General features: G+C 39.7%; 56 protein-coding genes and 1 CRISPR repeat array (2 of these 57 only partly in view). Of the genes, 54 read left to right on the top strand and 2 right to left on the bottom strand.

Going from position 1 to position 57671, the window contains the following annotated elements:
* The 3 genes in view from carB to EO127_RS03090 are tightly spaced (at most 6 nt apart) and all read left to right on the top strand, a layout consistent with a single transcriptional unit that may run on beyond the window.
* On the top strand, nt 1-1183 hold the end of the coding sequence (carB, locus tag EO127_RS03100) for a carbamoyl-phosphate synthase large subunit (protein ID WP_371412851.1). The gene continues 2015 nt to the left of window position 1, outside the view; the window shows 1183 of its 3198 coding nt (coding positions 2016-3198); its start codon lies beyond the left edge, outside the window; it ends in the stop codon at nt 1181-1183.
* Nucleotides 1184-1189: 6 nt separating this feature from the next.
* A complete protein-coding gene (locus EO127_RS03095; protein ID WP_127447957.1) occupies nt 1190-1957 on the top strand; it encodes a dihydroorotate dehydrogenase electron transfer subunit in 768 nt (255 codons plus the stop codon).
* The gene (locus tag EO127_RS03090) at nt 1957-2883 is read left to right on the top strand and encodes a dihydroorotate dehydrogenase (protein WP_127447956.1); all 927 of its coding nucleotides are present in this window, start codon (nt 1957-1959) and stop codon (nt 2881-2883) included. The genes EO127_RS03095 and EO127_RS03090 overlap by 1 nt, the downstream gene beginning before the upstream one ends.
* 78 nt (nt 2884-2961) lie before the next feature.
* Here EO127_RS03090 and EO127_RS03085 read toward each other — a convergent pair whose 3' ends face one another.
* A complete protein-coding gene (locus EO127_RS03085) occupies nt 2962-3531 on the bottom strand; it encodes an SHOCT domain-containing protein (protein WP_127447955.1) in 570 nt (189 codons plus the stop codon).
* Between the two features lie 5 nt (nt 3532-3536).
* On the bottom strand, nt 3537-4049 hold the full coding sequence (locus EO127_RS03080) for a DUF805 domain-containing protein (RefSeq protein ID WP_127068645.1): 513 nt from the start codon (nt 4047-4049) through the stop codon (nt 3537-3539).
* Between the two features lie 247 nt (nt 4050-4296).
* On the opposite strand from EO127_RS03080, the gene EO127_RS03075 reads away from it, so the two are divergent.
* The 51 genes from EO127_RS03075 to EO127_RS02830 all read left to right on the top strand — a co-directional run.
* A complete protein-coding gene (locus EO127_RS03075; protein WP_127447954.1) occupies nt 4297-4797 on the top strand; it encodes a hypothetical protein in 501 nt (166 codons plus the stop codon).
* A gap of 29 nt (nt 4798-4826) precedes the next feature.
* Nucleotides 4827-6959 carry an outer membrane protein assembly factor gene (locus EO127_RS03070; RefSeq protein ID WP_127447953.1) on the top strand — a complete coding sequence of 711 codons (2133 nt, stop codon included), beginning with the start codon at nt 4827-4829 and terminating at the stop codon, nt 6957-6959.
* Between the two features lie 39 nt (nt 6960-6998).
* Nucleotides 6999-8231, top strand: a complete 1233-nt coding sequence (locus EO127_RS03065) for a hypothetical protein (protein ID WP_127447952.1) — start codon at nt 6999-7001, stop codon at nt 8229-8231.
* 20 nt (nt 8232-8251) lie between these two features.
* Nucleotides 8252-8731 carry an OmpH family outer membrane protein gene (locus tag EO127_RS03060; RefSeq protein WP_127447951.1) on the top strand — a complete coding sequence of 160 codons (480 nt, stop codon included), beginning with the start codon at nt 8252-8254 and terminating at the stop codon, nt 8729-8731.
* Nucleotides 8732-8743: 12 nt separating this feature from the next.
* Nucleotides 8744-9724, top strand: a complete 981-nt coding sequence (locus tag EO127_RS03055) for a hypothetical protein (RefSeq protein WP_127447950.1) — start codon at nt 8744-8746, stop codon at nt 9722-9724.
* A gap of 12 nt (nt 9725-9736) precedes the next feature.
* Complete coding sequence (locus EO127_RS03050) at nt 9737-10186, top strand: OmpH family outer membrane protein (RefSeq protein WP_127447949.1); 450 nt, start codon at nt 9737-9739, stop codon at nt 10184-10186.
* 30 nt (nt 10187-10216) lie between these two features.
* Complete coding sequence (gene lpxD / locus EO127_RS03045) at nt 10217-11248, top strand: UDP-3-O-(3-hydroxymyristoyl)glucosamine N-acyltransferase (RefSeq protein ID WP_127447948.1); 1032 nt, start codon at nt 10217-10219, stop codon at nt 11246-11248.
* A gap of 8 nt (nt 11249-11256) precedes the next feature.
* Entirely contained in the window at nt 11257-12168 is a 912-nt protein-coding gene (locus EO127_RS03040; RefSeq protein WP_240645980.1) for a lysophospholipid acyltransferase family protein, read from the top strand.
* A gap of 16 nt (nt 12169-12184) precedes the next feature.
* Complete coding sequence (gene lpxC / locus EO127_RS03035) at nt 12185-13015, top strand: UDP-3-O-acyl-N-acetylglucosamine deacetylase (protein ID WP_127447946.1); 831 nt, start codon at nt 12185-12187, stop codon at nt 13013-13015.
* 1 nt (nt 13016) lies between these two features.
* Complete coding sequence (fabZ, locus tag EO127_RS03030; protein ID WP_009353694.1) at nt 13017-13451, top strand: 3-hydroxyacyl-ACP dehydratase FabZ; 435 nt, start codon at nt 13017-13019, stop codon at nt 13449-13451.
* Between the two features lie 26 nt (nt 13452-13477).
* Nucleotides 13478-14290, top strand: a complete 813-nt coding sequence (gene lpxA, locus EO127_RS03025; protein WP_127068655.1) for an acyl-ACP--UDP-N-acetylglucosamine O-acyltransferase — start codon at nt 13478-13480, stop codon at nt 14288-14290.
* A gap of 143 nt (nt 14291-14433) precedes the next feature.
* Complete coding sequence (locus EO127_RS03020; protein WP_127166610.1) at nt 14434-15258, top strand: LpxI family protein; 825 nt, start codon at nt 14434-14436, stop codon at nt 15256-15258.
* 2 nt (nt 15259-15260) lie between these two features.
* On the top strand, nt 15261-16397 hold the full coding sequence (gene lpxB / locus EO127_RS08765) for a lipid-A-disaccharide synthase (protein ID WP_177429058.1): 1137 nt from the start codon (nt 15261-15263) through the stop codon (nt 16395-16397).
* A complete protein-coding gene (locus EO127_RS08760; protein WP_177429059.1) occupies nt 16398-18125 on the top strand; it encodes an ABC transporter ATP-binding protein in 1728 nt (575 codons plus the stop codon).
* 3 nt (nt 18126-18128) lie between these two features.
* Entirely contained in the window at nt 18129-19433 is a 1305-nt protein-coding gene (locus tag EO127_RS03010) for a 3-deoxy-D-manno-octulosonic acid transferase (RefSeq protein WP_127447945.1), read from the top strand.
* Between the two features lie 61 nt (nt 19434-19494).
* Nucleotides 19495-20622: a tetraacyldisaccharide 4'-kinase gene (lpxK, locus tag EO127_RS03005; protein ID WP_127447944.1), complete on the top strand. Its 1128-nt coding sequence runs from the start codon at nt 19495-19497 to the stop codon at nt 20620-20622.
* 1 nt (nt 20623) lies between these two features.
* Nucleotides 20624-21355, top strand: a complete 732-nt coding sequence (gene kdsB / locus EO127_RS03000; protein ID WP_127447943.1) for a 3-deoxy-manno-octulosonate cytidylyltransferase — start codon at nt 20624-20626, stop codon at nt 21353-21355.
* Between the two features lie 26 nt (nt 21356-21381).
* The gene (gene kdsA / locus EO127_RS02995) at nt 21382-22200 is read left to right on the top strand and encodes a 3-deoxy-8-phosphooctulonate synthase (protein WP_127068662.1); all 819 of its coding nucleotides are present in this window, start codon (nt 21382-21384) and stop codon (nt 22198-22200) included.
* A 27-nt stretch (nt 22201-22227) separates the two neighbouring features.
* Nucleotides 22228-23199, top strand: coding sequence for an SIS domain-containing protein (locus EO127_RS02990; protein WP_127068663.1), 972 nt, complete (start codon nt 22228-22230; stop codon nt 23197-23199).
* Nucleotides 23199-23720, top strand: coding sequence for an HAD family hydrolase (locus EO127_RS02985; RefSeq protein ID WP_127447942.1), 522 nt, complete (start codon nt 23199-23201; stop codon nt 23718-23720). Before EO127_RS02990 ends, EO127_RS02985 begins: the two co-directional genes overlap by 1 nt.
* A 13-nt stretch (nt 23721-23733) precedes the next feature.
* On the top strand, nt 23734-24663 hold the full coding sequence (locus EO127_RS02980) for a lysophospholipid acyltransferase family protein (protein ID WP_127447941.1): 930 nt from the start codon (nt 23734-23736) through the stop codon (nt 24661-24663).
* Entirely contained in the window at nt 24650-25180 is a 531-nt protein-coding gene (gene lptC, locus EO127_RS02975) for an LPS export ABC transporter periplasmic protein LptC (RefSeq protein WP_164742265.1), read from the top strand. Before EO127_RS02980 ends, lptC begins: the two co-directional genes overlap by 14 nt.
* Before the next feature lie 11 nt (nt 25181-25191).
* Complete coding sequence (locus EO127_RS02970; protein WP_127447939.1) at nt 25192-25926, top strand: LptA/OstA family protein; 735 nt, start codon at nt 25192-25194, stop codon at nt 25924-25926.
* Nucleotides 25927-25935: 9 nt separating this feature from the next.
* Nucleotides 25936-26655 carry an LPS export ABC transporter ATP-binding protein gene (gene lptB, locus EO127_RS02965; RefSeq protein ID WP_127447938.1) on the top strand — a complete coding sequence of 240 codons (720 nt, stop codon included), beginning with the start codon at nt 25936-25938 and terminating at the stop codon, nt 26653-26655.
* Between the two features lie 8 nt (nt 26656-26663).
* Nucleotides 26664-27755, top strand: a complete 1092-nt coding sequence (locus tag EO127_RS02960) for an LptF/LptG family permease (RefSeq protein WP_127068669.1) — start codon at nt 26664-26666, stop codon at nt 27753-27755.
* Nucleotides 27756-27925: 170 nt separating this feature from the next.
* Nucleotides 27926-29107 (top strand): DUF3084 domain-containing protein, encoded by a 1182-nt coding sequence (locus EO127_RS02955; protein ID WP_127447937.1) that lies wholly within the window; start codon nt 27926-27928, stop codon nt 29105-29107.
* 10 nt (nt 29108-29117) lie between these two features.
* Complete coding sequence (locus tag EO127_RS02950; RefSeq protein ID WP_127447936.1) at nt 29118-29540, top strand: hypothetical protein; 423 nt, start codon at nt 29118-29120, stop codon at nt 29538-29540.
* 11 nt (nt 29541-29551) lie between these two features.
* Nucleotides 29552-30421, top strand: a complete 870-nt coding sequence (locus EO127_RS02945) for a YitT family protein (RefSeq protein ID WP_240626885.1) — start codon at nt 29552-29554, stop codon at nt 30419-30421.
* A gap of 51 nt (nt 30422-30472) precedes the next feature.
* Nucleotides 30473-31075, top strand: coding sequence for a signal peptidase I (gene lepB, locus EO127_RS02940; RefSeq protein ID WP_127068672.1), 603 nt, complete (start codon nt 30473-30475; stop codon nt 31073-31075).
* A gap of 78 nt (nt 31076-31153) precedes the next feature.
* The gene (gene cobO, locus EO127_RS02935; protein WP_127447935.1) at nt 31154-31687 is read left to right on the top strand and encodes a cob(I)yrinic acid a,c-diamide adenosyltransferase; all 534 of its coding nucleotides are present in this window, start codon (nt 31154-31156) and stop codon (nt 31685-31687) included.
* A 199-nt stretch (nt 31688-31886) separates the two neighbouring features.
* The gene (locus EO127_RS02930) at nt 31887-32282 is read left to right on the top strand and encodes a class II SORL domain-containing protein (protein ID WP_127447934.1); all 396 of its coding nucleotides are present in this window, start codon (nt 31887-31889) and stop codon (nt 32280-32282) included.
* 279 nt (nt 32283-32561) lie between these two features.
* Nucleotides 32562-33791 carry an aspartate kinase gene (locus tag EO127_RS02925; RefSeq protein WP_127068674.1) on the top strand — a complete coding sequence of 410 codons (1230 nt, stop codon included), beginning with the start codon at nt 32562-32564 and terminating at the stop codon, nt 33789-33791.
* A gap of 27 nt (nt 33792-33818) precedes the next feature.
* Nucleotides 33819-34514: a TVP38/TMEM64 family protein gene (locus EO127_RS02920; protein WP_127447933.1), complete on the top strand. Its 696-nt coding sequence runs from the start codon at nt 33819-33821 to the stop codon at nt 34512-34514.
* A gap of 523 nt (nt 34515-35037) precedes the next feature.
* Entirely contained in the window at nt 35038-39168 is a 4131-nt protein-coding gene (gene cas9, locus EO127_RS02915; RefSeq protein WP_127447932.1) for a type II CRISPR RNA-guided endonuclease Cas9, read from the top strand.
* Nucleotides 39169-39176: 8 nt separating this feature from the next.
* A complete protein-coding gene (locus EO127_RS02910; protein ID WP_206169247.1) occupies nt 39177-39392 on the top strand; it encodes a hypothetical protein in 216 nt (71 codons plus the stop codon).
* Nucleotides 39393-39406: 14 nt separating this feature from the next.
* Nucleotides 39407-39556, top strand: a complete 150-nt coding sequence (locus EO127_RS08925; RefSeq protein WP_371412848.1) for a hypothetical protein — start codon at nt 39407-39409, stop codon at nt 39554-39556.
* Nucleotides 39557-39749: 193 nt separating this feature from the next.
* Nucleotides 39750-40962: direct repeats of the CRISPR family, unit length 27 nt; unit sequence GTTTGAGAGTAGTGTAATTCTGTAAAT.
* Nucleotides 40963-41145: 183 nt separating this feature from the next.
* Nucleotides 41146-43584, top strand: a complete 2439-nt coding sequence (gene secA, locus EO127_RS02900) for a preprotein translocase subunit SecA (RefSeq protein ID WP_127447931.1) — start codon at nt 41146-41148, stop codon at nt 43582-43584.
* Nucleotides 43585-43664: 80 nt separating this feature from the next.
* Nucleotides 43665-44772, top strand: a protein-coding gene (gene prfB, locus EO127_RS02895) for a peptide chain release factor 2 (RefSeq protein ID WP_240645978.1) whose coding sequence is annotated in 2 segments (ribosomal slippage) — nt 43665-43721 and nt 43723-44772 — 1107 coding nt in all. Because the reading frame shifts where the segments join, the coding sequence is not laid out codon by codon here.
* Nucleotides 44773-44776: 4 nt separating this feature from the next.
* Nucleotides 44777-45502, top strand: coding sequence for an LmeA family phospholipid-binding protein (locus EO127_RS02890; RefSeq protein WP_127447930.1), 726 nt, complete (start codon nt 44777-44779; stop codon nt 45500-45502).
* Between the two features lie 8 nt (nt 45503-45510).
* On the top strand, nt 45511-47535 hold the full coding sequence (locus EO127_RS02885; protein ID WP_127447929.1) for a DUF5693 family protein: 2025 nt from the start codon (nt 45511-45513) through the stop codon (nt 47533-47535).
* Nucleotides 47528-48619, top strand: a complete 1092-nt coding sequence (csaB, locus tag EO127_RS02880) for a polysaccharide pyruvyl transferase CsaB (RefSeq protein WP_127448070.1) — start codon at nt 47528-47530, stop codon at nt 48617-48619. The genes EO127_RS02885 and csaB overlap by 8 nt, the downstream gene beginning before the upstream one ends.
* A 38-nt stretch (nt 48620-48657) precedes the next feature.
* Nucleotides 48658-49485 (top strand): transketolase, encoded by an 828-nt coding sequence (locus tag EO127_RS02875; RefSeq protein WP_127447928.1) that lies wholly within the window; start codon nt 48658-48660, stop codon nt 49483-49485.
* A gap of 2 nt (nt 49486-49487) precedes the next feature.
* Nucleotides 49488-50420: a transketolase family protein gene (locus EO127_RS02870; protein ID WP_127447927.1), complete on the top strand. Its 933-nt coding sequence runs from the start codon at nt 49488-49490 to the stop codon at nt 50418-50420.
* A 15-nt stretch (nt 50421-50435) separates the two neighbouring features.
* Nucleotides 50436-51122 (top strand): cell division ATP-binding protein FtsE, encoded by a 687-nt coding sequence (gene ftsE / locus EO127_RS02865; RefSeq protein WP_127068687.1) that lies wholly within the window; start codon nt 50436-50438, stop codon nt 51120-51122.
* On the top strand, nt 51112-51999 hold the full coding sequence (gene ftsX, locus EO127_RS02860; RefSeq protein ID WP_127447926.1) for a permease-like cell division protein FtsX: 888 nt from the start codon (nt 51112-51114) through the stop codon (nt 51997-51999). Before ftsE ends, ftsX begins: the two co-directional genes overlap by 11 nt.
* A 5-nt stretch (nt 52000-52004) precedes the next feature.
* A complete protein-coding gene (locus EO127_RS02855; protein WP_127448069.1) occupies nt 52005-53183 on the top strand; it encodes a murein hydrolase activator EnvC in 1179 nt (392 codons plus the stop codon).
* 8 nt (nt 53184-53191) lie between these two features.
* Nucleotides 53192-54427, top strand: coding sequence for a S41 family peptidase (locus EO127_RS02850; protein ID WP_240645976.1), 1236 nt, complete (start codon nt 53192-53194; stop codon nt 54425-54427).
* Between the two features lie 46 nt (nt 54428-54473).
* Nucleotides 54474-55745, top strand: a complete 1272-nt coding sequence (gene obgE, locus EO127_RS02845) for a GTPase ObgE (protein ID WP_127447925.1) — start codon at nt 54474-54476, stop codon at nt 55743-55745.
* Between the two features lie 8 nt (nt 55746-55753).
* Nucleotides 55754-56041, top strand: coding sequence for a ribosome assembly RNA-binding protein YhbY (gene yhbY, locus EO127_RS02840; protein ID WP_126939868.1), 288 nt, complete (start codon nt 55754-55756; stop codon nt 56039-56041).
* Between the two features lie 22 nt (nt 56042-56063).
* On the top strand, nt 56064-57191 hold the full coding sequence (proB, locus tag EO127_RS02835) for a glutamate 5-kinase (RefSeq protein ID WP_127447924.1): 1128 nt from the start codon (nt 56064-56066) through the stop codon (nt 57189-57191).
* A gap of 3 nt (nt 57192-57194) precedes the next feature.
* Nucleotides 57195-57671: the 5' end (the start) of a glutamate-5-semialdehyde dehydrogenase gene (locus EO127_RS02830; protein WP_127447923.1), read on the top strand. 780 nt of this gene lie beyond the right edge of the window; 477 of the gene's 1257 nt are visible here — the first part of the coding sequence; the start codon lies at nt 57195-57197; the stop codon falls past the right edge of the window.

Raw genomic sequence — 57671 nt, 5'->3', positions numbered from 1 at the left:
ATTGGAAATTCCTCGCCCAGTTGGTGCGTTGGTAACCAGTGATGAAGAAGCTTTAGAAGCGGCAAAACGTCTTCAATATCCATTGATTGTTCGACCATCTTATGTACTAGGTGGCCGTGCAATGGAAATTGTATATAATGACCAAGAGTTGGATCGGTATATGAAAGAAGCCGTAGTGGCATCGAAAGATCATCCAGTCTTAATTGACCGCTATATGGTTGGTATGGAAGTCGAAGTAGATGCTATCTCTGATGGCATTGATGTATGTATTCCGGGGATTATGGAGCAAATAGAACGAGCAGGGGTACACTCTGGTGACTCTATCGCCGTATATCCAGCACAACATCTAACAGAAGAGTTGACAGAACAAATCGTAGACTATACACGCCGTATTGCCATAGGACTTAATGTAAAAGGTGTATTAAATATTCAATATATTGTGGTAAATGGAGAACTTCATGTCATCGAAGTGAACCCTCGTTCTAGCCGTACAGTGCCTTTCATTAGTAAAGTGACTGGTATCAATATGGTAGAATATGCGACACGCATTGCCTTAGGAGAAACGCTAGAAAGCTTGGGATTGCCAACTGGGTTGGTGCCAGCTCGTCCACATGTGGCGGTGAAAGCACCGGTATTCTCCTTCTCTAAAATGGGCTTAGTAGAAATTGCCTTAGGACCAGAAATGAAGTCCACTGGGGAAGTAATGGGTATTGGCCGCACCTATGCAGACGCTTTATTCAAAGCTATTCATGGTGCAAACATGCGCATTCCAGATAAAGGTAATATCCTGATGACTGTAGCAGACCGTGATAAAGAAGAAGCGGCTCGTTTAGCAAAAGGTTTTATCGATTTGGGATACCATATTATGGCTACTGGTGGTACAGGTCGTTACTTCACAGAACATGGTGTGGATTGCACAGTAGTAAATAAAATTTCTGAAGGCAATCCAAACTGCGCTGATTTCATTCGTGAAGGTAAAGTGGATTTGATGTTGAATACATTAACCTATGGTAAAAAACCAGAACGTGAAGGATTCCAATTGCGTCGTTTAGCTGTAGAAATGGGTGTACCATGTTTGACATCCTTAGATACAGCTCGTGAAGTGTTACATGTAGTGGCGAGTCGTGCTACTGCAGGTGATGTAATTACAGTAGATGCTGTTCAAGATTATGAAATGGAGTAATCATACATGAGTGGATATGTAGAAATGGGTCGAGTGATTCATAACACCCAAATAGGCAGTGATGTATGGAGAATGTCCGTATATGCACCGAAACAAGCAAAAGAGGCACAACTAGGACAGTTTTGTAATGTTCGTGTTACAGGGGGCACAGCTCCCTTGTTGCGCCGACCTATCAGCTATGCAGGATTTGATGCAAAAGCAGGTACTATCGACCTATTGTATCGTGTGGTAGGTAAAGGCACTGAACTAATGACCAAACTACAAGAAGGGGATACCTTAGATTGCTTGGGACCATTAGGTCAAGCGTTTACCACTGCAGACCGCATGTTACTCGTTGGTGGTGGTGTTGGAATTGCGCCCATGCTATGTATCGCTGATCGGTTACAGCCAGGCCAAGAGGCGCATGTGATATTAGGTTTCCGCAATGCAAGTGAATCTTTCTGGGCAGACTTGTTCAAAGATAGCCCCGTGACCGTTCATATCACCACGGATGATGGATCCTTAGGGACTAAAGGATATCCTACGACTGTGATGGAAACACTTATGAAAGAAGAACAGTTTGATGCAGTTTTGACATGTGGCCCTACACCAATGATGAAAGGTGTGGCTGCTGTAGCTCAACAAATGGAAGTGCCTTGCCAAGTGTCTTTAGAGGAACGCATGGGTTGTGGTACTGGCGGTTGCGTAGGCTGTGCTTGCCAAGGTAAAAGTGGTACACGGTATAAAGTATGTAAAGATGGTCCTGTGTTCCCTGCTGAGGAGGTGTTTTTCTAATGGCTACTGTAGATCCTAAATTAGCTGTAGAGTTCTGTGGTATCTTTATGAAAAATCCTATCGTAGCAGCGTCGGGCACCTTTGGGTTCGGATTGGAATACGATGGATATTTAGATCTCAATACAGAGGTGGGGGCGATTTCTGTAAAAGGCTTAACACCTACAGCTCGACCTGGTAATGCCGGTGTTCGCATTGCGGAAACACCATCTGGAGTGTTGAACTGCATCGGATTAGAAAATCCAGGAGCAGAAGCTTTCGTAGCTGATATATTGCCAAATTTAAAACATTATGATGTACCAATTTTTGCGAATATCTCTGGTAATACACTAGAAGAATACGAAGTTATGGCAAAAACGTTGACTGTTGAAGGTGTAGCAGCTTTAGAGGTCAACATTAGTTGTCCTAATGTCAAATGCGGAGGTATGGCATTTGGTGTGCAGGCGGAGAGTGCTGCTGCTGTCTGTAAAGCAGTAAAAGCGAATACAGATTTACCGGTGATTATGAAATTATCGCCCAATGTAACAGACATCGTAGAAATTGCTCGTGCTGTAGAAGCAGCAGGGGCAGATGGTATTAGCATGATTAATACCCTACTAGGGATGTCTGTAGACTTACGGACTCGCAAACCATTGTTGGGGAATATATATGGTGGTTTATCTGGTCCCGCTGTGAAACCAGTGGCATTGCGTTTAACACATCAAGTGGCACAAGCCATTGATATCCCTATCATGGGGGGCGGTGGCATCATGACTGGTGAAGATGCCTTAGAATTTATGCTGGTAGGAGCTGACATCGTGTCTGTGGGGACGGCAACGATGGTAGATCCGCGAGCTATTGGCATCATCGCTAGTGAAATGAGCGCTTACTGTGAAAGCCAATATATCGACCATGTGTCGAACTTAGTTGGTGGCATTATTATGCCGTAAAAGAGAAGAGAATATTGAATGACACATAGAAAAGGACTGTTCCAGTGAAAGCGACACTGGGAACAGTCCTTTTAGTGTTTAGATTTTATTGAGTAATTCTTCTTTTTTCTGTTGAAATTCTTCGTCAGTAATAGCGCCCATATCAAGGAGTTCTTTTAATTGTTTGATAAGAAGAATGGGATCATCCTGAGTGGGTACCACATCAGATGTATTGGTAGCATCATCAGATGTATCCTCTACTTCAATAGTAGTAGTTTCCACCGGAGGACCTGCGTCGATCGCAGCTTTTACGGCTGCTGTGTTCACCCATAAGCCACGTTGTTGTTGATCGTAATCATAGGCTATGGTGCCACGAGATTCAATCCAAGCTTGTAAATTTTCATTGACTAAGTTGGTAAGAACATCGAGGGTGGCGAGGCAAGTATTCTGACCTTGAATGAGTAAGACACGATGGGTGCAACTCACCTCTTTGTTATCGATATGGTCGATATCTGTATCGTAAAACTTCGCGCGTGTACCATAGCGACCACGATAGGTGAAGAGTCCAGTTTCTGTATTGTAAGTAATTTTAATTTGCAATGTATGACCACCAGGGGCATAGCTTATGATATGGTCTGAGGTCTGAGTGAACCAGTCGAAGAATCCCATAGTGACTATCCTTTCTTACTTTTACTAGGCCAACGTGTAGGAGAACCGTAACGGTTGTTTCCAGTTGAACCTGGGAAACAGGCTAGGAATCCATGAAGGATATAGACGATAATAAGATGTAAAATGTATATATTTTTTAATGGGATGTACAGGTTTGTACATAGTATATACATGCCCAATAAGATACCAATAAAGCGACCAGGCAATCCGATGTCGTTGAGACGACGGATGTACAAGGTATAATAGAAAGGTAACAATATGATATAGCCAGCATAGGCCAATGCTTTGATAGCAAAATAGGCAGGTAAAATAACTACCACAGTTAACAGTTGCTGGATGAACATATTAAAGATATGCATGGAAGCAGATAAAAATAATATGCCTATGATAAATTGAAAGCGATTGATACGTCCAGATGTACTTAGCACATCATGGCTGTGTGGTTCAATTTTGAGTATAAGAAATAGGGAGACTAAACCCACAAGGAATGAAATCCCCACATTAATTAGTATGTCCATAAGGAACCTCCTTATATGCTATGAATAAGTATAGCATAGATTACAATATCTGGCGAACTATGGTGAAATAGAATCATATTGAAAGAGATTCTTCATTAAAATCTTAAAAAAGTAGAGTACTATATAGAAAGTTAGTAGAAAAAAATAGGCAAAATAGCGGTTCATTGGTATAATAGTAAAGATAGTAAAAAATTGGTTCACTTTTTTCTTTCTAACTACGATTATATAGTTATGAAAGGAGGGACGTATGGAACCTGTAACAACACCTATGGAAAAACGCATTCGCATGGTTCGTGCTTGGTTAGATGCAGCAGCTACATCGTATGCTAACAAAGGAAGTGTGAAAGGAAACTTTCACCTGTTCCTAGCGCAAGCAGAGATGAAACAGATGAATGAAGGCAAACCTTCTATTGTGTCTTATGCACAACGAGCTGTTTTAGCTATTGCACTAGTAGGAATCATAGGGGCAACACATTGGTGGCTATCACAACATGAAACAGGGAATACCGCGAACACTCCTGTCATTGATACGCAGGTGGAAGTACAGCCAAGTAAGGTCAGTACTCCAGTGGTTGTAAAAGAATCACCACCTGTAGAACAATCAGAAACGAAGGTAGTGGAAACCGTGGAAAAGCAAGAACATGTGGTGATAACACAACCAACTGTGGAGGCAACGCCAGCGCCCTCTATTAGCTCAAAAGACATGTTACATGCAGTGCAAGCTGGTGGACGTATTTTGCGAGATTAGCACCTTTTATATTCTAAGGAGGAACATATATGAAGGGAAACCCACCTTGTAAGAAATTTTTAACATTTGCTGTCCTAGCGGCAATCAGTACAACTCCAGTATTTGCTGATACTGCTACTACGACTGAAAGTGGCAAAACAATTGCTAAATTATCCATGGAGGATTTAGGAAAGCAAAATACTACACGCCAAGAAACAGTAGCCTCTGGTGATACGGCTACAGAGGCAGCGATTGCAGCAGCTCGTGAAGGTTTGTCTGAGGCTGCACAACGTGATGCTATTGAAGAACAACGTAAACGTGTTGATAACTCTTCCTTAGCTACTAATGACAAAGAAGTTAAAGTTATCACAAAAGCTGGTGGTGATAAATTAGAAGAAGCACAGGCGGCAGGTGTGGAAACAGCGATTCCTCAAGTACAAGCTCGTTATTTCACATCCTTAACTGAAGCGGAGTTACAAAAATATGTAGGCAAAACGATCACTCATATTTCTATTGAAGGTCTTGACCAAGCAAATCAACCGGCTTTCCTTTCTTTATTACAAGGTAAAATTGGTGATGCTGTTACAGTAGAAGGAATCTCTAAAGAGATTGCCAACCTAGGTGGTTCCGGTGTTCTTTCAGAAATTACACCAGTATTTACAGAAGTACCAGAAGGTGTAAAAGTAGCATATCATGTAACCTTAAACCCAGTGATTAAAGGTGTGTCTGTAGAGGGTAATACGGTATACAAAACAGATGTATTATTGAACTATTTAGGTGTACAACCTAACACTGTGTTAAATACTATTGCAGTTGGTGAAAAAGTACAAGGTATCAACGCAGCGTACCAACGTGATGGATATATTTTAGCTCATGTAAAAGATATGGCTGTAGATGACAATGGTGTATTACACGTATCTGTAGTAGAAGGTATTGTAGAACGTATTACTCCACATGGTAATAAAAAGACTAAAGATCGTGTGATTACTCGTGAATTTAACCAAAAAGTGGGACAACCATTTAATAAATTCTTAGTACGTCGATCTGTAGAGAAAGTATATAACTTAGGTTTCTTTGATGATGTAAATGTACGTTTAACACAAGGCTCCACAGAAGAAATGGTGAACATTGAAGTGGACGTACTAGAACATAAAACAGGTACGATTACATTAGGTGCAGGTTATTCTGATGCTGATGGCTTTGTAGGTATTGTAGAAGTGGGTGAAGAAAACTTACGCGGTACTGGTGATAAAGTGAAAGTTCACTGGGAGTTTGGCGGTAAAGCAGGGTCTAAAAACTACTCTGTATCCTACTTACGTCCATGGATTGATAACAAAGGTACATCTCTTGGGGTAACGTATTTCAACCAATTGAACGAATACACAGATTATAATGAAAAAGGACAATCTGTGGCTACCTATGATAGAAAATCCAATGGTCTTAATGTATCTTTAGGTCGTCAAACAGCTGAGTTTACTCGTGATTATTTGACACTAGAACATCGTAAAGATAAATATGTTTGGGATACTAAAGATTCCAGTGGTTTCCGTTATGATACAAACCAATCGCAAGGTCCTCGTTGGAATAACCATGGATATCCATTCTTATCGTCTGGATATTTAAAACACAACTTCGGTACAACGAACAGCGTAAGCTGGCAAAAAGTATTCGACTCCCGTGATAATGTATACGAACCAAGTCGTGGTAAACGTTTATCTAGTACATTACAATGGGGTGGTCATGGTTTAGGCGGTGACTTCAACTTCTACAAATTTACTGGCGAAGCTAGAACGTACAAAAAAGTAGGCAATAAACAAGTATTGGCGTTCCGTGGCCGTATCGGTTGGGCTGTTGGTGATTTACCATATAGTCAATTATATACAATTGGTGGTTCTGATTCTCTTCGTGCCTATGAAGATGATCAATACCGTGGTAAGAAAATGTACAACTTTACAGCGGAATATCGTTTCCCAATTTGGAACAAAGTAAGCGGTGCATTATTCACAGATTTAGGTGATGCATGGGATGCACCAAATGTACCTTGGTTCAAACATTCTAAAACATTTAATGTCTCTGTCGGTGCCGGCGTGCGTGTGACAACACCAATTGGTCCAGTACGTATCGACTATGGTATTAGCAAAGATCAAAAGAAATTCCACTTCAGCTTTGGTGGACAATTCTAATTCATGACGATACAAAAATGGATAGGAGGGGCTCTTCTAATGGCAACATTAGGGATTCCCTCTGTCTATGGTGCTCCTGTTCAGACGGTGCATGTGGACCTGCACAGTACAACAGGAACGATTCCAAAAGCCTTGGAGTCGCGTATGGTTGCCAGTATTCAAGGTGCGGCTACCTATATGTACCAAGGGAAAGAAGATTTTCAAATTAGAGACTCTCTTCAGACCTATGAAAAAGCAACAATGGATGTGGTGGATCGAATCCTCTATGGATATACGGTGAAAACCATTTCAATGGATGTGGGTGAAACGTTACATATTCATCTTGCCTTAGAGCCCTATGGAAAGGTAGTACAATCTCTGGAAACTACGGTGAACTACGGCAATATATCTCTTTATGGACGCTCCTTAATAGATGCAGATTTAGGGAATGTAAAGCCTCGATTAGAGCAAATGCTCTTAGGGGCATCACTGGATTCACTAGATTGGATTACACCATTGGTGCAAAAGTCGGTGCGTAGTGATTTAGAAGGTTCCCTTCCTGAATTTACTCCACAAATTGATGTGGTAGGAGGAGACACTACGAAAGCGACAGTGTATTTAGTTCCTAATGGAAACAGCGTAAGTCGTACGGCGGTGACGATTCAATCGAATACATTACCGAGCGTGTTCTTCTATACTATGCGTCAATATTATGAAAAGAAATTGCGTCAATTAGAAGGTCTGCCAGTCTCTTTCGTGAGACGTCATCAAATGATGATAGAAAAAGAGATACAAGGCGAGCTCAACAAAAGTCGAGGTGTTACACAGTTTGGTGTGACTATGATTCCAACGTTAGAAGTGGGTTCAGAGACGATTTTGTCAATTCATGTAGATTCCTCTAAGTATATTCTTCGTGGAGAAGGTTATTTGGATATGGGGCGTGGTGTAGATTCTGTGGGATTACGATTGTATACGGGGGTTCATGATGGACCTCATGACTGGTATGTAGAAACAGAGTTTTTACCGAACCGTTTGGAATGGTCCTTTAAGCCATCTTATGGGTACCAATTCACGAAAGATACAAAGATAGGGTATCAATATGGATTGCCGAATCACCATCAGTATGGGATAGTGCAACAAACTATTGGAAACCGTTGGAATGTAAGATATGAAAGAGATATAACGGCAAAAACAAATGAATTTGCTCTTTCCTATGATGTACATGAATATTTACGATTAGAATATGTATGGGGTGACCATGATCGATGGTTGCGCCTGATAGGACGAATATAAAGAAAGAAGGTAGATACACTATGATGCGTTTATTGAACAATAAAAAGAATGTAAAAACAGTGTCCATCATTGTTGGCGTTCTTTTTGTTATCAGTGTGGGCGCTTTGGCGTACACACAGATGGCAGGACATGGTGGTTCTAATGCGATTAGTAACATTGGCGTCATCGATATGCAACGAATTGTAGAAAGCAATCCGAACTTAGTGCAAGATGCACAACAAGAATATGCAACGTATAACGAAGAATTGCAAAAAGAATTTAACGAAAAATCCGCTAATTTAGACGAAGCAGGTAAGGCAAAATTATCTGATGAACTTCGTCAAAAATTGCAAGATAAGCAACAAACAATTCAAGATAATCTTAAAAAACGTGTAGATGAAGCATCTAAAACAGTGGCAGATGGCAAAGGTCTTAGTGTTGTGTTGAGCCGCGAATCTGTGTTGTTTGGTGGTACTGATATTACAGAACAAGTGAGCAAAAAATTAGCAGAAACTAAATAAGGTAACATCCAAATGGAAAAAGGACCTATCTTCGCTTTCATAGGTATGCTGGTATGTGCTGTGGGCATTGGCGGATATTATGGGCACCAACACTCAAAGGCAATAGAGGCACCACGAATTGGGGTTGTACGCTTGCAAGATGTGGTGGAACGACATCCAAACTTTCACAATTATGATGAGCAAAAAAAAGAGTTATTGCGATTAGAGGCACAGCGAGATAGAGAGGATGAACTTCTCAAGTCTAAGTTAGGTGCTGAGGTAAACAAATCGGAAGAACATCTGAAACAGTTAGAGTCAAATTTAACGGAAAGTTTGAATCGTGAGTTACAAACTAAAATTGCCCTACGTGAAGCTGAATTAAATCAAGAGTTAGCCGCGAAGCAACGGGCATTGATTGAAGAATATCGAAAAGCCTACAAAGTAGAACCTAGTGAAGCAGATATAGAAATTGTGAATTTACAATTATGGTTAACAACTGAAATGAATGTAAAACCGATTGATGATAGGCAACGTCAACGTTGGGATACGCAAAAACGTGAGAAAGAACAGCGTTTATCAGAACTATTGGCACAGCGTAGTCGTGGTCTAAGCGGTTCCGACCAATGGAAAGACATTGAATCGAAAGTGGCGGTAGCTATGGCACCCGCTCGTGCAGAAGCACAAGAAAAGTTAAGTGCCTATGCTACAGAACAGGCTAACGCTTTAGGTGCACAGAGGGACCGCTCCATGAAAGGTTTAGTGGACTCTCAGCAAGAAGTACTTGCAAAAGTTCGTCATGATGGTACCACATTGTGGGATGCAGAGTGGGAACAAAGATTGGCGCAAAAACGAGATGAAGTACAAGCCCTACATGATGCCATTCTAGAAGATATTCGAGTTCGTGCAGGTGTTCTGGCGAGAGCAAAGCAACTAGATTTGGTGGTAGTGGACCATATTACGGATCGTACTGGTATGGATTTGACAGATGAAATCATTCAATCGTATGGACAATAAAGGAGTAAAGTGATGAAATTAATGTGGAAACGTATGGCTACAGGAGCTATGATGGTATGTGCATTAGGATTGGTTGCTGGTTGTGGCACCACAGATAAAGTAGGTGTGGTAAACACTGAAAAATTAGTGCAAGAAAGCCAAAAAGCAAAAGATATCAATAAAGAAATGGAAGCGAAACAAAAAGAAGTAACTGATCGTTTAGCTCAAGTGCAAGGTACACAAACAGAAGACGAATTCCACCAAACACAAATGAATGCACAACAAGAATTGCAAATCTTTGGTCAAGCAAAGGGTAAAGAGTTCAAAGCCTATGTGGAATCTAATATCCAAGCGGTAGCAAAAGAAAAAGAATTGACTGTAGTAGCGAATGATCAAGCCATTGTAACGGGTGGTATTGATATTACAGAAGATGTGCTTAAAAAGATGAATGAAGGTGCTTCTTCCGCAGAAACTAGTAAATAATAAGAGAGTGAAAAGTAAGGAGGCTTCAGCGTGAAGTTTTCAGTAGAAGACCTAGCCAAACTGGTTGAGGGTACCGTATATGGTGATGGTTCTATTAGTATTGAAGAAGCCCGCAGTTTAGATCAAGGGGCAGACCATGCTATCAGCTTTGCTATCGGCGATTATAGAGAGTTCGCAAAAGATAGTAAAGCAGGGGCATTGTTGGTGGATGCAAAAATTGAAGATTGCATGATTCCTCAAATCGTAGTGTCCAACGCAAAAGCTGCCTTTGCTAAATTGTTAGAAGTATTCCATCCTCCAGTGGTATTTCCAGAGGGGATTCATGAAACGGCTATTATTGGTAAAAATGTAACAATTGGTGAGAATGTAAAAATTGGACCCTATTGCGTAGTTTACGATAATGCCATCATTGGTGATAATGTCACATTACATGCCTATGTATATATTGGACATAATGTACGTATTGGTGAAGGGACTACAATCTATGCAAGTTCTATTGTGCATGAGAATTGTATATTAGGAAAACGCGTTGTCTTACGCGCTAATGCAGTTATTGGTGGAGAAGGATTTGGCTTTGCTACTGAAAATGGCAAGCACACACATATCCCACAAGTAGGTAATGTGATTTTGGAAGATGATGTGGAAGTAGGTTCTTGTTCTTGTATAGACAATGCTACAATGGGATCTACTTTGGTGCGTCGTGGTACCAAGATAGACAACTTAGTTCACCTAGGCCATAATGTGGAAATTGGTGAAGACTGTTTCTTGATTGCTCAAGTCGGTATCGCTGGCAGTACAAAATGTGGAAACCATGTTATCTTTGCTGGTCAAACTGGCTGTACGGGGCATATCACGATTGGTGATAATGTTACCTTTGCTGGTAAAACTGGTATCACAGGTAATGTACCATCTAATGGACTATATGCAGGATTCCCAATGCGACCACATAAAGAATGGTTGAAATTGGCGGCTTATGAAAGTCGATTACCAGATATGGTAAAACAGCTGAAAGCATTAGAAAAAGAAGTAGCTGCTTTGCAAGCTAAATTAGAAGATAAATAGGTGTAGTTATGTTATATACCTGTATGAAAGTATTAAGTGCTATCCTATGTGCTTTGCCGTATCGAGTACAATATGGTATTGGATATCTCTTAGGACAATTAGGATGGCTCTTTACACCAAGCAATCGAAAACGATTGGCCATAGGACAAATCTTGTTTTGCCGTATTACAGATGATCCTGTAGAGGCAAAACGAATTGCCAAAGCTAGTGTAACTCGATTTGGTCGTATGATCGTGGATGTGCTTCGATATCCTGAAATTAAAGATGGTAAGTACAAAGAGATGTTTACGATGGAAGGTCGTGAATATCTAGAAACTGCCAAAGAAGATGGAAAAGGTGCTATTATTATTGCTCTTCATAGTGGAAACTGGGAATTACTAGGAGGCATTTTAGCATCGGAAGGCTATCCTTTGATTTCAGTAGCCATGCAACAACAAGGTGATGCGGACAAATTTATCAATGAATATCGTGAGCTTATGCAACAACACGTCACCTATAAAACAGGAGTTCGTGAAATGGTGAAAGAATTGCAACAAGGTTCTTTCATTGGTCTTATCATGGACCAAGATCCAGGAGATAAAGGTCAGTTAGTGCCATTTTTCGGCTACGAAACCTTGACTCCTGTAGGACCTGCTGCGATGGCTCGCATGCAAGATGTACCGATTATTCCAATTACCATTCGTTTTAATGAATATACTGAAAAGCACGAAATTACTGTACATCCCCCTGTATATGTAGAAAAAACAGAGGATCGTAAACGTGATATTGCTGTTACATTGACAATGCTCAATGAATGGTTAGAAGATTATATTAGACGCTATCCAGAAGATTGGTTCTGGCTCCATAACCGTTGGAAATGGACACGGCGTTTTTATGGTGATACTATAGAAGTACCACCAGATGTAATGAACCAAAAATAATAGAAGGGAGGTCCTCATGAAACAACAAACAATTAGCAAAGCCATTAGTTATGAAGGGGCTGGCTTGCATAGTGGATTGCCTGTACAAATGCGCATTTTACCAAGTGAGCCGAATACAGGGATTACCTTTGTACGTACAGACTTGCCAGGCACGCCTTCTGTGAAAGCAGATATCCGTAATGTAACGAATACGATGCGTGCTACCACATTAGAAGATGGCGAGGCTAAAGTATTTACGGTAGAACATATTTTAGCAGCTTTCTATGGTATGGCTATCGATAATTGCGTGATTGAATTAAACTCACCAGAACCTCCAATAGCAGATGGTGGGTCAGCCACATTTGTACAGCTTATCAAAGAGGCTGGTATTGTAGAACAAGAGGCAGACCGTCATGTGTACGTTGTGAAACAATCCCATGGTATCTATGAAGAAGATAAATTTATCATCATTCGTCCTTATGATGGATTCCGAGTGACTTTCACAAGTATTAATAGTCATCCCATGCTAGGTACACAACATGCGGATTATGAAATTAATCCCGATGTGTTTGCCACAGAGATTGCGCCAGCTAGAACGATTGGTTTCACAAAAGAAATCGAACAATTGCAGGCGATGGGATTGGCAAAAGGCGGATCTACAGAGAATGTGATTGTTTATGATGATACAACTTGTTTATCAGAACTTAATTTCCCTGACGAATTAGTGCGCCATAAAATTTTAGATATATTAGGCGATTTATTTTTAGTAGGTCATTTAAAAGGCCATATTATTGCTGTAAAATCAAGTCATAATTTAAACTCACGATTAAGTCGAGAAATTTTAAAAGAAATGCAAGAGGAGGCATAACATGATTCTTACAATTGAAGAGATTATGGAAATTCTACCACACCGTTATCCATTTTTATTGGTAGATCGTATTATTGAAATGGAACCAATGAAACGTGCGGTAGGTCTTAAAAACTGTACATTCAATGAACCACATTTCATGGGTCACTTTCCAGGTAATCCTGTGATGCCAGGCGTATTGATTACAGAAGCGATTGCTCAAGTTGGTGGGATTGCACTCTTGTATCCTGAAGAAAATCGTGGTTTAACGCCAATGTTTACAGGTATTGATAAAGTGCGTTTCCGTCACCCTGTAAAACCTGGTGACCAAGTACGTATCGAAGCTGATGTAGTAAAAATCAAAGGCCGCATGGGTAAAGTGGAAGGTCGTGCGTATGTTGGTGATAAATTGGTGGCAAGTGGTGAGTACATGTTCGCCTTAGTGAAGCCAGAATAACTTTCAAAATATAAGGAGTGACACAGATGATCGTAGTTGGCATGGAAAATGCAACATCTGAAATTCATAGTACTGCAGTCATACATCCGGATGCAAAAATTGGTAAAAATGTTATTATTGGTCCTGGTGCAGTCATTGGAGAACATGTTGAAATCGGAGATGGTACTAAAATCGGTGCTAATGTAGTGATTGGTGGCTGGACAACGATTGGTAAAAATAATGAATTTTTCCCAGGTTGTGCTATCGGTTTAGAACCTCAAGATTTAAAATTTAAAGGTGAAAAAAGTTATTGCATCATTGGCGATAATACAGTAGTTCGAGAATTTGTAACTATTAGTCGTGCTACAGGGGAAGGTGAAGAAACGCGAATTGGCAACAATTGCTTGTTCCAAGCGTGTACTCATGTAGCGCATAACTGTATCGTTGGCAATAATGTAATTATGAGTAACTGTGCAGGCCTTGCAGGTCACGTAATCGTAGAAGATAGGGTTGTCATCGGTGGCATCGCCGGGGTCCATCAATTTGTAAAAATTGGACGCAATGCTATGGTAGGTGGTATGGCGAAAGTTGTACAAGATATCCCTCCTTATGTGATTGCGGATGGACAGCCAGCACATGTCATCGGACTGAACTCGGTGGGTCTTGCACGTGCGGGTGTATCTGAAGAAGTACGTCGTGAATTGAAGAAAGCATTCCGTATTATTTATCGTAGTGGTTATAGTTTATCTAAAGCCATTGAAGAAATGGAGTTAAATTTAACATCCTCTGTTGAGATTGAACATATGCTACGTTTCTTGCGTAATGCAGATCGTGGTATCATGCGTGTACGCAGAGATTAATTAGAAATTAAAATACATGGTGAAGGTATATGACATATGCTTTTGCCATGTATTTTTTGTTGTGAACTTTCATGCCATTTGTCTCCTTTATGTGATATAATATAGATTAGGATTTTTATAATTAAAAGTTAGTGGGAGGCGTTATGGCGAAAGTAGGATTGATTGCAGGAATTGGAAATCTGCCAGTTGAATTTATGCGAGCAGCTCAACATGAAGGCTATGAAGTTGTGGTCATATCTGTTGTGACAAATGGTGCTCCTGAATTGCAAGCAGAGGCCGATGCATACTACCAAATCAGCGTCTTTAAATCAGATACAGTGATTAAAACGTTCCTCAAAGAAGGTGTCACTGATGTAACGATGTTAGGTAAAGTGACAAAGGAACATCTCTATAAAAAGATAACAACCATTCCAGATATGCGTACCATCAAATTATTGAACCGTTTGCGCAATCGTAAAGATGATACGATCATGTTGGCCATCGTGGATGAATTAGAAAAAGAAGGTCTATCTGTAGCAGATCAAACAAAATACATGCGTTCTCTTATGCCTCCGGTGGGTGTGATGACAACTCGAAAACCAACAGAGGTGGAGCAACTAGATATTGAGTTTGGCTTTACCTTAGCCAAACAAATGGGAGCTCTCGATATTGGTCAAACTGTAGTAGTGAAAGAACAAGCAGCGATGGCTATTGAAGCTATTGAAGGAACAGATGAGTGTATCAAACGAGGCGGGGCCTTGGGGCGTGAAGGTGCTGTGGTGGTAAAAACTGCAAAACCTAATCAAGATGTACGTTTCGATGTTCCTGCAGTGGGTATGAAGACCTTAGAATCTATGATTAGCAGTAACTGTAAGGTGTTAGCTATGGAAGCAAAACGGACGATTTTTGTGGAACAAGAAGCGGTGCTGCAAAAAGCAAATGAATTAGGGATCGTAATCTGTGCCGTAGAAGGGCCGGATGAGGAGTAAACATGAAGATTATGTTTTCTGCTGGTGAAGCATCAGGAGATACGCACGGCGCCAGTGTGGCGAAGGCTTTATTGGAGAAATATCCAGAAGCACAGCTATTTGGTATGGGCGGAGATTTGATGAAACAAGCTGGTGTGGATATTATTTATGATATTCAGCAATTAGGGTTTATCGGCATCGTTGAAATACTAAAACATTTACCTACCTTTTTTAAACTTCGCAGTTTCTTAAAAGAAGCTATGCTACGAGAAAAGCCAGATGTGTTGGTGTGTATTGACTATCCAGGTTTTAACATGAAGCTAGCTAAGGTGGCAAAAGAATTACATATCCCTGTGGTGTACTACATTGCGCCAACCATTTGGGCTTGGAATAAAGGCCGAGGTAAGGATATCGCCAAAACAGTAACAAAAGTAGCCTCTATTTTTCCTTTTGAAGCGGAGGCATATCGTGAATTTGGCGTAAATGTGGAATTTGTAGGAAATCCTTTAGTAGATATTGTACATCCTACCATGTCCTATGAATCAGCTCTTGCTCATTTCGGTGCAGATACAACAAGTCGCAATATTCTCTTGATGCCAGGCAGTCGCAAACAAGAAGTAGAAGGCTTATTACCTACCATGTTAGCAGCCGCTGAACGGTTATATGAGAATCACAAAGATTTGAAATTTTTCTTGCCGAGAGCACATACTATACCAAAAGAAGATATTGATAGAATATTACAAGCTTATTCTGTGCCAGTTACTGTTACAGAAGGTTATAACTATGATTTAATGCAGATTTGTACAGCTTGTATTGCGGCATCTGGAACGGCGACCTTGGAAACAGCATTAATGAATGTACCTACAGTGTTGATTTATAAAGTGGCATCTGTCACGTATGGAATCGGTAAACTATTGGTTAAAATTGACCATATTGGATTACCTAATATTATGGCGAAGCGTCGAATTATTCCTGAGTTATTACAGGGAGATGTAACGCCAGAAAATGTAGAACGAGAATTAGCTAACATCTTGGATCACGAGGTGGTATATACGCAGATGAAAGCTGATTTAGCACAAGTGAAAATAGAATTGGGGGCACCGGGAGCGGTGCAACGTGTAGCTGATGTCATTGCATCAGTAGCAATGAAGGAGGCATAAATGGATCGTTATAAACAACTATTGGCATTTGTACTGCCATATAGGATGCGACTCATATTAGGTATATTTTGCATGATTGCAGCGGCCATGGGATACTTAGTGGTACCTTGGTTGATTCGAAATGTAGTGGATGGCGTATTGCAAGATAAAGATTTAGGCTTATTAACATTAATTGTTATCGCTATTTTAATCATTTTCTTGTTACGTGGATTTGCTACCTATGGGCAAAATTATACAATGGCCTATGTAGGACAACGAGTAGTTATCGACATTCGTGAAACCTTATTTAAGCATTTACAAAAGTTAGACCAAGCTTATTTTGACCGCCGTAAAACAGGGGTTATCATGAGTAACGTGACGAGTGATGTAGGCGCTTTACAACAAGCAATTGTCGATAATTTGATTTCCTTTATGACAGAAGGAGTTACCTTAGTAGGGTCTTTGGTATTCATGTTTTATTTGGATTGGAAATTGTCCCTCTTAACATTGATTATTGTGCCTGTTGTATTAGGATTAACCAATATTTTTGGTAAAAAATTACGTTCAGCAGGTCATGAGGTACAAGGTAGAACAGCAGATATTACAGCCTTTTTACAAGAAGTTATCTCCGGTGTTCGTGTCATTCGTTCTTTTGCACGTGAAAAGTATGAGTTTAACCGCTTTGAACAAGAGAACCAAAATAACTTTGATGCCGCTATGAAAGCTACAAAATTAACAGCTGTCATGGGGCCCATGGTGGAATTTGCAGCGGCCATTGCAGTAGTCATCATTTTGTGGTACGGTGGATATTCTGTAGTACAAGGTTATATTACAGCTGGATCTTTGATTGCATTCTTAATTTATGCCATCAATTTATCAAATCCTGTAAAACGTTTAACACAAGTCTATGGTAACTTGCAAAAAGCGATGGCAGCAGGAGATCGTGTCATTGATATTTTAGAAACAGAACCGCATGTGAAAGAATCACCAACAGCAAAAGCATTAATAAACGTACAAGGAGATGTAGAGTTTGACAATGTACAATTTGCCTATGATGAAGATAATTTGGCATTAAAAGGTGTCAATTTAACAGTAAAAAAAGGGCAAACTGTGGCGATTGTAGGACCTTCTGGAGCAGGTAAATCAACGATTGCCAATTTGTTACCACGTTTCTATGATGTGACAGGTGGCGCCATCCGCATTGATGGTGTAGATGTACGTGATGTAACATTTACATCCTTACGAGAAAATATTGGTTTAGTACCACAAGATACGATGCTATTCAATGCATCTGTACGTGAAAATATCTTGTATGGACGCTTAGATGCGACAGAACAAGAAATCATTGATGCAGCTAAAGCAGCGAATGTCTTTGAATTTATTGAAAAACTACCGAATGGGTTTGATACGATAGTGGGCGAACGAGGTAATTCCTTGTCTGGCGGTCAACGTCAACGGATTGCCATTGCAAGGGCAATCTTGAAAAACCCTAGCATTTTAATTCTTGATGAGGCTACTTCAGCCTTAGATACTGAAAGTGAAAAAATTGTACAAGAAGCATTAGAACGATTAATGAAAAATAGAACGGCTTTAGTGATTGCTCATAGATTGAGTACCATTAAGCATGCTGATCATATAGTGGTCCTACAACAAGGCTGTGTTGTAGAAGAAGGCACACATGATGAATTATTAGCGTTGAATGGCTTGTACAGTCATTTATATTCTGTTCAATTTGCCGGAAAAGGATAAACTATGTACTGGATATATAATATACTTCTCATTATCTATTGGATTGGCTTAATACCAGTGATTCTCTATCGATTAGCCTTTGAAGAAGGATTCTACGAGCGTATTAAACAAAGTGCGGGATTCATGCCGAGCACATTGATGAAAAAAATAGAAGGTAAACGTGCTATATGGTTACATGCAGCATCTGTGGGAGAAATTGTAGCTACCAGTCCTTTGGTGAAGGATATAAAAAAGAGCTTTCCTGAGGCAGTAGTAGTTGTATCTGTAGTTACCGCTACGGGTCATGCTATGGCACGACGTATTATACCAGAAGCAGAAGGGATTATTTTCTTTCCTTTGGATTTACCTTTTTTAACACGAAGAATTTTGAACATTATAAAGCCTATTGCTATTTTACTAGTAGAAACTGAAATTTGGCCAAATTTTCTTCGTATTGCGAAAGATGAAGAAATTCCAGTAATGATGGTTAATGGCCGTATTAGTGATCGCTCTATGTCACGATACATGCATATCAAGTCCTTCATGCGAGATATGCTGGGGTCCATTGATCGATTTTGTATGCAATCAAAGTTGGATGCAGAATATATTTCTGTACTAGGTGCAAATGTGAAAGAAGTGACTGTCACAGGAAATACTAAGTACGACCAAACTTATGCAACGGTTACGGATGAAGAAAAAGAACAATTACAACATGAATTTGGCTTTGGACATAATCATCCTATCATCGTGGCGGGCAGTACCCATAAAGGGGAAGAAGATAAACTGTTCCAAGCTTTCAAGGAAATTTTACAATCTTACCCGAATGCACGATTGCTCATAGCACCTCGTGAAATTATGCGTGGTAATGATGTAAAAGCGTTATCTCAAAAATATGGGCTTAAAGCGATTTGTCGCAGCACCATGACAGAACCTGTACACGAAGAAATTCCAGTGGTAATTTTAGATACTATTGGAGAATTAGGTCGTTTATATAGTTTAGGTGATATCATTTTTGTGGGAGGCTCTTTAGTCAAAACGGGAGGGCACAATATTTTGGAACCAGCCGCTCATGGCAAGCCTATTATTGTGGGACCTCATATGTTTAACTTCAAGGAAATCTACAGCTTATTAAGTTCCCGTGGGGCGTGTACAATGGTACATGATGAAAGTGAACTGTTAGAAGTGTTGCAAACGTTGTGTGCGAACGAAACTATGCGAGAAGATATGAGTCGTCATTGTTTGGAAGTAGTCTGTGAAAATCGTGGTGCTACACAACGTAATACAGAGGAGCTGCGACGTCTTTTTGAGCGGTTTCACATTGTTCCTTAATCAGTTCATCTTAGTTTTAATATCCTAGGCTATACTAGAGGGATACGGAGGAGGTTTACTCATGAAAGGAGAACAACTCTTTAAACATATCATCAGCGGGCAGATGCAAGGCTCATTAGGAGATGCTCTGCGTGGTGGTTTAGAAAAGGCTAGTAAGGTCTATGAAAGAGTCGTAGAATATCGCAATGAACGATATAACCATCCACATAGAGTGTTACATATGCCAGTGCCAGTCATTAGTATAGGAAATATTACAGTGGGGGGGACAGGTAAAACACCGATGGTGCGCTATGTGTGTGAAGTGTTAGATACAGACCAACATACAGTGAGTGTCTTAAGTCGTGGGTACAAAGCGGATAATAATAAAAAACCCATCGTCGTATCTAGACAAGGGACGGTAGATGTGTCTTCTTTTATCAGTGGTGATGAAGCGTGGTTGTTGGCAAAAACATTACCTAATGCGAATGTCATTATTGGTTCTAAGCGTGTGGAGTCTGCGAAAATTGCCGTAGAAGATATGCACTCCGATGTACTTGTATTAGATGATGGCTTTCAACATCGAGCATTGGGCCGTGATGCAGACATTGTGTTGATCGATGCAAGTCACCCATTTGGCTATGGGGCGGTGTTACCAAGAGGTTTGTTACGAGAACCTTTGACGAACTTGAAGCGAGCTACTTACATTGTGTTAACGAAAACGAATCAAGTAGAACCAGAACAACTGGAAGCACTACGTGAGGAGATTCATTCCTTGGCACCTCTTGTTCCTGTAGCAGAAACCATTCATCAAACAGTGGGCTTTCAAACCTTGGAAGAATGGAGCCATAATGGGATGATTCATGACATTAGTAACTATGATGGGACTCCTTTATTAGCGATTAGCGGTATTGGACAACCTAGTTCTTTCATTTCTAATTTGAAAAGTTATGGATTCGCTGTACAGGATATGATGAGTTTTGGTGACCACTATGATTATAGTGAAGAAGATGTTGTGAAACTGTGGCAACATTGTTTTAAAACAGGGATTCAAGGCATTATTACAACGGAAAAAGATGCAGTGAAACTATCTCAAGTACGGGCCATCCGTGATTTGAAGATTCCTGTCTATGTATTAGTGATTGGCATCGAATTTACCAAAGGTGAAGACGATTTTAAATCCTATGTGTTGCAAATAGCAAAGGGGAAATAATATGCGTATAGCTTGTATTATTCCAGCGCGCTATGGATCTACACGATTACCGGGTAAACCCTTAGCGATGATTGGTAATAAACCAATGATTCAACGGGTCTATGAGCAAGTGTCGAAAGCGACGGAAATTCATGAGGTCATTGTGGCTACTGATGATGAACGAGTCTATGATGCTGTCACCCAATTTGGTGGACAGGTGATGATGACAAGAACGGATCATTTGACCGGCACTGATCGCTTAGCGGAAGTAGCAGCTGCAAGAACTGATATTGATGTGATCATTAATGTGCAAGGTGATGAGCCACTCATTGATGCATCGGTTATCGATACATTGGCACGTCAGTTTAAAGAAGACCCAACCCTACAAATGGGAACCGTAGGCTGTCCTTTGTTAGAAGAAGAATACAATGAGCCTAGTGCTGTGAAAGTCATCGTGAATCGACTAGGGAATGCTATGTATTTTTCCAGATCTTTGATTCCTTACCCTAGACATGCATTTGTGATACCGCCATTGAAGCATGTAGGTATGTATGGATATAATCGTCAGTTCCTATTAACCTATGCTAAGATGGAACCGACACCAGCAGAATTAACTGAATCCTTAGAACAGTTACGAGCATTAGAAAATGGATATACTATCCGAGTGATTACTACAGACCAGCGTTTTGTTGGAGTAGATACACTAGAAGATTTAGAACGAGTGAATGAAATATTTCACCAATTAGAAGCATAAACGATTTCGTTTAGAGAGGAGATACAATGAAAACAGTACAAGTAGGCAATCTCACCCTTGGTGGAGGTAAAGGCTTATTTCTATTGGCAGGTCCATGTGTAATTGAGGGCTATGAACGTACATTAGAGATTGGTCGTCGTGCGAAAGCAATTTGCGATAAAGTGGGTATTCCTTATGTATTCAAAGCATCATTTGATAAAGCCAATCGCTCTAGCTATTCTTCCTTCCGTGGTCCAGGATTGGTAGAAGGTTTAGAGATTTTGAAAGCTATCAAAGAAGAGTTACAAGTGCCGGTAGTGAGTGATATCCACGATATTACTCAAATTGATGCAGCTGCAGAAGTGCTAGATATTCTTCAAATTCCAGCCTTTTTATGCCGCCAAACTGACTTGGTGTACGGAGCAGCAGCGACTGGAAAATGCGTGAATGTGAAAAAAGGTCAATTCATGGCTCCTAAAGATATGAGCAATGTGTTGAAAAAAATGGAAGAATCTGGTAATCAAAATTTGATGCTTACAGAACGTGGTTTTAGTTTTGGCTATAACAACTTGGTTGTGGATATGAGATCTTTCCCAATTATGCGCTCTTTTGATTATCCAGTTATCTTTGATGCTACACATTCCGTACAACTACCAGGTGGGGCAGGTACAGCTTCTTCTGGACAACGTGAATTCGTGGCTAACTTAGCACGTGGTGCGGTAGCGAGTGGTGTGGATGGATTGTTCTTTGAAGTTCATGATAATCCAGAAGAAGCACTTTCAGATGGACCAAATATGTTATATTTAGATTCTTTAGAAGAATTATTAACTGATTTAGTGGCTATCGATAAAATCGTAAAAAAATAGCACAGATGTAAAGGATGCAGGTGAACTATGAAGATACTTGAACGAGCAGCACAGGTGCTCCAAGAAGAATCAAAAGCAGTGTTAGACTTAATTGAAACATTAGACCATCGTTTTGAAACGGCAGTAGAGTTAATCTTAGCCTCTAAAGGTCGCGTGGTCTGTACAGGTATGGGAAAATCTGGACATATTGCACGAAAAATTTCGGCTACATTAGCGAGTACTGGTACACCTGCATTATTTTTACACCCTGGTGAAGGGGTACATGGTGATTTAGGTATGGTTACATCTGATGATGTAGTACTAGCGTTCTCGAATAGTGGGGAAACTAGCGAAGTCATTAGTTTATTACCATCCTTGCGCCGAATAGGGGCTAAATTAATTTCTGTAGTGGGTAATCCAAGTTCCACATTGGGAAAAAACTCTGATGTAGTTTTGGTGGTATGCGTAGACAAAGAAGCATGCCCATTAGGATTAGCACCGACAAGTAGTACTACTGCGGCCTTGGCATTAGGCGATGCCTTAGCAGTATGTTTATTGGATCAACATAAATTTACTCCAGAAAATTTTGCTGTATTCCATCCAGGTGGTTCCTTAGGTCGCAAATTATTGCTAACCGTAGAAAATATTATGCATAGTGGAGATGATAATCCCATTATTCATAAAGGGGCCACTGTACAAGATGCCTTATTTGTAATGACCAACAAAGGGCTTGGAGCAGCAAATGTAGTAGATGAAGAAGGTAAGTTAATCGGTTTAGTAACAGATGGAGATATTCGTCGTGGCTTAGATTCTGGATGTAATTTCCTAGTATGGTCTGTGGAAGATATGATGACAAAATCGCCTCGTACTATTACAAAGGATAAGCTGGCAGCAGAAGCGCTTCACATGATGGAGAAAAATCAACCTAGACCTATTACCGTATTACCAGTTGTTGGTCAAGATGGAACAAGTCTTGGCTTAGTACATATTACTGATTTGTTGCGAAGAGGCATTGTGTAATGGCGATACGTTGTTTAGCCTTAGATGTGGATGGTGTTCTTACGAAAGGTGAGATTGTCTATACATCTAGTGGAGAAGAAATCAAAGCATTTCATGCAAAAGATGGATTAGGATTAGCCTTAGCACACCGGATGGGATTGCAAACTGCAATTATTACGGGCCGCATCTCTCCTATGGTAGAGCGACGGGCCAAAGAATTAAATATTTCTCAAATCCAAATGGGAAGTCATAATAAGAGTGCTGGATTACAAGAACTTTTACATACATTGGATTTAGAGGCTCATGAAGTAGCCTATATGGGTGATGATCTCAATGATTTAGGCATTATGTCTAAGGTGGGATTAGCTATGACACCACAAGATGGTGTACCAGAAATAAAAGAAGTAGCTCACTACATTTGTCAAGCCAAGGGTGGCGAGGGAGCTGTGCGTGAAGCAGTTGAGTATATTTTAAAACAAGAAGGACTTTGGGAGGATGCGGTGCGCTCATACCGTGAAGAATCTTACCAAGTAGGTCAGTAGAAAGGAGGCTTTCATGGCGGGAGAATGGCAATATACAGCATTAAAGACGATTAGTAAATTAGTTTGTGCATTACCCTATTCTACAATCTTATCCATTGGAGCATCTCTAGGACCTTTATATAGATTAGTAGGTAAAAAACAGGTCAAACGAGGATTACATAATCTGATGATTGGCCTTTCCATAGATGAAAAAGAAGCAGATGCCATATTAGGACGACTCTTTAAAAACTTGGGACGTTCTGTTATGGAAACACTATATATGCCCAATTTGACACCTGAGTTCATAAAAGAACATATTGAAATGCGAGGGCTAGAACACCTAGATGCAGCTGTTGCGGAAGATAAAGGTGTTGTAATTTTGACAGCCCACGTAGGCAATTGGGAATGGATGGGAGCAGCCCTAGCGGCTCATGGATATCCGTCCACAACGATTGTAAAAAAGCAACCAAATGCTCAATTCACACGATTGATGAATGAATACCGAGGAATGGTAGGGTTAGAAGTATTTGCTCGTGGCGGTTCCGAAATGAGAGGCGCTGCACAAGCGATGAAAGCGAAGAAACTATTAGGTTTCTTGGCGGACCAAGACGGATGGTACACAGGATTGCCGGTGATGTTCTTAGGGCAAGAGTCATCAGCGGTGACGGGGCCAGCATCGTTTGCGAAAAAATTCAAAGCTCCTGTAGTACCAGTCTTTACATCCCGTAAAGAAAATGGTCATATTGTTCATATTTTGCCAGCACTTCATTATAAGGATACTGGTGATGTGGAGAAAGATATGTTCCGCCTCACGGAAGAAACAGTGAAGGTAACAGAAGCGTTTATTAAAGAGCATCCTGATGAATGGTTGTGGTTCCAACATCGTTGGAATACAAAAATTCATGAAATTACAGATATTGAACATAAACTACAAGTGCGGGAGGCTGTGCATGAAGAACAATAAGAAACTTCTCCTCACGATTGTGGTAGGTATTTTAATTCTCTTAGGTTTTGGATATTTTCTATATGGTGGCACCGATACGACATCGGTAGGACCATCGGGTAATTCTATTAGCTTTAATGGTACAGAACTGAAAGAAGAAAAAAATGGACAACTCATTTGGTCAGTAAAAGCTGAGAAAATAAGTCTGGACCAAACGACGAAAGTCATCACTTTAGAAAATGTAACGGGTACCTTTCATAAAGATGGAACGACGCTGACTGTGAAGGCTCCGAAAGGACTCGTATCTAAGGATCATGGACAGATTACTTTATCAGGAGGTATTGAGGCAACTTCTAGTACAGGTGCTAGTCTCCGAACGGAAGGATTAGAGTATACTAGTAAAGAGCAGCTATTTAAGTCTATCTCAAAGTTTACCTATATTGATGCGGATACCACATTAGAAGGTGATGCATTAGAAGGTGATATGATTTTACAACAGGTGACAGCAAAAGGTCATGCTAAATTAATTCGCAAGTAGGAAGGATATTCATGAAATTACAACGTTTACTCATGGCAACCCTAATGGGAGGAGTCATGATGATTCCCGTATGGGCAGCAACAACGGATACCAATCCTGCGGGGAATGGATCCATAATGATTACTGCCGATCAGTTAACATATGACGGCATCAGTGGCCGTGCGGAAGCTAAAGGCAGTGTGGTCATTACAAAAGATGATAAAACTATGACAGGTGCCTCTGGTTGGTACAATACAAAAGATGAAGAAGGATTTTTAACAGGTGGCGTGAGCATGATTGGTAACAATATGTCCATGGCTGCTAGTGAAGTGCATGTCTTACATAATCACCAATTTGATGCTACAGGTAATGTACATCTACAGAAGGATGATCGTCAATTGTTCGGTGATCAAGTGAATTATAATACAGAAACTGGATATGGTGAGATTATTGGACATGGACAATTAGTGATGGCAGATAATGTATTGACAGGCCAACATATTACAGCTTTTACTAATCAAATATCTGCGACGGCTAAAGGGAATGTGACTTTATCTAGCGCTAGTCGTAATGTCAATGCTACAGCAGATGAGGCGGTGTACACACAAACTCCAAATCAGAATGATGGGGTAGCCTATTTAAAAGGTAATGCTAGGGCGGTTCAAAATGGGAATATCCTAGAAGCGCCGGAGTTAAAGATAGAACTTAGTGACAATAGTGCAGAAACGCTTGGTGGGCGTAGTACATTAATCATTACTCCAAAGTAAGGAGAGTTTATGTTTATTCAAACAAAGGATTTAGTGAAAACCTATAAATCAAGAAATGTAGTGGACAAAGTCAGTGTCCGTGTTGAAGAAGGCGAAATTGTAGGCTTGTTAGGTCCTAATGGTGCTGGAAAGACAACTACGTTTTATATGATTGTTGGTGTAGAAAAACCGACTTTAGGGAGTATCTGTATTGGCGATGTGGATGTGACCCACATGCCGATGTATAAGCGATCTGCCTATGGTATTGGATATTTGCCACAAGAGGCATCCATCTTCCGTAATTTAACAGTAGAAGATAATATCTTAGCCATGCTAGAAACCACCAATCTTTCTAAAGCAGAACAGAAGGATACAATGGAATCGTTATTAGAAGAATTTCATATCACTCACGTGCGTGACCGTTTGGGCATTCAGTTGTCTGGTGGTGAGCGCCGTCGTGTAGAAATTGCTAGAGCCATTGCTTTAAATCCTAAATTTATATTGCTAGATGAGCCTTTCGCAGGGGTGGATCCTATTGCAGTAGCAGACATTCAATCTATTATTCGCCATTTGAAAGATCGCGGTATTGGGGTACTCATTACAGACCATAATGTGCGTGAAACCTTGGGGATTGTAGATAAGGCGTATATCTTAAATAGTGGAACTATTTTATTAGAAGGTACCGCTGATGAAGTGGCTACTAGTGATGTGGCTCGTAAGTTTTACTTAGGTGATGATTTCCGAATGTAGGAGTGGATATGAGAATTTTAGATAAATATATATTGAAAGCTTTCATAGGGCCATTCCTGTTTGGTATTTTTGCGTTTACTAGTATCTTTATTGGTACGGGAACTCTATTTCGGATTGCTCAGTACATTACAGAATACGGAGCTAGTTTGTGGTCTGTGACCAGAGCTTTCTTACTAGCATTGCCGAATATCGTTATATTGACCTTCCCTATGTCGGTCCTATTAGGATCTTTGATGACATTTGGTCGATTAAGTGGTAGTAGCGAGATTATTGTCATGCGTGCAGGTGGGCAAAACTTCTTGCGCTTGGCTACACCAGTATATATTATGGCATTTTTAATTTCTCTGTGTTCCATTGGGTTCAATGAATATGTAGTACCGGCGGCGAACCATGCCTATCAAACGATTATCCGCGAGGAAATTATGAAGCGTGCTACACCGCAAACACAGGAACATATTGTGTTGAAAACCTTGGCAGACAAAAAAATTAATACGTTAATGTATGCTGGGAAATATGATAGCTCTACTAAACTGTTATCCGATATTACGGTGCAACAATTTACAGATGGGCAAGTGACACAAATTGAACGTGCTAAAACAGCGAATTGGAATGGTCAGTACTGGATTATGCATGACGGTACTATTTATGATATCAATGCATCCGGTGAGGGTATTGATCGTACATTAAAGTTTGAAGAACAAGTATTGCCCATTACACAAGATCCAGATAAAATTAGTCGTTCTCAACGCAAACCAGAAGAGATGACCATCAAAGAGATTAGACAGCAAATCAAAGCAATGGAAGCTACGGGTGGCAAGATTACAGAATGGCAAATGGAAATGTATCAACGATTTACCATTCCTGTGGCAAGTTTTATCTTTGCCTTAGTAGGAGCGCCATTAGGCTTGCAGAAACAACGGTCTAGTTCGTCTATTGGATTCGGTATTTCAGTGCTAGTTATCTTCATTTACTATGGTGTTATGACACTGTCAGGCGCCTTAGGCAAAGGTGGCGCTATACCACCGTTATTAGCAGCTTGGATCCCGAATACATTAGGTGTGATAGCTGGTTTATATTTAAACTGGAGAGTATCTAAATAAATAAGAGAGTATAGGGGGTAGCATGACATATACTATGTTATGCTACTCTTTTATATCTATTTCTAATACGTATATTGAGACCTTTTCCTTATAGCCATTGTAGTGTACTATGGATTTTGATATACTAAGTAAAGATATAGGACTAGTATTTGACATTGAGGTATACGACTATGTTAGTAGGACTACGAATTCTCCTCATCATTACGATTATGGGGGGATTAATTGCATTTTTAGGCGATAAAATTGGCACAAAAGTAGGAAAACGTCGCATGAGTTTGTTTGGGTTACGCCCTAAGCATACGTCTATCATTGTGACAATAGTAACGGGCATTTTAATTTCCGCAGCCACATTGGGTGTACTTAGTATTGCATCCAACAATGTGCGTACTGCTTTATTCGGTATGGATAAACTGAAAGCCGAGATGGCGCAACTTTCAGCAGATATCGACCAAAAAACGAAAGCATTACAACAAAGTAATGATGAATTGAATCAAAAAAATAAACAATTGCAAAAGGTACAAAGTGATGTACAAGCAACGGAACAAGAACTAGAAGAAACACGAAGCGCTTTAGCAAGTATGGGAGACCAATTGGTATCGATCCAAGAGGCCTATGCAGAAGCTGAGCATAAGTTGGTGGCGTCCAATGCGGAAGTAGGTCGTTTAGAAGATGTACGGACGCAACTAGAAAGTCATGTACAAAACTTACAAATAACAACAAAAGAATTAGAGGATGGTATCAATCATGTTCGAGAAGGCAATGTAGTATTCCGCAATGGGGAAGTCTTATCCCAAGCAGTGATTCGACCAGGCTTAGGGGAAGTGGAAAGCATGGCAGCCTTAACTAGTTTCTTGAAAGATACGAATCGTCTGATTTTGAATCGATTCCAAATGGAAGAGGAAAAAACAGTCATTTACGTAAGTCGAGATAATTTGAATGAAGTGGCAAAAGTAGTGGCCTCTACAGATAAACCATTGATGATTCGGGTTACTGCATCTGCCAACATTATTTATGGAGAACCAGCACTAGCAGAAATTCATGCATATCCTCATGATATGATTTTCAAAAAGGATACAGTTCTCTGGTCATCCTTAATAAATGGCGGTGACAGCGCACAAGATCAAGTGTTGGCTTTCTTAAAAGAAGTCAATGTAGAGGCAAAGAAACACGGTATCTTGCCTGATCCCATTACTGGCGAAGTGGGTTCTTTACCTGGCAATGAGCTATTTACTACGATACGAAAAGTTGAAAATCAACGTGGTCCTGTACGATTAGAGGCTGTTACTAGAGAAGATACTTTTACTAGTGGACCCGTACAGATTATGCTTCGTGTCATTCCGGTAAATCAGTGAGGTGTAGACAATGGCATTGGAACCTTATGTACTGGCAGTTGACCCAGGGCGTGATAAAACCGGAATTGCGATTCTTACTAGAGCATCTCAATTAGTGATGATGGATATTGTGCCCACTGATTCCGTAATGAGTGAATTACAATCTCTGTTAACGATGTATGCAGGGGTATCTGTTTTAGTCTGTGGAAATGGAACGAATCATAAAGCGGTAGGGACTATTGTAAAACATGTAGCAGAATCGCAAGGAAAAAAATTTAACTTTGTCAATGAAAAGCATACCACAGAAGAAGCACGGCGCCGTTATTTTGAAGTACATCCACCTACAGGGTGGCGAAAATTAGTGCCAAAAGGCATGTTATATCCTCCTGTTCCTGTGGATGATATTACGGCGTGGATAATAGGAGAACGTTGGTTAGTAACAAATAAGGAGTGAGTATCCGAAGGATGAAAGAACACAAAAGTAGAAAACGAAAATTAATGGATATGGCTATGCGCTACTTTATGATGATTATTGGTGCAGTCATTTATACCTATGGGCTAGATGTATTTCTCGTACCAAATCACCTGATTGATGGCGGTGTGGTGGGTATTGCGTTGATGGCGAGTAAGCTATCTGGTATCTCATTTAGTGTACTAGTTATGTTGATTAATCTACCGTTTTTATACGTAGGATATATGCAGATTGGTAAAAGTTTTACCATATCCACCCTATTCGCCATAGCGTGCATTTCCGTATTTTCTGCTTTCATGCATCATGTGCCGCCTATTGTGCATGACCCATTACTGGCAGCTGTTTTTGGCGGAATTATCCTTGGCCTTGGGGTAGGGATTATTATACGAAATGGTGGGTCCTTAGATGGATCGGAAATTGTAGCCATCATCTTTGATAAAAAGAGCTCTTTTTCCGTAGGTGAAATCGTCATGTTCCTAAACTTCTTTATTTTAGGAGCAGCGGGCTTTGTATATGATTGGAATAGCGCTATGTATTCCTTGATTGCCTATTTCGTAGCCTATAAAATGATGGACTTAGTCATTACGGGTGTAGAAGAATCGAAAGGCGTTATGGTCATCACTGATAAATCGGAAGAAGTAGCTGATGTGGTGATGCATCGATTGGGGCGTGGTGTTACTTTACTATATGGTGAAGGGGCGTATACAAAGACTCCAAAACGTATCATTTACTGTGTGGTAACACGGTTAGAATTAACAAAATTGAAAGATATTATTTATGAAGTGGATGACAATGCTTTCATCACCATCAATGATGTTCATGATGTATTCGGTGGGCAGTTCGGTAAAAAATCAATCCATTAATCGATGATTACAAGATACGTATTAGTACGCATCCTTAGAATAGGAGGAACTATGGAAAAAGATACAGCCATAGGCAGTCAAATTTTGAAAGAAGCTCGTGAGTGGATACAAGCTATTATTGTGGCTCTTATTGTAGCCATGTTAACGCATATATTTATTGTGCAACCTACGAGAGTGTCTGGGGAATCAATGGAGGATACCTTACATAATGGGGACTTCTTGTTAATTAGTAAATGGTCTCACGTGATGCGAGACATACCCAATTATGAAGATATTGTCATCATTGATAGCCGGGTGCAACGAGAACGCTCTTGGAAAGATGATGTGATGGAACCGTTGATGAACTATGCTAGTGTGGTAGTTCCATCCTTGCAAGGACATGATGTGTGGGTAAAACGAGTGATCGGTCGTCCAGGTGATACATTAGAATTTAAAGAAGGCCATGTGTGGAGAAATGGTACCAAGCTAAACGAGACGTATACTAAAAAAGAAACGATGAAGTTTGAACGCTCTCTACCAATTACTGTTCCAGAAGGGCATGTATTTGTGATGGGAGACAATCGCAATCATTCTTCAGATAGCCGTTTTATTGGATTCGTACCAGCAGATCATGTACTTGGTAAATTAGCGTATCATATACGTAATCCATTCTAACTATAATAGAATACAATTTTTGGAATCCTGTGCCTTGGCATAGGATTTCCATATATCCTAAGAAAGGTGGAGAGATAGATGAGTGAAGGTTTAATCTTAGTCAACACAGGAGACGGGAAAGGCAAGACAACAGCGGCTTTGGGCGTTGCTCTGCGTTCAGCAGGTTGTGGTAGAAAGGTGCTTATTTTACAATTTATTAAAAGTGGTGCGAATTATGGCGAATTAGCAGGCATTGACTTATTACCTACGGTAGAAATTAGATCCATGGGCAAAGGCTTTATCTTTCACAAGCAAGAAGAATCAGAAGAAAAAATGAAGGAACATCAACAAGCAGCCAAAGAAGCATGGGCTATGGTGGAAAGAGAAGTGAAATCTGGACAATGGGATTTGATTATCCTCGATGAAATCAATTATGCCATTCATTATGGATTAGTAGATGTAGAGACAGTGGTAAACTTGCTGAAAACAAAACCTGAGAACTTGGACATGATTTTAACAGGTCGCAACGCACGTCCAGAAATTGTTGAATTGGCGCATACAGTCACAGAAATGAAAGTTATCAAACATGCCTATCAGCAAGGAATTAAAGCAAAGCGTGGCATAGAGTTTTAACTCAGGCGGTTTAAGTATGTGTTTGGCTACTAGATGTTGCAGAAAATAAAAGGCTTATGCAAAAACCACATCGAAAATCTTAAAAATAGTTCTTGCGTAAGTGCAGAAAAACAAGTACAATAATAGTGTACTAATTTAGTGCTTTACATGGAAAGGTTTCCATGTTTGGATATGATATTAATTCAAGGGGGTTATACCTATGGCTATCACAAATTATGTAAAAACGGCTGAATTTGCAACAGAAAAACACGTTCCAGTTATCACAGCACCTGACACTGTAAAATCTGGCGAACGCGTAGTCATCGAATTAGAAGTGGGTAAAGAAATTGCTCATCCTAACACAGTAGAACATCATATTTCTTGGATCAAATTATACTATGTAGAAGAAGGTACACAACTTCCTTACGAAGTAGCTCGTCTTGAGTTCAACGTACATGGTGAAGCACCTACAGGCGCTAACGAAGGTCCTGTACATGCAGAAGCAGCTGGTGTTGTTACAGCATCTTTCAAAAAATCTGGTCGTTTGATCGCAACATCTTACTGCAACATCCACGGCTTGTGGGAATCTGAAAAAGATATCGTTGTAGAAGGCTAATTTTAGAGATATAACTGAATTGGTTATTATAAGGACTGTGTCCCTTACCTTGGTGAGGAACATGGTCCTTTGTTGTTATAGCGTGTTGGTGTATGTTTTTGAGCGTATAGGCAACGTGTCAACATAGTCGTATATTGCATCATAATATCTACTATAAAAAGACAAATGTATGATAAAAATAGGAAAATGTTATAAAAATCCTTTACTTTACTAGCGTAGTATGGTAGATTAATATAGATATTGTTTTATACTTTAGTATCTTATAAATGAGGGATTGCAGTGGCATTAATAGTGAAAAAATTTGGTGGTAGCTCTGTGGCGACACCTGAAAAAATATTTAACATTGTAAATCGCGTGTTACGTGATAAACAACCAGAGGATCGTATTGTGGTGGTTGTTTCTGCCATGGGCGATACAACAGATGATTTGGTAAACTTGGCGAAAGAAGTAACTTCTATGCCGTATGGTCGTGAAATGGACCGTCTTCTTTCTACAGGAGAGCAAGTAACGATTGCATTGATGGCACTGGCGTTCCAAGCAAAAGGTCATGCAGCAGTTTCTATGACTGGTGAACAAGCAGGCATTGCTACTAGTGATGCATTTGGTAAAGCTCGAATTTTAGAGATTGAACCGAAACGTGTACTAGAAGCGTTAGAAGCGGGCAATATTGTCGTTGTAGCAGGGTTCCAAGGTATGACGGAAGCAGGGGATATCACTACGTTGGGACGTGGTGGTTCCGATACCACAGCCGTAGCATTAGCAGGGGCTATGCAAGCTGATGTATGTGAAATCTTTACAGATGTAGATGGGGTATACTCCACAGATCCACGAGTGGCACCAGGTGCTGTAAAATTGAAAGAAATCACTTATGGTGAAATGCTAGAAATGGCGCGCTTAGGGGCAGGCGTTATGCAACCAAGAGCGGTCGAAATGGGACATCGGTATGGGGTGCCAATTCATGTACGATCTACTTTCAGTGATGAAGAAGGCACGATAATTCGAGAGGAGTATACAATGAAAGCAAATCAATACGCGATTACAGGCGTTGCAGATGATACTAATGTGGCAAAAGTAAGCCTTGTAGGGGTGGAAAATATTCCAGGTGTGGCACATCAAGTGTTCCAAGCGTTGGCTAATAAGAGTATCGACGTAGACATGATTGTGCAAAGCATCCGCACTACAGATGATAAACGAACAGATATTGTGTTCACTATCACACGTGATGACGTGAACCTAGCGAAACAAGTGCTTGATGAACTTGGTCAATCCATGTCTATCGAAGAGTGTGTGATCAACGAAAATATGGCGAAGGTGTCTATTATTGGAGCAGGTATGTTGGGGCAACCAGGGGTAGCTGCGAAAATGTTTGGCATTTTATCTGACGAAGGCGTGAATATCGAGATTATCAGCACATCTGAAATCAGTATTTCTTGCCTTATCGGAGAAGAACATATTAAAACGGCAGTTCGTGCCATCCACGATAAGTTAGTATTAGACGGCAGAGGTTAAGTAACGACTAGAAAAGAAGGTATGGGAATGAATGATAAGAAAAAGGAACGATATATACAACTAGGGTTGTTGAGCGGATTGGTGATACTAGGAGTTCTAGTGTACGTCCTTGTTCCAGGTTTCTATGATGACATGTGGGAATTAATTCTTTCTGGTGATGTACAGCGCATGGCGGAAGTATTACAATCTTATGGTCCGTGGGCCATGGTGATCAGCTTTGTTTTGGATGTGCTCATCAATGCACTAGGATTTTTACCGTCCATCTTCTTTTCCACAGCTAACGGCTTGCTATTTGGTCTAGTACCAGGGATAATTATCTCTTGGCTAGCAGAAACAGTGGGCGTTGTACTGAGCTTTATGATTATGCGCTATATCTTGCGAGATACGGCGCATAAGGTTATAGAAAAGAGCGAGTTTTTACTGAAAGTGGATGACTTTAGTGGTAAAAATGGTTTGACTGTCATGCTCTTCGCTCGTGCCATTCCTTATTTTCCAAGTGGTATCATTACTGCCTTGGGAGCGATTAGCCAAATCTCTTTGCGCGATTACATTATCGCCAACTTGGTGGGCAAATTCCCTTCCACAGCACTAGAAGTCATCGTCGGTCATGATGCGGTGCTATTACAAGATAACTTAGGTCGTTTAACAATCGTCATACTCGTTGCGTCGGTTTTGTATTTCCTATTGTGGAAAGGATACCAACGGTGGGTGAAACGGCGATAATATAATAGGATGCCTCCGGCTGTCTGTAGGAGTGGTGCATCTCACTGTCTGAAACAGTAAGACATCTACTAAGAGAATCTATGGCCTTAATATGAATAAACATATAAAGAGGAACGTTGATAATGTTTGATCAACGTTCCTTTTTTGTCTTATGATAATTTGTTTAGTCGATAGTATAACGTAATATAATCTATGTATGGTATCGTACTTTAAAAGAAGGATAATAAAAAAACTCAATTCCAAATGAATTGAGTTAAGTACCCACAGCGGGTGCCCCAAGGGCGATGAAAATAAATTCGTATTTGAACTTGTAGTGTGATTCTGTAAATATCTCAAACGTAAATATCTCTAACGTCTTTGAGATGCTTTCATTGTATACAAAAAAAGATATGGAGTCAAGTGTTTTTAAGTAGTATAATGAAATTAAATAATATATGGTAATATTCATTTTGAGGTATGGTAATGAATATTTACAGTTGTATTGTGTGAGGTCGGTTATGTTGTATGGAAAAGGAGAAGTACAATGAGTGATTTTGACAAACACAAGGATCAGATTTGCAAACACAAAGGTTTCAAAAGGGGCAATTATTTTATTGGTTTCGATATTGGTACAAATTCTGTTGGTTGGGCTGTGACAAATGAGAAGTATGAATTATTGAAGTTCAAGTCTCATAAGATGTGGGGGTCTAGATTGTTTACAGAGGCGCAAACCGCAGTAGATACTCGTATGAAACGGTCAGGTCGTCGTCGTATACAACGTCGCAAGTTTCGATTACTTTTACTAGAGTCATTATTTGCTAAAGAAATTAATGCGGTAGATGAAACATTTTTCATGCGTCTTCATGAATCAAAATACCATGTAGAAGATAAAACGAATCCAGTGAAATATACTTTATTCATGGATAAAGAGTACACTGATATAGATTACTACAAGGAATTTCCTACAATTTATCACTTACGCAACCATTTGATGACAGAAGGTACGAAAGACATTCGCTTGTTATTTTTGGGGATTCATCATATCTTAAAATACCGTGGCAACTTTTTATATGGTAAAAAAGAATTTTCCGTGGATGGAGAAATTAATGAAGTAGTACGATCTACGTTATCAGAGTTAGGCTTTGGTACACACATAGATAATGAAAGTGTACTTGGCGTTGTAGTATTTCTATTATTAGATAGAGGAGTAGGGCGTAGTGATACGGTAAAACAATTAGAGCCTATTATTGGGAATGGGAAAAAACTTTCTAGTATCGATAAAAAACGGTTGAAAGCGTGGGGTAATCTAATTATTGGATTAAAAGCAAATTTAGTGGACCTTTTCACCGAGGAAGATGTTGAAATAGCAGTACCAGAGGATAAAGAGTTCAAAGATATTTGTCTTAGCAAGATCATCTATGATGACGTGCGAGATGCGTATACGGAGGTGTGGGGCGACAAATTTACCGTTGTGGATCAATGTAAAGTTTTACATGATATCATCGTCATCAGCTCCATTATCAAACCAGGTCAATCACTTTCAGAGGCGAAAATAGAATCCTATCAGCAACATAAGGAAGATTTAGTAGTATTGAAATCTGTACTGAAAGATGACAGAAAACTATATGATGATATGTTTGTGGCAGACGTGGATAAAGGCACCAACTATGTGAAATATATTAAGCAAGGTGTTACTGGAAACACATCAACTACAGAAGAAGATTTCTTCAAATACGTGAAAAAAGTAGTATCCGCTTTGCCAGCGACAGAAGATACGGAGATAGTATTACAAAAAATAGAAGAAGGGGTATTTTTACCGCTCCAACGAATTAGTAAAAATGGTGTAGTACCTTATCAATTACACAAAGAAGAATTAGTACGCATCCTAGACAAAGCTAAGGTGAATTTTCCATTTTTAAATGAAGTGGAAGATGGATTGACGGTAGCGGATAAAATTATATCTATCTTAGAATTTAAAATTCCCTATTATGTGGGCCCATTGAATCCAGCACACTCCATTGAAAATGGCGGGTTTGCTTGGGTTGTTCGTAAGGAAGCAGGACAGGTATTGCCGTGGAATTTTGAACAAAAAGTTGACGTCCAAGCATCGGCGGTTAAATTCATTGAAAACTTAACTAACAAATGCACTTATTTAATCGACCAAGATGTGTTGCCGAAATATTCCTTGCTTTATGAGGAGTTTTCGTTGCTGAATGAATTGAACAATATTCGTGTCAACGACAAACCATTACCGGCAGATGTGAAACATGCATTTATTAGAGACCATTTTATGTCCTTGCAAGATAGTAAAACAGCTACGAAAAAAGTGGTCGCAAAATATTTAGTAGATAATAACTATGTATCACAGCCGCCTATTATCACAGGCATGGATCAACATATTGCTACGAAATTAACATCCCACAGAGATATGACTCGTATCCTAGGGGAACATTTTGACCATGCCATGGCAGAAGATATCATTCGATATATCACTATCTTTGGTGAAAGTAAAGATATGTTGCGGCAAGTGTTGAAAAACTATTATGGAGATCGTCTTACTAGAGAACAAATTAAAAAATTAGGAAAACTTACCTATACAGGTTGGGGCAAATTGTCTAAAAAATTCCTAACAGACATTTGGGGCATGAAAAAGAACGATAATGATGCAGAAGCAGGTACTATCATTGAGCATATGCGTGAGGGTCAGGAGAATTTGATGCAACTATTGAGCTCTTCCTATTCTTTCATTGATGTGGTCCAAGAATATGTGACACAAGTATTGGGATCCAAAGAAAAAACTACCTTTGAAATGCTAGAAGATTTGTCTTTGTCGCCAATGGTAAAACGTAGTGTATGGCAAACATTGCGTATCCTTGATGAGCTTATATCTATTCGTAAAGAAGTACCAAAGAAAATATTTGTGGAAGTAGCTCGTACAAATAAAGCAGATAAAAAGCGGACTCAGTCTAGAAAAGGTATATTGGTAGATTTATATAAACAAATTAAGGATGGAGAAATAGAACGTTTACGTGATGAACTCAATGCATTTAATGAGTCGGATTTAGATAGCAAAAAGCTATATTTATATTTTACTCAGTTAGGTAGATGTATGTATTCAGGGGAAAGAATTGATATACGTGATTTAGCTACTGGTCAATATGATAAAGATCATATTTTTCCACAAAGCAAGACTAAAGATGATAGTTTTGATAATTTAGTATTAGTGGATAAAACTTTAAATATGCGTAAAAAGGATACCTATCCTATTGATGAAACAATTCAAAAACAAAGGCGAGATTTTTGGAAGATGCTCTTAGATAAAGGATTGATATCTCAAAAGAAATTTGAGCGGTTAATTAGAGTTGAACCTTTAACAGATGAGGAATTAAATCATTTTATCAATCGTCAGTTGGTATCTACGAATCAGTCTGTGAAAGCTGTTACTACCTTATTACGCCAATTGTACCCAGATACAGAAGTGGTATTTTCCAAAGCAGAAAATGTATCTGATTTTAGAAGAGATTTTGGGTTTATTAAAGTACGCTCCATCAATCACCATCATCATGCCAAAGATGCGTACCTAAATATTGTAGTGGGCAATGTATACCATGAAAAATTTACAAAGAACTTCTTTGTCTTTGCTAAACAAAATGGCACTCACCGAACCTATAATTTGACGAAGATGTTTGAAAAGAAAATTTGCTCAACAGAAAATAAAGATAGTATTATTTGGGATCCAGATGTTAGCATGGATACTGTCAAAACGATGATGCGGAGTAATGACGTTCGAGTGACCCAACGAGCAGTACCACAAAAAGGTGGACTATCCGATGAAACCGTATACAAAAAAGGCGTAGCCAAACAAGGTGTGTACTTACCATTAAAATCGTCGGACATACATTTAAGCGATGTGGAAAAATATGGTGGAAGAACCAAAATGACCATCGCTGAATATGTTATTTTAAAAATTGTGGATATAAAGGATAAAGAGAAGATTGAAATCTTCCCACTTCCATTATATGTTTCTAATCAAGGATGTCTCAAAGAAGATATTATTGCACTGTATAGTAAAGGCTCTAAAGATGCAAAAAAAATAAGAAGTATTGAAGTCATGTATAGAGGTCTTTATATTGGTAGTTTAGTTAATATTAATGGGTTTAAATATTATTTAGGAGGAAGAACTGGAGATAAAGTCTGCGTAGATTGTGCTATAGATTTAGTATTAGATAATGATATTAGTGTTTATATTAAATTGCTGGAAAAAGTTGAATATCAAAAAATAGAAAATCCTAAAACATTTGATATTCATACTATTACAACAACATATTCGGATAATAAAATATATGTTACAGCAGAAGATAATAAAAAACTATATCAAGTTTTTATGGATAAACTTTCTACTCCTTTATTTATAAAATTAAAAGGAAATAAATTAGAGGAATTTAAGACTATAGGGTTTGATAAATTTTGCGAGTTATCTTTAGAAAATCAAGTTACTATATTAATGGAAATCCTTAATATTATTACTAATTTTAAAACTACTAGGAATTTAGAGCTGATTAACATAAAAAGCTCAAGATCTACAGTCGGTATTAATGTATCTAATACTGAAAGCTTTAGTGTCATCACAACATCTATTACAGGTTTATATGAAAATGAAATTAAAATAAAATAGGAGAAACTATGAGTTGGCGAACGGTAGTTATAACTAAGCAATCTAAACTTAATTTTAAAATGAATTATATGATTGTTCGGCAGGGATTTGATGTGAAAAAAGTGTTTATTGATGAGATTTACATGGTGATTATTGAATCTACTGCAGTAAGTTTAACTACCGTTCTTCTTAATGCTTTAGTTAAAGCTAAGGTGAAAATTGTATTTTCAGAAAATTTCTATTAGTGAATGGCTTTATTATGTTACAGGAATCAGTGTATGTGAAGTTGGTATTAAATACAACAAGTGTTAAATTGTTAGAAAAACAACTGCGGGAACATAAGCCTGTAATTTGTGATTATGAATATAGATATGTATTTAGACTCCGAGGAATTACATCAATTTTTTAAGACTATATTAGCGAAACAGCTATGTGTTCTATGTATATCATCTGGTTCATATGGACTAGATGATATTGAAAAATCTTTAATTAATGGGTATACTTTAGATAGTGATTTTTGTTTGATTTAACGGTATTTACAGGATTACACTTGGTGGTGACTGGACAAGCTTTGGAACGCTGAACTTGTATTTGGGTTTGGGGTTTGAGAGTAGTGTAATTCTGTAAATGTCTCAAACTGAATAACTCACTACAGTGTTTATTCCATAGTTTGAGAGTAGTGTAATTCTGTAAATGTCTCAAACAAAGGATGAGTGGGAAGGGGATGAAGTTCCGTTTGAGAGTAGTGTAATTCTGTAAATGTCTCAAACATCACATTATGTCCACATATGGAATCAGCAGTTTGAGAGTAGTGTAATTCTGTAAATATCTCAAACTTTGAAGCATGCTTGCAAGTGTTGTTGTCGGTTTGAGAGTTAATGTAATTCTATAAATGCCTCAAACTGAACATAAAAAAATAAAGCACAAGCGCTGTTTGAGAGTAGTGTGATTCTGTAAATACTTCAAACTTTTCTTTGATCTGTGTAAGTGGGCATTGGTTTTAGAGTAGTGTAATTCTGTAAGTGTCTCAAACGTGTTACTACTAACACTCTTAGCGTGAGACGTTTGAAAGTAGTGCAATTCTGTAAGTGTCTCAAACCTTTAGTACAGCATCTATACCGTAGGCTGTGTTTGAGAGTAGTGTAATTCTGTAAATATCTCAAGCCGGTATAACTTCCGCCTAGGTGTAATTAAGGTTTGAGAGTAGTGTAATTCTGTAAATATCTCAAACGTCAAAATTGGCAGTATCAAATTCTTCACTGTTTGAGAGTAGTGTAATTCTGTAAATGTCTCAAACATGGGGTTACAAATAGCTGTATAGCATGATGTTTGAGAGTAGTGTAATTCTGTAAATATCTCAAACTATGATCTAACCGAAGATGATTTCTTGAGTGTTTGAGAGTAGTGTAATTCTGTAAATGTCTTAAACTGCAAGGGATGGTGTAAAGCGAATGCCATTGTTTGAGAGTAGTGTAATTCTGTAAATGTCTCAAACTCCAATCACTAACTTCATGGATTAGCGCGCGTTTGAGAGTAGTGTAATTCTGTAAATGTCTCAAACCCTAACTCCCTTAGATTTTAGTAGACTCGTGTTTGAGAGTAGTGTAATTCTGTAAATGTCTCAAACTCAGTGGGCGATGTTAACTTCGAGGGTGATGTTTGAGAGTAGTGTAATTCTGTAAATGTCTCAAACTCCAATAACTTTTACAAAAACGCCAATTGTGTTTGAGAGTACTGTGATTCTATAAATATCTAAAACTGATATCTACGTCCAAAAAATATGTGACGGTTTGAGAGTGGTATGATTTTCTAAATTGAATACAGAAATGGATAGATTAGTTTGTGCATATAACGGACTAATCTTTTTTATAGTATGAAACAATAAACATGACACCGTCACTTTATCACTTCTTTTTGACTATTACTTGCTAGTAGGCTATAATAATCTAGATACATAGTCTTTAATTGAAACTTTCCACATATAAGGAGTTGAGATAGTTGTTAGGTTTTATACAAAAACTATTAGGCAATAAAAATGCAAAAGAAATTAAACGAATTCGATCCATTGTTGAAGAGATTAATGGATTGGAACCAGAACTGTTATCCTTGAGCGATACTTCTTTACGCGCAAAGACAGAGGAGTTCAAAGCAAGGTTGGCTAATGGTGAAACATTAGATGATATTTTACCAGAAGCATTTGCTGTGGTTCGTGAGGCATCCAAGCGTGTATTGGGTATGCGTCACTTTGATGTGCAAATGATTGGTGGTATTGTATTGCATCGTGGTAATATCGCAGAGATGCGTACTGGTGAAGGTAAAACATTAGTAGCTACATTACCAGTATATTTAAATGCCCTATCTGGTAAAGGTGTGCACGTGGTAACAGTGAATGATTACCTGGCGAAACGTGACAGCGAATGGATGGGACGTTTATACAACTTCCTTGGTTTATCTACGGGTTTAATCGTAGCTGGCTTAGATTATGACCAACGGAAACAATCCTATGGTGCAGATATTACCTATGGTACAAATAATGAGTTTGGCTTTGACTATTTGCGTGATAACATGGTTGTTCATGCGGATCAAATGGTACAACGTCCGTTGAACTATGCCATCGTCGATGAAGTGGACTCCATTTTAATTGACGAAGCACGTACACCACTCATTATTTCCGGTCCAGGGGAACGATCTACAGAACGCTATTATGAATTAGCGAAAGTAGTACCACACCTAGTGAAAGACGAAGATTACACCATCGATGAAAAACAAAAAACCATAGCTCCTACAGAAGAAGGGATTGCAAAAGTTGAAAAAATGTTGCATATCGAAAACTTGTATGATTCTTCTAACTTAGAATTGAATCACTTGTTAAGTGCCTCTCTTCGTGCGTATGCCATGATGGAGCGTGACAAAGATTACGTCGTGAAAGATGGCGAAGTGGTTATCGTTGACGAATTTACTGGTCGTTTAATGTTTGGTCGTCGTTATTCCGATGGTTTGCACCAAGCTATTGAGGCAAAAGAAGGCTTACGTGTAGAACGTGAAAGCCAAACATTGGCATCTATTACATTCCAGAACTATTTCCGTATGTACGAAAAATTGTCTGGTATGACTGGTACAGCGAAAACAGAAGAACAAGAATTTAACAATATTTACGGTTTGGAAGTATATGAAATTCCACCAAATAAAGTATTGGCACGTGTGGATATGCCAGATTTAATCTTTAAAACAAAAGATGCTAAATATCGTGCCGTTGTTCGCGATGTGGTAGAACGTCATAAAACAGGGCAACCAATTCTTGTGGGTACTACCTCTATTACGCAATCTGAAATGCTTAGTGATATGTTGACAAAAGCAGGCGTACCTCACAATGTATTGAATGCGAAACATCATGAGCAAGAAGCAGAAATTGTTGCGAATGCAGGTCAGCGTGGCATGGTAACCATTGCCACGAATATGGCAGGCCGTGGTACCGATATTTCCTTAGGGGAAGGCGTAGCTGAATTAGGTGGTTTGCACATTTTAGGTACTGAGCGACATGAAAGTCGTCGTATCGACAATCAGCTGCGTGGTCGTTCTGGCCGTCAAGGGGACAATGGTTCCTCTCAATTCTTCCTATCTTTGGAAGATGATTTGATGCGTATTTTCGGCGCAGATAATATTGCTGGCATGATGGATAAATTAGGTATGGAAGAAGACGAGCCTATCGAGCATTCTTTAATTACTAAATCCATCGAACGAGCACAGAAAAAAGTAGAAAATCATAACTTTAATATTCGTAAGTATATCTTGGAATATGATGATGTTATGAATCAACAACGGGAAGTATTATACGGACAACGTCGTTTGATCTTGAATAACCAATCCTTGCGTGAAACCATTTTGCATATGGTTGACAATTTGATTATCAACGCTATGAATCAATATGCAGATGAAAAACTATATCCAGAAGAATGGAACTATGAAGGGTTACTAAAACATTTAGAAATTTACTTCTTAGAACCAGGTATGTTGACAGTAGAGCAAATGGAAGAATATGGTCGTGCAGAATTGCAAGAGCATTTAATCGACATTGCTCACCAAGAGTATGAAAAACGTGAAGCCTTATTTGGAGAAGCAAATATGCGTGAGCTTGAAAAAGCCATCATGCTTAAAGTGGTGGACAGCAAATGGATGGAACATTTGGATGCTATGGATATGCTAAAAGAAGGGATTGGCCTACGTGCATATGGACAAAAAAATCCATTAGTAGAATACAAATTCGAGGCCTATGACATGTTCGAAAGTATGAAAGAAGCTATTACGGATGAAACTATTATGTATTTATACCGTATCCAAATTAATGTGGAAACAATAGCAGAAGAAGAACCGGTTGATCATCTAGCTGATGCTAAGACCCACCATGAAGACGTGTTGGAACCACAAAACGTAGACTAGACTTTCATGGCCACGCAGCGAGGTGATACATCTCCTGTGCGGCCATTTTTTGTATAGAATGAAAGAAAGAGGTGAATAAATTGTTAGAAGACTTAAAAGGTCCTATTGACAATTTAGAGGAGCGTATTTTTGGAATGAGGGATTCACTTTAACATCGCTCAAAAAGAAGAACGCATATTAACGTTGGATATAAAAATGAGTGACCCTGATTTTTGGAATGATCCAGAGGCAGCGCGCGACATTTCCCAAGAGGCGACACAATTAAAAGATGCTGTAGAAGGATATAAAAAGCTGGTCACAGACATCGAAGAAGCAAAACTCATGCTAGAGATGGCCATCGATGAAGAAGATGTATCTATGGAAGGAGAACTGACTGCTATGGTAGAGCAGTTGACCCATGAAGTGGAGCATCGTGAAGTATTGCTATTATTAAGTGGTGAATACGATAAAAATAATGCCATCCTTACGTTCCATGCCGGTGCAGGTGGTACAGAGGCACAAGATTGGTGTTCCATGCTCATCCGCATGTACTTGCGGTGGGCGGAAAAACAAGGATATAGTATTTCTCTCATGGATGAACAAGTTGGAGATGAAGCAGGCATTAAAAGTGCGACGTTCCTCATAAAAGGGGAAAATGCCTTTGGCTATATGAAATCTGAAAAAGGTGTACATCGGTTAGTTCGTATTTCTCCTTTTGATTCTGCCGCACGCCGTCATACATCATTCTGTGCCGTTGACGTGATGCCTGAAATTGATGAGACTGTAGAAATCAATTTGGATATGAAAGATGTACAAGTGGATACCTACCGTGCCAGTGGTGCTGGTGGACAGCACATCAACAAAACGGACTCTGCCGTACGTATGACACATACTCCGACGGGGATTGTCGTACAGTGTCAAAGTGAGCGCTCACAAATTCAAAATAGAGAGCAATGTTTAAAACTATTGCGTGCTAAATTATTTGAATTAGAGTTAGAAAAGCAAGCTGAATTGAAGGAACAATTGGGCGGTACCTACCAAGCCATTGAATGGGGGAGCCAAATTCGATCCTATGTATTCCATCCGTACAATATGGTTAAAGATCATCGTACTAGTGTGGAAACAGGTAATGTACAAGCTGTCATGGACGGTAATTTAGATCAATTTATGGAAGGTTTCTTGAAGAAAGAAGCGAATTTAACAATATAATGGAGTGGCAGTGAGAAATTTCTTTTTAAAAACAATACTATTCGTCTTGATACTAGGTGGTATCGTTATAGGAGGCTCATCCTTTTTATTGCCTACCCTTGTGAGTCATGAAGTGGAATCAAGATTAGAAGGAACTTTGCATCCTGAGGAACAATCTATGCGTATTGAATCCTCTCCTGGATTTAAATTGGCATTAGGTGAGATTGACTCCTTTCGTGGTAACTTAGAAGGCGTTACTTTAGGTAAGTTGAAAGTACAACGTTTGACATTTGATTTACGTCAAATTCAGATTGAGCCTAAAGAATTATTTTTTGACCAACAATTACGTTTTACGAGTTTTGGACAAGGTCATATTGAAGGAGTTATCCATCAAGATGATTTGAAACGATACATTGAACAACATTTATCCAGCTCCAGTGCAAAAGGGTTATCCATTGAAACTGTGGAGATTTCTGACCGTGGCATTGTCATGAGTGGTCGTATCGACGTAGGGGGATTCCTCTCTGGTAAGGTAACCATCCAAGGTCATTTAGAAATTGAAGGGAATACATTACAGTTTGCTACAGAAAAGTTGTCCATTGGTGGAGCTAGTTTAAACCGCTTATCTAGTGGTGCGGTAAAAGCAATTCCTCTCTATGATTTTGGAGAATTCCCAATTCCAGTTCAATTGGATCGCGTAGAAACAGGGCGTGAAGAAATTCACGTATTTGTGCATCCTGTTGCACAATAGGAGGGCTTATGAAATTAAAGACAATATCTATTTACACATGGATTTTATTAGCCTTTCTAGGTGTAGGCATTGTGAGTGGACTCCTATTGGTGAAAGAACGTCATCATATTGAGGCGCAGCAGGAACAGATTGAAAATATCATTGATTATGATGGGCTCCTTCGTGCTAATGCCTACGAAAAACGTTCCTTATCGGAGGCTGTAGTCGCGGCTAAAGAATCTGGTATTACGGCCTTAGCGATTTATGATAGAACACTGCAAAAAGAAAAAGATGCAGGTCATATTCATATGTATAGCTCCCATGATTTACAGCAGCTACAAGTGGAAGGTGCCCAGCCAGGTATGACCTATGTAGGCGTGATTCCGGGTAAAGAAGCTTACTTTCAAGAGGTGCAAGAAGATTTAATACGCCGCCTAGGTAAGGATAAAGTTACAACGTTGCAAACATCGTTTGGTCCTATGTTAGGATTAGCCTTACCAAGTGATTCGATGAAAGATATGAATTTGGGAATTTCCAAGTTACAAGCTCAAGAAGTGGCGAACCTAGGATTCCATGTCATTGTGCGCCCTACGAACTATAAAGGCGTTACCGTGGAAGATGTGGACCATGTGTTCCAACGAATCGAGGGTGTCCCTAATGTAACGGGTATGGTCTTTGTAGGGAAAGAAGCTTTGGGATATCCATTGCATGTGGATCGTACCTTAGAACAATTAGAAGCACGCCATATCCCTGTAGTTGGCATTGAAGCGGTCAACCAATTGCAATATTTCCCTCAAGCAGGGTTCCTAGAAATGGCTAATGCCAATTACTATAAAGTAGGCAGATTGTATACTGTATCGAAAGAAGAGGTACGTAAGCTTACACCAGGTGAATTGGTACAATGGTTCTACATTAGCGATATTGAACGAAATATCCGTTACAACTTGTTCCCATTATATGAACAAGGCGTAGATAATAGAACCGCATTAGAAACGACATTGTTTGTAGCGAAACAAGTGACCGATAAATTACAAGCTCGTGGCTTTACCACAGGGCAAGCCTCAGTCTATCCGGTGTATACACCGAATACTTTGTTACGACTGTTAACGATGACAGGCGTCATAAGCTTAGCGACACTCACATTAGGTCAGTTCATACGTATACGAAAACCATATTTACTAGGCCTATTTGCTGTGGGGACCATCCTTTCTATTGGTATCTATGTGATGACCATAGGCACAAAAATTATGTCTGCTTGGGCATTGGTAGCAGCTATATCTGCTCCAGTTTTGGCCATGACGATGATCTTTGATTGTTGGTCGAAACGTAATCATGCAGGCTTGTCTCCGTGGAGAAGTACCATCGAGTCTGTAGTATATTTGGTGGTAGCAGCCTTCATTGCAGCCGTTGGTGGTATTAGTATTGCTGCCATGTTAGGTAGCACACAGTTCTTTATGGAATTTGCGTTATTCCATGGCGTGAAATTAACTTTTGTGGCACCAGTAGTATTGACTGCTATCGCCTATTTACAACGGTTTCCAATTTGGAAAGGCAGAACTATTTCTTCTGTGAAAGATGTAAAATCTTTCATTACAGAATTTGTACAAATAGATATTAAAGTATATAGCTTATTAATCCTAGGTGCTTTGGCTGTGGTAGCCTATGTCTTTGTAGGTCGTAGTGGTCATACAGCAGGCGTACCAGTACCGTCTTGGGAGCTGGCTTTACGTAGATTTTTAGAAAATACTATGTATGCTCGCCCTCGTGAAAAAGAATTTTTAATTGGTCATCCAGCATTTATGCTGGCTGCCTATGCTGTGGGACGACGCATTCCAATGGTATTGCATTTTGCCTTATCCGTAGGGGCTGTCATAGGCATTGCATCCATGGTAGAAACATTCTGTCACTTGCGTACGCCAGTGTATATGTCCATTGCCCGTGGTTATGATGGATTGCTATTAGGTATCGTCATCGGTTTACTAGCGATTATGGCGGTTCGTTTCATCGGTTATGGCATTCGTTGGTTCCAAGGGCGAGGTGAAAGCCATGTGTAAGATACTCATTTCCGGTTATTATGGATTTGGTAATGCCGGAGATGAAGCGCTATTGAGTTCAATTTTGCAGGCATTGCTAGAACTAGAACCACGGGCTGAGATTACGGTGATTTCCGGAAATCCTGTAGAAACTATGAGCACTCATAAGGTGAAAGCCATTGGTCGATTTGATATGTGGAAGATATACCAAGCGATACATTCTTGCGATATGCTCATCAGTGGTGGCGGTAGTTTGTTGCAAGATGTAACAAGCGCGCGCAGTTTGTATTACTACTTGAGTATTATCGCTTTAGCAAATACCTTGGGAAAACGAGTGATGATTTATGCCCAAGGCATTGGGCCTTTGCGTAAATCTTTGGCTCGTGCCACGGTGGGACGTGTATTGAATCAAGTATCTATGATTACTGTACGAGATCACGCTTCAAAAGAGGAACTGATTTCACTGGGTATCCATAATGTACCCATCACAGTGACTGCTGATGCGGTACTAGGGATGCATCCAGTGGATACTGCGGTGGGCCGTGATATATTGGAGTCCTATGGAGTTGATTTTGACCGACCGATTGTGGGAGTATCTGTACGTGCTTGGAAAGATTGCACAGAGTATCAAACTATATTGGCAAAAGCTCTCGACCAGATTCAGGCCGCTAAGGATACTCAGATCGTATTCATTCCTATGCAACATCGGGAGGATACGATGGAAGCAGAAACCATAGCTAAACAGATGAGAACGAAGTCCACGGTCCTAGCTGATTCGTATAGCACTACTGAGTTATTGGCGCTTAGTGGTTCCGTGGATGTCATGATAGGTGTACGGCTCCATGCATTAGTATTTAGTGCGTTAATGGAAACACCTTGCTTAGGGATCTCCTATGACCCTAAAATTTTAAACTTTCTTCATATGATTGGTGAAGAGCCGGTAGGTGATTTACATACATTAACAGTAGAACCTATTGTGGCGCATACAGTAAACTCGTTGGAACGAAAGACTTTCACGGAAACTGTGCTAGAAAACATCCATGAACTGCGAAGAAATGCATTAGAGAATGCCCGCATTGCCATTGGCATGCTGCATGATAAATAATTTACCTTAGAATTGTGTATAACACGGGAGGGTATAGTATGTTAACACTTGAACAAAAACAATTGATACAAGAAAAAGCAAAAGCGATTCGTGTAAACATCGTGAAAGCGGTCACAGCAGCAAAATCTGGTCATCCAGGTGGATCCTTATCCATTGCTGATGTGATGAGCTTGTTGTACTTTCAAGAAATGAATGTAAATCCAAATGAGCCGAAAGATCCAAACCGCGATCGTTTTGTCTTATCTAAAGGACATGCTGCACCAGCTCTGTATGCTACGTTAGCAGAAAAAGGGTTCTTTCCAATAGAAGAATTACTAAACTTGCGTAAAATTGACCATATCTTGCAAGGTCATCCAGATATGAAATACATTCCAGGTGTAGATATGTCTACTGGTTCCTTGGGACAAGGTATTTCTGCGGCTTGTGGTATGGCATTGGCAGGTAAGATTGATGGATCCTCCTACCGTGTATACTCTGTACTAGGTGATGGCGAATTAGAAGAAGGACAAGTATGGGAAGCTGCGATGTTTGCAGCACATTACAAATTATCGAACTTAACAGCGTTTGTAGATTTTAATGGCTTGCAAATCGATGGTGACATTACAAAAGTTATGAGTCCATTACCAATTGATGAAAAATTCAAAGCTTTCGGGTGGCATGTGATAGTGGTGGATGGTCATGATTTAGATGCCTTACATGCAGCAGTAACAGAAGCAAAAGCAACGACAGATAAACCGACTATGGTGATTATGAATACTGTTAAAGGTAAAGGTGTACAAGCTATGGAAGGCCAAGCAGGCTGGCATGGTAAGGCGCCATCACAAGAAGAATGTGACAAATTTGTAGCGGAATTGTTGGAGGTGTAATCATGGGAAAAGCGACTCGTGAAGCATATGGTGCAGCCTTAGTTAAAGTGGGTGCCACTCATAAAGATGTTGTTGTATTAGATGCAGATTTATCCAAATCTACAAAAACTGATGAATTTAAAAAAGTATATCCTGAACGATTCTTTAATGTAGGGATTGCAGAGCAAAACTTAATTTCTGTAGGCGCTGGTTTGGCAGCAGCAGGCAAAGTACCATTTGTGTCTTCCTTTGCTATGTTTGCCACAGGTCGTGCTTTTGAACAAGTACGCAATGCTGTATGTTATCCAAAATTAAATGTAAAAATATGTGCCACTCATGCGGGTATCACTGTAGGTGAAGACGGTGCGACACATCAAAGTTTGGAAGATATTTCTTGTATGCGTACATTGCCTAATATGACTGTTGTGGTACCAGCCGATGCAGCAGAAACAGAAGCTGTCATCGCTTGGGCAGCAGAGTATCATGGTCCTGTGTATGTGCGGTTAGGCCGTGCCGGTGTAGAAGATGTGACACCAGAAGGTTACACATTTGTGCCAGGAAAATCTCAACAATTACGTGATGGTAAGGATGCTACGATTATTGCGTGTGGTGCTTTAGTGGGACCTGCCGTAGAAGCAGCAGCTACGTTAGAAGCAGAAGGTATTTCTGTGCGTGTCATCAACATGGCATCCATTAAACCTATCGATGCAGAGGCGATTGTGAAAGCAGCAAAAGAAACAGGTCTATTGATCACCGCTGAAGAGCATAATGTAATTGGTGGCTTAGGCAGTGCTGTGGCAGAAGTTGTAGTCAAAGAATGTCCAGTGCCTATGGAATTTGTAGGTGTAAAGGATACCTTTGGTGAATCTGGTACACCGAAAGAATTGATGACAAAATATGGTCTAACAGCAGCTGATATTGTAGCAGCTACCAAACGAGGTATAGCGCGAAAATAGGAAGGGAATGATAGAATGATAGAATTTAGAAATGTCCATAAAGTATACGACAATGGGTCTGTTGCTTTAGAGGATGTGTCGATTCATATTGAAAAAGGAGAATTCGTATTAGTCTGTGGGCATTCTGGAGCAGGTAAATCAACATTTATTAAGTTACTTTCACATGAAGTTACACCAGATTCTGGAACGGTCATTGTGAATGATGTTGATGTAACACGTATCAAATCTAGTAAAGTACCATACTTGCGTAGAAAGTTAGGTATTGTATTCCAAGATTTCCGATTATTACCATCAAAAACAGTCTTTGAAAATATTGCTTTCGCCTTGGAAGTTATCGAGGAAAAACCGAAAGTAATTAGAGAGAAAGTTTTAAATGTATTAGAATTGGTTGGATTGAGCGATAAAGCTAATGATTTACCACAAGATCTTAGTGGTGGGGAGCAACAACGGGTAGCTATCGCTAGAGCCATTGTGAATAAACCATTGGTATTGATTGCGGATGAACCAACAGGTAACCTGGATCCTCAAACAAGCCGTGATATTTCCGACCTTTTCAAAGCCATCAATAACTCAGGTACAACTGTAGTGATGGTGACACATGATATGGATATGGTGTCTTATCTAAACAAGCGAGTGATTGCCTTAGAAGGTGGTCGTGTAGTAAGTGATCAAATGAGAGGGGCCGCATTCCATGAAAATTAGAACATTTAAGTATTATATAAAAGAAGCCATTCAATCCATGCGTCGTAATGGATTGATGTCCTTGGCTTCTATCTCTACAGTCACATTGTCTTTGTTTATCCTAGGCGTGTTTGCCTGTGGAGTGGTAAACCTTAACAATTTGGCATCTCATTTAGAGAGCCAAGTGCAGATCAGTATCTATTTGAAGGACAACTTAACCACACCGCAAGTGATGGAATTAGGTAAAAAGTTAAAAGCCTTGCCAGAGCTAAAAGATATTGAATTTGTCACAAAAGATGAAGCTATGAAACGCTTTAAAGAGCGCTTAGGAGAACAACAGCAATTGGTAGAATCCTTAGATGGACATAATCCATTGCCAACGTCCTATGTGTTGACTTTCAATACACCAGAGCAAGTGAAAAGCACAGCGGAACTGGTATCTAAATATCCGGAGGTAGAAAGCGCTCATTATGGGCAAGATGTGATTGAACAAATTTTTGAAGTCACAAAAATTATTCGTATCGGCGGGATTGTGTTAATTGCTTTCTTAGCGGGGGCTACCTTATTTATTATTTCCAACACGATTCGATTGACTGTGTTCGCGCGTCGAAAAGAAATTGGAATTATGAAGTATGTAGGGGCTACGAACTGGTTTATCCGTTGGCCTTTCGTATTAGAAGGTATGTTCTTGGGCGCTATTGGTGGTGCTATTGCAGGTGTTGCGACATGGCAATTCTATCGCTATATTACGATGGAAGTGATTTCCAACTTTGCTTTTATGCCATTAGTACCAATGATGCCATTCATCTATCAATTGTCAGCTGGCTTAGTAGGTGTAGGTATACTAGTAGGTGCTATTGGTAGTACTATTTCGTTAAAACAATATATGAAAGTGTAGGAATGATGAAGAAAAAAACTGTAACACTAGTAACTAGTTTACTATGCGGTTCTATCATGATGGCTACACCGTATTGGTATCAAGCACAAGATGAAGACTTAACGAATCAGTTGTCAAATATTCAACAACAAATAACAAATGAAGCGAATAAAAAGTCAGAAGCTGAAAAAACGATTGGTACCGTATATGAACAGTTACATGCTATACAACGTGATTTAGATACTGCCACTGCAGAATTAAAACAAGTGCAGGCAGAGCGGATTCAATTAGATAAAGATATTACAAAAACAGAAGCGGAATTGAAAGAAGCACAAGCCCGCTTGCAGTCTCGTGAAAAAGTATTCTATAAACGGGTACGAGATATTTATATCAATGGCCGTTTAAGCTACTTAGATGTAGTTATTGGGTCCAAAGACTTTAGCGATTTTGCAAACCGTATGGAAATGTTGAAACGTATTCTACAATCCGATATGGATTTGATCAACACGATTAAAACGGAGCGAGAAGAAATTGCTAGCAAAAAAGCTAAATTAGAAGAAGATCGTGCTAAAGTATTAGAACTAGAAAAAGTAGCGCAAGAAAAGCAAAACGTAATTAATCAGAAAAAAGCAGAACGCCAAGCTGTGTTAGAACGGGCTATGAATGACCGAGATACAGCTGAACGTGCTTATAATGAATTAATGGCGTCTTCCGCAAGCATTACTGCGATGCTACAACAGCGGGCTGCAGAACGTGCAGCGGCGGCAGCAGCGGCTGCAAGCCAAGGCGGTGGTGGCGGTGGTGCTACATGGGTGCAAGGATCTGGTCAATTAGCAGCCCCTGTGGTGGCGCCTATTACGTCTGACTTTGGTTGGCGTATTCACCCGATTTATGGCACACGTCGTTTACATGCGGGCACTGACTTTGGTGTGGATGAAGGTACACCTGTGCATGCAGCGGATGGTGGCGTTGTCGTAGAAGCTGGTTGGGTTAGCGGTTATGGATATACTGTTATCATTGACCATGGAAATGGTATGTCCACCTTGTATGCTCATAATAGTGAGGTAGCGGTAAGCCCAGGCCAAACTGTATCAAAAGGTCAAGTTGTTTCCTATTCTGGTAATACCGGAGGTTCTACAGGTCCACATCTTCACTTTGAAGTGCGTATTAATGGGGAACCAACAGATCCGATGGGATACTTATAGAGGAGACTATGAAAGAAAAAGAAAAACAAACTATCTGGAAACAGATTAAAGAATTTTTCTTCATCACCGATGCAGATGATGATGGTTTTGTCGATGACGAAGCATTTAGCTGGAAGTCAATCTTAAAAACTGCGGTGGTGGGAGTCATTGGGTGTATTCTTACGGTCCTTGTGGTTATGACTGGTGTATTCTGGTATATTTCGGGGTCGCCTTTAGGGATTGCCAAATTTGGATATACCTATTACATCACGACCCAATGGGCCATGGATCCTCCAGCCAAAGAAGAACTCTTTGTGAATATGCTGAAAGGCTTAGCCAAAGGTACTCATGATAAACATACTGTCTATTTAGATAAGGATGACATGAAAGAGCTGGAAATGCACACGTCCTCTACTTATAGTGGGATTGGCCTATTACTAGATTTTTCTGATGGAAAAACCCTGAAAGTAGGCGCTACGATGGAAGGACAACCAGCGGAAGCGGCAGGGCTTCAAAAAGGAGATCAAATCCTTGCTATTGATGGTACACCTGTGTCTGATATTGAAAAAGAAGACGTAGCGAATCGTATTCGAGGTGAAGAAGGCACTTTTGTAGTACTTCGTATCCTCCGCAATGGGGAAGAACAGGAGCTTTCCATTGAACGGAAAACGATTGTGATGCCTACAGTAAAAGGACAAATGCTAACTGAAGATATTGGTTATATTCGTGTTACCCAATTTGCTGAAAAAACAGTAGATGAATTTACGAAGGCCTATGAGGACCTTCAATCTAAAGGGATGAAACGGTTAGTATTAGACTTACGTGATAATCCAGGTGGCTTGATTACAACGGCTCACGGTATTGGACAATATTTGGTGCCGAAAGGCCCGATTGTGACGGTACAAACGAGACGAGGTAAAACGACAGCCTATATGTCTAGAGGAGAGTATCCTCTTATCCCATTAGTTGTGTTGATTAATGGTAACTCTGCAAGTGCTTCAGAAATTATTGCTGGTGCTGTGCAGGATACAAAATCGGGTACCATTGTAGGTACCAAAAGTTATGGCAAAGGTACTGTGCAGAGCGTAGTACAAGGCCTTGACGGAGAAGGTTTAAAGATTACTATCGCGCGCTATCACACACCAAATGATAGAGTTATCGATGGTATTGGTATTGAACCAGATGAAGTTGTGGAGCCGTCCAAGACAAATCCTGAAGAGGATGTACAAATGGAACGTGCTATTGAAATTGTAAAAACTCTATGATATAGCGGCTTCGGCCGCTCTATCTATAGGGCTAGAGGAAAAAAATATGTTTATAGATCGTGCCCGTATATTAGTGAAAGCGGGAGATGGCGGTAACGGTATGAGTAGTTTCCGTCGAGAAAAATATGTGCCACAAGGGGGACCGAATGGTGGTGATGGCGGTAAAGGTGCTGACATCATTTTAAAAGCTGACAGAAATATCAATACACTGGTTGATTTTAGATATAAACGTCAATTTAAAGGCGATACAGGCGGTGCAGGGCAGAGTGCCAACAAGCATGGTCGTGGCGCTGAAAATTTAATCGTTTCTGTTCCATTGGGAACAACGGTAACTGATGAAGAGTCCGGTAAATTAATGGCGGACTTAGTGGAAGATGGACAAACTTACATGGTTGCCAAAGGTGGTCGAGGTGGACGTGGTAATGCGCGTTTTCAAACAAGTGCTAACCGTGTACCAACGTTCGCTGAAAAAGGGGAACCAGGTGAAGAACGTTGGTTAAACCTTGAATTAAAAGTGTTGGCTGACGTGGGATTATTGGGGTACCCAAGTGTGGGTAAATCCTCTATTATCCGCAAAGTATCTTCTGCAAAACCAGAAGTGGCAGCCTACCACTTTACGACATTAACTCCAGTATTAGGGGTAGTATCTGTAGCGCCAGGTAAGAGTTTCGTTATGGCAGATATTCCAGGTTTGATTGAAGGGGCAAGTGAAGGCATTGGCTTAGGACATTCCTTCTTGCGTCATGTAGAACGTAGTAATATTTTGCTACATGTATTGGATGTATCTGGATTAGAAGGTCGTGACCCTATTGAGGACTTTCATAAAATTAATGAAGAGCTGGCAAAATATAGCGAAAAATTAAGCAAGAAAAAACAATTAATTGTATTAAATAAAACAGACTTGTTACAAGATGAAGAAACATTGCCAAGAGTGACAAAATACTTTGCTGATCAAGATTACGAAGTATTTGCGGTGAATGCATTAACTGGAGAAGGCTTGCCAGCATTAGTAGAACGTGCGTGGTACTATGTGGAAAATTACGTGCCAGAACCAGAAGTGGTGGATGATACTGTTTATTATGAAGCAAAACCTGATACAGATTTCATCATTACTCGTGGCGATGATGCATCCTATATTATTAGTGGCTCTCGTATTGAAAAATTAGTGGCTATGACAAATCTTGATGATGAACAAGCATTGCGAAGATTCCAAAAGATTTGGCGTTATATGGATTTAGATGCGGAATTGAAAAAACGTGGTATACAAGATGGTGATGAAGTAGTCATCGGAGACCAACGATTTACTTTCCATGATTAGGAGATAGAATGACAGGTAAACAAAAGCGATATTTACGTGCCTTAGCAAGTACTATGCCAGCAGTGGTGATGATTGGTAAAGGGGGATTGGAAGATCCTGTTATCGACAGTGCACGAGCTGCTATTACAAAACGTGAATTAATCAAAGTAAAAGTATTAAACAACTGCTTAGAGGATCCAAAAGAAATTTTGCCTCACTTAGCAGATATGTTAGGAGCAGAATTAGTACAAATCATTGGACATAATGGTGTATTGTATAAAAAAGCAAAAGATCCAAAAATTGAGTTGCCAAGATAATCAATCCGTATGAGGTGAAGCGATGAGAGAAGAATTACGACAGGCGAAACGAGTGATTGTTAAAGTAGGAACGAGTTCACTAACCCATGCAAATGGACGCATTAACATTGATAAAATGGAAGTGTTAGTCCGCCAAATTTGTAATTTAGCCAATGCAGGAAAAGAAATGATTTTAGTTTCTTCTGGGGCTACTGCCGCCGGTCTTCCCTCATTGGGGTTCACTTCAAGACCCGATGATATTGCGTTAAAACAAGCGGCTGCCTCTGTAGGGCAAGGGATTTTGTTGCACATGTATGAGAAGTTATTCGCTGAATATGGACATACGGTGGGACAAATTCTTGTGACCCGAGAAGATACGGTGAAACGTAGTCATTATCTGAATTTACGGAATACACTGACTGCACTTATTGGATTAGGTGTTATTCCTATTATCAATGAAAATGACGTGGTGGCTATCGATGAATTTAAAATCGGAGATAATGATACATTATCTGCTAACATTGCTAGTATTATCGATGCAGATGCATTGATTATCCTTTCGGATATCGAGGGGTTATACACAGCGAATCCATCGACGAATCCAAGAGCTACCTTAATTCATGAAGTAGAGGCTCTTACGCCGTACATTTATGAAATATCTGGCGGCGCAGGGTCTTCTTTGGGTACAGGAGGTATGTATACGAAAATTCAAGCGGCTCATATTGCAACGAATTCCGGTGTTCATATGGTCATTGCCTCTGGGGATCATGCAGATAGTATTAAGGCTATCATGAATGGAGAAGAACGAGGCACCCATTTCTGGCCGCATAGAGATGTGCCGCAAATCAAGAAACGTTGGATGGCATTTGGCACACGTTTGCAAGGTTCCATTCATGTAGATAAAGGATGCCGCGATGCATTGCTTACCAATGGATCCAGTATTTTACCAGTAGGTATTCTGTCTGGTGAAGGACAATTTGAAGAAGGGGATACGATATCTATCGTTCATGATGGAGAGGAAATCGCTCGTGGTATTGTGAACTTTAATCTATCCGATTTGCTTAAGATTAAAGGTCATAAATCACAGGATATCCCTAGTATTCTAGGCGTTCGTGATACCTATCATGTAGTGGTGCATCGAGATAACTTAGTTGTCTTACGACAGGAGTAAATTATGAATCCATATACTGCATATTTTGAAAGTTTAGGTAAAGCAGCAAGGTCAGCCTCTATGGCCGGACAAGTACTGAGTACAGAAGATAAAAATCACATCTTGGAACAGATTGCTTGTGATTTGGAAACGGCAATCCCTACAATTTTGGAAGCGAATAGTATTGATTGTTCTCAAGCCAAAGAGAATGGAGTTCCTTCCGTGATGATGGACCGTCTTCGATTGACGAAAGAACGTATTGAAGGCATTTGCGAGGGTGTTCGTCAGGTAGCTAACTTACGAGATCCTATTGGGACAGTATTAGAAACTAGGACGTTAGAGAATGGTTTGCGTATCGAAAAGCGACAAATTCCTATTGGTGTGATCGGTATGATTTATGAAGCACGTCCAAATGTAACAGTGGATGCAGCAGCCTTAGCTATAAAAACAGGCAATGCTATCATTCTCCGTGGTGGAAAAGAGGCATACCATACTAGTGAG

Source organism: Veillonella sp. 3310 (assembly GCF_003999875.1).
In the GTDB taxonomy this organism is placed as follows: Bacteria; Bacillota; Negativicutes; order Veillonellales; family Veillonellaceae; genus F0422.
This window is presented reverse-complemented; position numbering and strand designations above follow the sequence as displayed.

Bases quoted from the DNA above. Each gene is read 5' to 3' on its own strand.
- cas9 (WP_127447932.1), top strand. From the start codon at position 35,038: ATGAGTGATTTTGACAAACACAAGGATCAGATTTGCAAACACAAAGGT.
- obgE (WP_127447925.1), top strand. From the start codon at position 54,474: ATGTTTATAGATCGTGCCCGTATATTAGTGAAAGCGGGAGATGGCGGT.
- EO127_RS02910 (WP_206169247.1), top strand. From the start codon at position 39,177: ATGAGTTGGCGAACGGTAGTTATAACTAAGCAATCTAAACTTAATTTT.
- EO127_RS02850 (WP_240645976.1), top strand. From the start codon at position 53,192: ATGAAAGAAAAAGAAAAACAAACTATCTGGAAACAGATTAAAGAATTT.
- EO127_RS02855 (WP_127448069.1), top strand. From the start codon at position 52,005: ATGAAGAAAAAAACTGTAACACTAGTAACTAGTTTACTATGCGGTTCT.
- EO127_RS03070 (WP_127447953.1), top strand. From the start codon at position 4,827: ATGAAGGGAAACCCACCTTGTAAGAAATTTTTAACATTTGCTGTCCTA.
- EO127_RS03010 (WP_127447945.1), top strand. From the start codon at position 18,129: ATGTACTGGATATATAATATACTTCTCATTATCTATTGGATTGGCTTA.
- lptB (WP_127447938.1), top strand. From the start codon at position 25,936: ATGTTTATTCAAACAAAGGATTTAGTGAAAACCTATAAATCAAGAAAT.
- EO127_RS03080 (WP_127068645.1), bottom strand. From the start codon at position 4,049: ATGGACATACTAATTAATGTGGGGATTTCATTCCTTGTGGGTTTAGTC.
- EO127_RS02950 (WP_127447936.1), top strand. From the start codon at position 29,118: ATGGCATTGGAACCTTATGTACTGGCAGTTGACCCAGGGCGTGATAAA.
- EO127_RS03090 (WP_127447956.1), top strand. From the start codon at position 1,957: ATGGCTACTGTAGATCCTAAATTAGCTGTAGAGTTCTGTGGTATCTTT.
- EO127_RS02885 (WP_127447929.1), top strand. From the start codon at position 45,511: ATGAAATTAAAGACAATATCTATTTACACATGGATTTTATTAGCCTTT.
- lepB (WP_127068672.1), top strand. From the start codon at position 30,473: ATGGAAAAAGATACAGCCATAGGCAGTCAAATTTTGAAAGAAGCTCGT.
- yhbY (WP_126939868.1), top strand. From the start codon at position 55,754: ATGACAGGTAAACAAAAGCGATATTTACGTGCCTTAGCAAGTACTATG.
- fabZ (WP_009353694.1), top strand. From the start codon at position 13,017: ATGATTCTTACAATTGAAGAGATTATGGAAATTCTACCACACCGTTAT.
- ftsE (WP_127068687.1), top strand. From the start codon at position 50,436: ATGATAGAATTTAGAAATGTCCATAAAGTATACGACAATGGGTCTGTT.
- lptC (WP_164742265.1), top strand. From the start codon at position 24,650: ATGAAGAACAATAAGAAACTTCTCCTCACGATTGTGGTAGGTATTTTA.
- EO127_RS03085 (WP_127447955.1), bottom strand. From the start codon at position 3,531: ATGGGATTCTTCGACTGGTTCACTCAGACCTCAGACCATATCATAAGC.
- EO127_RS03095 (WP_127447957.1), top strand. From the start codon at position 1,190: ATGAGTGGATATGTAGAAATGGGTCGAGTGATTCATAACACCCAAATA.
- cobO (WP_127447935.1), top strand. From the start codon at position 31,154: ATGAGTGAAGGTTTAATCTTAGTCAACACAGGAGACGGGAAAGGCAAG.
- proB (WP_127447924.1), top strand. From the start codon at position 56,064: ATGAGAGAAGAATTACGACAGGCGAAACGAGTGATTGTTAAAGTAGGA.
- kdsB (WP_127447943.1), top strand. From the start codon at position 20,624: ATGCGTATAGCTTGTATTATTCCAGCGCGCTATGGATCTACACGATTA.
- EO127_RS02920 (WP_127447933.1), top strand. From the start codon at position 33,819: ATGAATGATAAGAAAAAGGAACGATATATACAACTAGGGTTGTTGAGC.
- EO127_RS03075 (WP_127447954.1), top strand. From the start codon at position 4,297: ATGGAACCTGTAACAACACCTATGGAAAAACGCATTCGCATGGTTCGT.
- EO127_RS02980 (WP_127447941.1), top strand. From the start codon at position 23,734: ATGGCGGGAGAATGGCAATATACAGCATTAAAGACGATTAGTAAATTA.
- ftsX (WP_127447926.1), top strand. From the start codon at position 51,112: ATGAAAATTAGAACATTTAAGTATTATATAAAAGAAGCCATTCAATCC.
- EO127_RS03020 (WP_127166610.1), top strand. From the start codon at position 14,434: ATGGCGAAAGTAGGATTGATTGCAGGAATTGGAAATCTGCCAGTTGAA.
- lpxA (WP_127068655.1), top strand. From the start codon at position 13,478: ATGATCGTAGTTGGCATGGAAAATGCAACATCTGAAATTCATAGTACT.
- EO127_RS02945 (WP_240626885.1), top strand. From the start codon at position 29,552: ATGAAAGAACACAAAAGTAGAAAACGAAAATTAATGGATATGGCTATG.
- lpxB (WP_177429058.1), top strand. From the start codon at position 15,261: ATGAAGATTATGTTTTCTGCTGGTGAAGCATCAGGAGATACGCACGGC.
- kdsA (WP_127068662.1), top strand. From the start codon at position 21,382: ATGAAAACAGTACAAGTAGGCAATCTCACCCTTGGTGGAGGTAAAGGC.
- EO127_RS03065 (WP_127447952.1), top strand. From the start codon at position 6,999: ATGGCAACATTAGGGATTCCCTCTGTCTATGGTGCTCCTGTTCAGACG.
- lpxC (WP_127447946.1), top strand. From the start codon at position 12,185: ATGAAACAACAAACAATTAGCAAAGCCATTAGTTATGAAGGGGCTGGC.
- EO127_RS02955 (WP_127447937.1), top strand. From the start codon at position 27,926: ATGTTAGTAGGACTACGAATTCTCCTCATCATTACGATTATGGGGGGA.
- EO127_RS08925 (WP_371412848.1), top strand. From the start codon at position 39,407: ATGTTACAGGAATCAGTGTATGTGAAGTTGGTATTAAATACAACAAGT.
- EO127_RS02990 (WP_127068663.1), top strand. From the start codon at position 22,228: ATGAAGATACTTGAACGAGCAGCACAGGTGCTCCAAGAAGAATCAAAA.
- EO127_RS02875 (WP_127447928.1), top strand. From the start codon at position 48,658: ATGTTAACACTTGAACAAAAACAATTGATACAAGAAAAAGCAAAAGCG.
- EO127_RS08760 (WP_177429059.1), top strand. From the start codon at position 16,398: ATGGATCGTTATAAACAACTATTGGCATTTGTACTGCCATATAGGATG.
- lpxK (WP_127447944.1), top strand. From the start codon at position 19,495: ATGAAAGGAGAACAACTCTTTAAACATATCATCAGCGGGCAGATGCAA.
- EO127_RS02870 (WP_127447927.1), top strand. From the start codon at position 49,488: ATGGGAAAAGCGACTCGTGAAGCATATGGTGCAGCCTTAGTTAAAGTG.
- EO127_RS03055 (WP_127447950.1), top strand. From the start codon at position 8,744: ATGGAAAAAGGACCTATCTTCGCTTTCATAGGTATGCTGGTATGTGCT.
- EO127_RS02985 (WP_127447942.1), top strand. From the start codon at position 23,199: ATGGCGATACGTTGTTTAGCCTTAGATGTGGATGGTGTTCTTACGAAA.
- csaB (WP_127448070.1), top strand. From the start codon at position 47,528: ATGTGTAAGATACTCATTTCCGGTTATTATGGATTTGGTAATGCCGGA.
- EO127_RS03050 (WP_127447949.1), top strand. From the start codon at position 9,737: ATGAAATTAATGTGGAAACGTATGGCTACAGGAGCTATGATGGTATGT.
- EO127_RS03060 (WP_127447951.1), top strand. From the start codon at position 8,252: ATGATGCGTTTATTGAACAATAAAAAGAATGTAAAAACAGTGTCCATC.
- EO127_RS02970 (WP_127447939.1), top strand. From the start codon at position 25,192: ATGAAATTACAACGTTTACTCATGGCAACCCTAATGGGAGGAGTCATG.
- EO127_RS02960 (WP_127068669.1), top strand. From the start codon at position 26,664: ATGAGAATTTTAGATAAATATATATTGAAAGCTTTCATAGGGCCATTC.
- EO127_RS03040 (WP_240645980.1), top strand. From the start codon at position 11,257: ATGTTATATACCTGTATGAAAGTATTAAGTGCTATCCTATGTGCTTTG.
- EO127_RS02930 (WP_127447934.1), top strand. From the start codon at position 31,887: ATGGCTATCACAAATTATGTAAAAACGGCTGAATTTGCAACAGAAAAA.